This window comes from Aeromonas sobria (assembly GCF_006243315.1).
Lineage (GTDB): Bacteria > Pseudomonadota > Gammaproteobacteria > Enterobacterales > Aeromonadaceae > Aeromonas > Aeromonas sobria_A.
This window is the reverse complement of record NZ_NKWE01000001.1, coordinates 230,687-286,742: the sequence shown is the minus strand read 5'-3', so window position 1 is coordinate 286,742 and position 56,056 is coordinate 230,687. Positions and strand designations below refer to the sequence as shown.

At 56.6% G+C, this 56,056-nt stretch carries 57 protein-coding genes and 2 pseudogenes (2 of these 59 cut by a window edge); 43 read left to right on the top strand and 16 right to left on the bottom strand.

Annotated elements, in window-relative coordinates; genetic code table 11:
* From CF137_RS01380 to CF137_RS01350, 7 genes and pseudogenes are all read left to right on the top strand, one after another.
* Positions 1–1,843, top strand: the 3' portion of a protein-coding gene (locus CF137_RS01380) for a DEAD/DEAH box helicase (protein ID WP_139717383.1). Its footprint begins 1,556 nt before the window's first position; 1,843 of the gene's 3,399 nt are visible here — the last part of the coding sequence; the start codon falls outside the window, past its left edge; it ends in the stop codon at positions 1,841–1,843.
* Positions 1,827–3,317 (top strand): hypothetical protein, encoded by a 1,491-nt coding sequence (locus tag CF137_RS01375; RefSeq protein ID WP_139717380.1) that lies wholly within the window; start codon positions 1,827–1,829, stop codon positions 3,315–3,317. The genes CF137_RS01380 and CF137_RS01375 overlap by 17 nt, the downstream gene beginning before the upstream one ends.
* Positions 3,317–5,773, top strand: coding sequence for an AAA family ATPase (locus CF137_RS01370; RefSeq protein ID WP_139717378.1), 2,457 nt, complete (start codon positions 3,317–3,319; stop codon positions 5,771–5,773). Before CF137_RS01375 ends, CF137_RS01370 begins: the two co-directional genes overlap by 1 nt.
* 182 nt (positions 5,774–5,955) lie before the next feature.
* Positions 5,956–7,584 (top strand): hypothetical protein, encoded by a 1,629-nt coding sequence (locus CF137_RS01365; protein ID WP_204787354.1) that lies wholly within the window; start codon positions 5,956–5,958, stop codon positions 7,582–7,584.
* Positions 7,585–7,732: 148 nt separating this feature from the next.
* Positions 7,733–7,834: pseudogene (locus CF137_RS01360) on the top strand (IS5/IS1182 family transposase); the annotation flags it as partial.
* Between the two features lie 177 nt (positions 7,835–8,011).
* Entirely contained in the window at positions 8,012–8,962 is a 951-nt protein-coding gene (locus CF137_RS01355; RefSeq protein WP_139717374.1) for a DUF932 domain-containing protein, read from the top strand.
* 11 nt (positions 8,963–8,973) lie between these two features.
* Positions 8,974–9,534, top strand: a complete 561-nt coding sequence (locus tag CF137_RS01350; RefSeq protein ID WP_139717372.1) for a lecithin retinol acyltransferase family protein — start codon at positions 8,974–8,976, stop codon at positions 9,532–9,534.
* On the opposite strand, the gene CF137_RS01345 is transcribed toward CF137_RS01350, so the two are convergent.
* A complete protein-coding gene (locus CF137_RS01345; protein WP_107682634.1) occupies positions 9,523–9,867 on the bottom strand; it encodes a helix-turn-helix domain-containing protein in 345 nt (114 codons plus the stop codon). The genes CF137_RS01350 and CF137_RS01345 overlap by 12 nt on opposite strands.
* 148 nt (positions 9,868–10,015) lie before the next feature.
* On the opposite strand from CF137_RS01345, the gene CF137_RS01340 reads away from it, so the two are divergent.
* The 19 genes and pseudogenes from CF137_RS01340 to CF137_RS01250 all read left to right on the top strand — a co-directional run bounded on the left by CF137_RS01340 (position 10,016) and on the right by CF137_RS01250 (position 23,223).
* Positions 10,016–11,212 carry a hypothetical protein gene (locus tag CF137_RS01340; RefSeq protein WP_139717370.1) on the top strand — a complete coding sequence of 399 codons (1,197 nt, stop codon included), beginning with the start codon at positions 10,016–10,018 and terminating at the stop codon, positions 11,210–11,212.
* Positions 11,213–11,263: 51 nt separating this feature from the next.
* Entirely contained in the window at positions 11,264–11,710 is a 447-nt protein-coding gene (locus CF137_RS01335; protein WP_139717368.1) for a hypothetical protein, read from the top strand.
* 84 nt (positions 11,711–11,794) lie between these two features.
* Positions 11,795–12,220, top strand: a complete 426-nt coding sequence (locus CF137_RS01330) for a DUF2787 domain-containing protein (protein ID WP_139717366.1) — start codon at positions 11,795–11,797, stop codon at positions 12,218–12,220.
* Positions 12,221–12,230: 10 nt separating this feature from the next.
* The gene (locus CF137_RS01325; protein ID WP_139717364.1) at positions 12,231–12,659 is read left to right on the top strand and encodes a hypothetical protein; all 429 of its coding nucleotides are present in this window, start codon (positions 12,231–12,233) and stop codon (positions 12,657–12,659) included.
* Complete coding sequence (locus CF137_RS01320) at positions 12,634–12,915, top strand: hypothetical protein (RefSeq protein ID WP_139717362.1); 282 nt, start codon at positions 12,634–12,636, stop codon at positions 12,913–12,915. The genes CF137_RS01325 and CF137_RS01320 overlap by 26 nt, the downstream gene beginning before the upstream one ends.
* Positions 12,916–13,035: 120 nt before the next feature.
* A complete protein-coding gene (gene radC, locus CF137_RS01315) occupies positions 13,036–13,533 on the top strand; it encodes a RadC family protein (RefSeq protein WP_139717360.1) in 498 nt (165 codons plus the stop codon).
* Complete coding sequence (locus CF137_RS01310; RefSeq protein ID WP_139717358.1) at positions 13,530–13,721, top strand: hypothetical protein; 192 nt, start codon at positions 13,530–13,532, stop codon at positions 13,719–13,721. Before radC ends, CF137_RS01310 begins: the two co-directional genes overlap by 4 nt.
* A gap of 24 nt (positions 13,722–13,745) precedes the next feature.
* Complete coding sequence (locus CF137_RS01305) at positions 13,746–14,084, top strand: hypothetical protein (protein ID WP_240038494.1); 339 nt, start codon at positions 13,746–13,748, stop codon at positions 14,082–14,084.
* A 118-nt stretch (positions 14,085–14,202) separates the two neighbouring features.
* Positions 14,203–14,709 (top strand): hypothetical protein, encoded by a 507-nt coding sequence (locus CF137_RS01300; RefSeq protein ID WP_139717356.1) that lies wholly within the window; start codon positions 14,203–14,205, stop codon positions 14,707–14,709.
* The gene (locus CF137_RS01295; RefSeq protein ID WP_139717354.1) at positions 14,709–14,924 is read left to right on the top strand and encodes a hypothetical protein; all 216 of its coding nucleotides are present in this window, start codon (positions 14,709–14,711) and stop codon (positions 14,922–14,924) included. Before CF137_RS01300 ends, CF137_RS01295 begins: the two co-directional genes overlap by 1 nt.
* Positions 14,921–15,283: a hypothetical protein gene (locus CF137_RS01290; protein WP_139717352.1), complete on the top strand. Its 363-nt coding sequence runs from the start codon at positions 14,921–14,923 to the stop codon at positions 15,281–15,283. The genes CF137_RS01295 and CF137_RS01290 overlap by 4 nt, the downstream gene beginning before the upstream one ends.
* A 79-nt stretch (positions 15,284–15,362) precedes the next feature.
* A complete protein-coding gene (locus tag CF137_RS01285) occupies positions 15,363–15,905 on the top strand; it encodes a hypothetical protein (protein ID WP_139717350.1) in 543 nt (180 codons plus the stop codon).
* Between the two features lies 1 nt (position 15,906).
* Positions 15,907–16,263, top strand: a complete 357-nt coding sequence (locus tag CF137_RS01280; protein ID WP_139717347.1) for a hypothetical protein — start codon at positions 15,907–15,909, stop codon at positions 16,261–16,263.
* An 84-nt stretch (positions 16,264–16,347) separates the two neighbouring features.
* Positions 16,348–16,662 (top strand): hypothetical protein, encoded by a 315-nt coding sequence (locus tag CF137_RS01275; RefSeq protein WP_139717345.1) that lies wholly within the window; start codon positions 16,348–16,350, stop codon positions 16,660–16,662.
* A 2-nt stretch (positions 16,663–16,664) separates the two neighbouring features.
* Entirely contained in the window at positions 16,665–17,234 is a 570-nt protein-coding gene (locus CF137_RS22365; protein ID WP_275066009.1) for a type IV toxin-antitoxin system YeeU family antitoxin, read from the top strand.
* A 63-nt stretch (positions 17,235–17,297) separates the two neighbouring features.
* Positions 17,298–17,477 (top strand): annotated as a pseudogene (locus tag CF137_RS01265) (winged helix-turn-helix domain-containing protein); the annotation flags it as partial.
* 44 nt (positions 17,478–17,521) lie between these two features.
* Positions 17,522–19,906, top strand: coding sequence for an ABC-three component system protein (locus CF137_RS01260; protein ID WP_193556549.1), 2,385 nt, complete (start codon positions 17,522–17,524; stop codon positions 19,904–19,906).
* On the top strand, positions 19,896–20,465 hold the full coding sequence (locus tag CF137_RS01255; protein ID WP_139717340.1) for a hypothetical protein: 570 nt from the start codon (positions 19,896–19,898) through the stop codon (positions 20,463–20,465). Before CF137_RS01260 ends, CF137_RS01255 begins: the two co-directional genes overlap by 11 nt.
* On the top strand, positions 20,458–23,223 hold the full coding sequence (locus tag CF137_RS01250) for an AAA family ATPase (RefSeq protein ID WP_139717338.1): 2,766 nt from the start codon (positions 20,458–20,460) through the stop codon (positions 23,221–23,223). Before CF137_RS01255 ends, CF137_RS01250 begins: the two co-directional genes overlap by 8 nt.
* Positions 23,224–23,567: 344 nt before the next feature.
* On the opposite strand, the gene fis is transcribed toward CF137_RS01250, so the two are convergent.
* Positions 23,568–23,864 (bottom strand): DNA-binding transcriptional regulator Fis, encoded by a 297-nt coding sequence (gene fis, locus CF137_RS01245; protein ID WP_005906654.1) that lies wholly within the window; start codon positions 23,862–23,864, stop codon positions 23,568–23,570.
* Positions 23,865–23,890: 26 nt separating this feature from the next.
* Entirely contained in the window at positions 23,891–24,856 is a 966-nt protein-coding gene (gene dusB, locus CF137_RS01240; RefSeq protein WP_101323741.1) for a tRNA dihydrouridine synthase DusB, read from the bottom strand.
* A gap of 309 nt (positions 24,857–25,165) precedes the next feature.
* Between dusB and CF137_RS01235 the strand changes: the two genes are divergently transcribed.
* The 4 genes from CF137_RS01235 (at position 25,166) to CF137_RS01220 (ending at position 30,000) form a co-directional block, all read left to right on the top strand.
* Positions 25,166–26,572: a TolC family protein gene (locus tag CF137_RS01235; protein ID WP_162515781.1), complete on the top strand. Its 1,407-nt coding sequence runs from the start codon at positions 25,166–25,168 to the stop codon at positions 26,570–26,572.
* 73 nt (positions 26,573–26,645) lie between these two features.
* The gene (locus tag CF137_RS01230) at positions 26,646–27,650 is read left to right on the top strand and encodes an HlyD family secretion protein (protein ID WP_101318056.1); all 1,005 of its coding nucleotides are present in this window, start codon (positions 26,646–26,648) and stop codon (positions 27,648–27,650) included.
* A complete protein-coding gene (locus CF137_RS01225; protein ID WP_139717337.1) occupies positions 27,650–28,804 on the top strand; it encodes an ABC transporter permease in 1,155 nt (384 codons plus the stop codon). The genes CF137_RS01230 and CF137_RS01225 overlap by 1 nt, the downstream gene beginning before the upstream one ends.
* On the top strand, positions 28,804–30,000 hold the full coding sequence (locus tag CF137_RS01220) for an ABC transporter permease (RefSeq protein WP_139717335.1): 1,197 nt from the start codon (positions 28,804–28,806) through the stop codon (positions 29,998–30,000). Before CF137_RS01225 ends, CF137_RS01220 begins: the two co-directional genes overlap by 1 nt.
* Before the next feature lie 118 nt (positions 30,001–30,118).
* Here CF137_RS01220 and CF137_RS01215 read toward each other — a convergent pair whose 3' ends face one another.
* The 3 genes from CF137_RS01215 to CF137_RS01205 all read right to left on the bottom strand — a co-directional run bounded on the left by CF137_RS01215 (position 30,119) and on the right by CF137_RS01205 (position 32,502).
* Positions 30,119–30,754 carry an NAD(P)-dependent oxidoreductase gene (locus tag CF137_RS01215; RefSeq protein ID WP_139717333.1) on the bottom strand — a complete coding sequence of 212 codons (636 nt, stop codon included), beginning with the start codon at positions 30,752–30,754 and terminating at the stop codon, positions 30,119–30,121.
* 135 nt (positions 30,755–30,889) lie between these two features.
* Positions 30,890–31,744, bottom strand: coding sequence for a DnaA ATPase domain-containing protein (locus tag CF137_RS01210; protein WP_139717331.1), 855 nt, complete (start codon positions 31,742–31,744; stop codon positions 30,890–30,892).
* A gap of 71 nt (positions 31,745–31,815) precedes the next feature.
* A complete protein-coding gene (locus CF137_RS01205) occupies positions 31,816–32,502 on the bottom strand; it encodes a DnaT-like ssDNA-binding domain-containing protein (RefSeq protein WP_139717329.1) in 687 nt (228 codons plus the stop codon).
* 237 nt (positions 32,503–32,739) lie between these two features.
* On the opposite strand from CF137_RS01205, the gene CF137_RS01200 reads away from it, so the two are divergent.
* Positions 32,740–33,711: a response regulator gene (locus CF137_RS01200; RefSeq protein WP_139690827.1), complete on the top strand. Its 972-nt coding sequence runs from the start codon at positions 32,740–32,742 to the stop codon at positions 33,709–33,711.
* Between the two features lie 74 nt (positions 33,712–33,785).
* Here CF137_RS01200 and CF137_RS01195 read toward each other — a convergent pair whose 3' ends face one another.
* The 5 genes from CF137_RS01195 to CF137_RS01175 all read right to left on the bottom strand — a co-directional run bounded on the left by CF137_RS01195 (position 33,786) and on the right by CF137_RS01175 (position 40,531).
* Positions 33,786–35,183, bottom strand: a complete 1,398-nt coding sequence (locus CF137_RS01195) for a peptide MFS transporter (RefSeq protein ID WP_139717327.1) — start codon at positions 35,181–35,183, stop codon at positions 33,786–33,788.
* Between the two features lie 213 nt (positions 35,184–35,396).
* A complete protein-coding gene (gene galU / locus CF137_RS01190) occupies positions 35,397–36,308 on the bottom strand; it encodes a UTP--glucose-1-phosphate uridylyltransferase GalU (protein WP_139717325.1) in 912 nt (303 codons plus the stop codon).
* A gap of 95 nt (positions 36,309–36,403) precedes the next feature.
* Positions 36,404–36,724 (bottom strand): ComEA family DNA-binding protein, encoded by a 321-nt coding sequence (locus tag CF137_RS01185; RefSeq protein ID WP_139717323.1) that lies wholly within the window; start codon positions 36,722–36,724, stop codon positions 36,404–36,406.
* Between the two features lie 379 nt (positions 36,725–37,103).
* Complete coding sequence (gene pta, locus CF137_RS01180) at positions 37,104–39,275, bottom strand: phosphate acetyltransferase (protein ID WP_042018566.1); 2,172 nt, start codon at positions 39,273–39,275, stop codon at positions 37,104–37,106.
* A gap of 53 nt (positions 39,276–39,328) precedes the next feature.
* Positions 39,329–40,531 (bottom strand): acetate kinase, encoded by a 1,203-nt coding sequence (locus tag CF137_RS01175; protein WP_042018565.1) that lies wholly within the window; start codon positions 40,529–40,531, stop codon positions 39,329–39,331.
* 304 nt (positions 40,532–40,835) lie between these two features.
* Between CF137_RS01175 and yfbV the strand changes: the two genes are divergently transcribed.
* Positions 40,836–41,276: a terminus macrodomain insulation protein YfbV gene (gene yfbV / locus CF137_RS01170; protein ID WP_042018563.1), complete on the top strand. Its 441-nt coding sequence runs from the start codon at positions 40,836–40,838 to the stop codon at positions 41,274–41,276.
* Positions 41,277–41,339: 63 nt separating this feature from the next.
* Here the strand turns inward: yfbV and CF137_RS01165 are convergent, their stop codons facing one another.
* From CF137_RS01165 to CF137_RS01155, 3 genes are all read right to left on the bottom strand, one after another.
* The gene (locus tag CF137_RS01165; RefSeq protein ID WP_139717320.1) at positions 41,340–41,840 is read right to left on the bottom strand and encodes a YfbU family protein; all 501 of its coding nucleotides are present in this window, start codon (positions 41,838–41,840) and stop codon (positions 41,340–41,342) included.
* A gap of 161 nt (positions 41,841–42,001) precedes the next feature.
* A complete protein-coding gene (gene bcp / locus CF137_RS01160; protein WP_139717318.1) occupies positions 42,002–42,466 on the bottom strand; it encodes a thioredoxin-dependent thiol peroxidase in 465 nt (154 codons plus the stop codon).
* A gap of 24 nt (positions 42,467–42,490) precedes the next feature.
* Positions 42,491–43,024, bottom strand: coding sequence for a glycine cleavage system transcriptional repressor (locus CF137_RS01155; protein WP_101346335.1), 534 nt, complete (start codon positions 43,022–43,024; stop codon positions 42,491–42,493).
* A 205-nt stretch (positions 43,025–43,229) separates the two neighbouring features.
* Here CF137_RS01155 and dapA point away from each other — a divergent pair, with 205 nt between their 5' ends.
* The 3 genes from dapA to CF137_RS01140 all read left to right on the top strand — a co-directional run bounded on the left by dapA (position 43,230) and on the right by CF137_RS01140 (position 46,507).
* Positions 43,230–44,117, top strand: a complete 888-nt coding sequence (dapA, locus tag CF137_RS01150) for a 4-hydroxy-tetrahydrodipicolinate synthase (protein WP_101323752.1) — start codon at positions 43,230–43,232, stop codon at positions 44,115–44,117.
* Positions 44,110–45,237 (top strand): outer membrane protein assembly factor BamC, encoded by a 1,128-nt coding sequence (gene bamC / locus CF137_RS01145; protein WP_139717316.1) that lies wholly within the window; start codon positions 44,110–44,112, stop codon positions 45,235–45,237. The genes dapA and bamC overlap by 8 nt, the downstream gene beginning before the upstream one ends.
* Positions 45,238–45,403: 166 nt before the next feature.
* Entirely contained in the window at positions 45,404–46,507 is a 1,104-nt protein-coding gene (locus tag CF137_RS01140) for a phosphoribosylaminoimidazolesuccinocarboxamide synthase (protein WP_139717314.1), read from the top strand.
* 128 nt (positions 46,508–46,635) lie between these two features.
* Here CF137_RS01140 and CF137_RS01135 read toward each other — a convergent pair whose 3' ends face one another.
* On the bottom strand, positions 46,636–47,238 hold the full coding sequence (locus tag CF137_RS01135) for a short chain dehydrogenase (RefSeq protein WP_139717312.1): 603 nt from the start codon (positions 47,236–47,238) through the stop codon (positions 46,636–46,638).
* Positions 47,239–47,335: 97 nt separating this feature from the next.
* Here CF137_RS01135 and CF137_RS01130 point away from each other — a divergent pair, with 97 nt between their 5' ends.
* From CF137_RS01130 to CF137_RS01115, 4 genes are all read left to right on the top strand, one after another.
* Positions 47,336–48,235: a LysR family transcriptional regulator gene (locus tag CF137_RS01130; protein ID WP_139717450.1), complete on the top strand. Its 900-nt coding sequence runs from the start codon at positions 47,336–47,338 to the stop codon at positions 48,233–48,235.
* Between the two features lie 71 nt (positions 48,236–48,306).
* Positions 48,307–48,948 (top strand): DUF2057 domain-containing protein, encoded by a 642-nt coding sequence (locus tag CF137_RS01125; RefSeq protein ID WP_139717310.1) that lies wholly within the window; start codon positions 48,307–48,309, stop codon positions 48,946–48,948.
* Between the two features lie 73 nt (positions 48,949–49,021).
* On the top strand, positions 49,022–49,453 hold the full coding sequence (locus tag CF137_RS01120) for an HIT domain-containing protein (RefSeq protein ID WP_139717308.1): 432 nt from the start codon (positions 49,022–49,024) through the stop codon (positions 49,451–49,453).
* 105 nt (positions 49,454–49,558) lie between these two features.
* Positions 49,559–50,257: a DUF3334 family protein gene (locus CF137_RS01115; protein ID WP_042018548.1), complete on the top strand. Its 699-nt coding sequence runs from the start codon at positions 49,559–49,561 to the stop codon at positions 50,255–50,257.
* Positions 50,258–50,330: 73 nt separating this feature from the next.
* Here the strand turns inward: CF137_RS01115 and CF137_RS01110 are convergent, their stop codons facing one another.
* The gene (locus CF137_RS01110) at positions 50,331–51,317 is read right to left on the bottom strand and encodes a DUF2860 family protein (protein ID WP_139717306.1); all 987 of its coding nucleotides are present in this window, start codon (positions 51,315–51,317) and stop codon (positions 50,331–50,333) included.
* Between the two features lie 163 nt (positions 51,318–51,480).
* Between CF137_RS01110 and arcB the strand changes: the two genes are divergently transcribed.
* The 4 genes from arcB to CF137_RS01090 form a co-directional block, all read left to right on the top strand.
* Positions 51,481–53,793, top strand: coding sequence for an aerobic respiration two-component sensor histidine kinase ArcB (gene arcB / locus CF137_RS01105; RefSeq protein ID WP_139717304.1), 2,313 nt, complete (start codon positions 51,481–51,483; stop codon positions 53,791–53,793).
* Between the two features lie 51 nt (positions 53,794–53,844).
* Positions 53,845–55,209: a dGTPase gene (dgt, locus tag CF137_RS01100; RefSeq protein WP_139717302.1), complete on the top strand. Its 1,365-nt coding sequence runs from the start codon at positions 53,845–53,847 to the stop codon at positions 55,207–55,209.
* Between the two features lie 316 nt (positions 55,210–55,525).
* The gene (locus CF137_RS01095) at positions 55,526–55,729 is read left to right on the top strand and encodes a hypothetical protein (protein WP_101318093.1); all 204 of its coding nucleotides are present in this window, start codon (positions 55,526–55,528) and stop codon (positions 55,727–55,729) included.
* 160 nt (positions 55,730–55,889) lie between these two features.
* Positions 55,890–56,056 carry the 5' portion of an ATP-binding protein gene (locus tag CF137_RS01090; protein ID WP_139717300.1) on the top strand. The gene runs 4,093 nt beyond the window's last position, so 167 of the gene's 4,260 nt are visible here — the first part of the coding sequence; it begins with the start codon at positions 55,890–55,892; its stop codon lies off the right edge, out of view.

The following is a 56,056-nucleotide window of genomic DNA, read 5'->3' as shown; positions in this document are numbered from 1 at the left end:
GGAAAAAATCACTGCGGAGTACAGCAAATACCCAGAGCTGGAGTTCATCAGGGATTTGTCGACCAAGTTAGCGCTAGCTCGAGTTGTCGGTGCATCGCTAGCTCAACAGGCGGATGTATTCGGCCGCATTTTGGATGGGCTGCAAGGTTTGGATCAGAGCGGTCTGGTATTGCCACCCAGGCTGGAAAGTCAGCTCGAAGACTATATCGAGCGACTAAAGAATCAGGCGCCAAGCGTGGCCGAGAGCCGGCCAGATGGACAAGCCTTGCGACGCATTCGAGCGCTACGTGTCGAAATCTCTTCATTTAGCGACGATGGTCCTGATCGCGCCTGGGATTTACTCACTTGGTTGAAGCGTTATGGTCAAGGCAGCAGTGCCGAACTGCTGACATTGCTGCAAGATGCTGCGGATAGCTCGCAACTTTCTGAATCTGCCTTACAGGAGCTTGCGGAGTACCAAGCTCGTCTACTCGAACAGTATTTGCCCGACTACCGGCCTGCGGAATTGAGGCGTCAGGCGGACCCAGAGGGTCAAGCTCTGCTTGATGAAGTCGACAGGCATCTAGAGAGCAAGTTGCGTCAGCGCAAACAGGGTGTGGCTTGGGTGCTGGAGCAGCTAGCCGATAGCTTGGCGATGGACCGCAACGCTGCTCAGGCTGTTGTTAATGAGTACTCCATGGTGGTAGGCGCAACCTGCCAGCAAGCAGCAGGCCGGCAGATGGCGAGCCTGAAGTCAGTGGCTGGATTGGATAGCACCGATATTGAGTTCGACACCGTGGTGATCGATGAGGCAGCGCGTGCCAACCCTTTGGATCTGTTTGTGCCGATGTCCATGGCGAAGCGGCGCATCGTCTTGGTGGGCGATGACCGGCAGTTGCCGCACATGCTCGAACCTGACATTGAAGGACAACTGCAGGATGAGCACGATCTGACCGAACTGCAATTGGCCGCGTTTCGCTCCAGCCTGTTCGAGAGAATGCGCATGAAGCTGCAAGAGCTGGAGAAACAGGACATGATTCGCCGGGTCGTGATGCTGGATACCCAATTCCGTATGCATCCCATACTAGGGAGTTTCGTCAGTAAACAATTCTACGAGGCCGTTGGTCTAGGGGTAGTTCACTCTGGCAGGGCTGCGGAGGATTTTGTCTTCTCACAGGATTTTCTGAACGATCTGGGGGAGCTTGAGCTGCACTACCGAGGCCGGGTATGCCAATGGATCGACGTCCCCGTTTCTCTGGGCAAGGACCTGCGCCCCAGAACCGGGATGAGCCGGATCCGGGATATTGAGGCTCAGCGCATTGCTGAGGAAGTGATAAAGCTGATGCAGGCCGGAGGTGACAGCCTTTCTATTGGCATCATCACCTTCTATGCTGCGCAACGTGATTTGATCATGGAGAAACTCGCTGAGCAGCGGATAGACGGGGTTGCGTTGATGGAGCAACGCAACGGTGCCTATGAGCCCCACGAGCATTTCAAGTGGGCCAGAAAGGTACGAGGCGATGGCTCAGTCAGCCTCGAAGAGCGGTTGCGAGTGGGCTCCGTCGATGCCTTTCAAGGCAAGGAGTTCGATGTTGTCTTGCTGTCGTGCGTACGCACCTATCAGCAGGCAAGACTGGGGCAATCGAGCGGCGATGTAGTCGCTGATCGTGAGAAGCAATTGAATCGCCAGTTTGGCTTCCTGCGTTTGCCGAACAGAATGAACGTGGCCATGAGTCGCCAGCGGCAAATGCTGATTTGCGTGGGTGATTCGGCACTGGCAACCAGTCCCGAGGCAGAGGAGGCGGTGCCAGCATTGGCGGCCTTCTACCTGATGTGTGGAGGTGAGCATGGCAGTGTTCGTTGAATCCGGCACATATCTCAGCTTCGGAACTACCCCGATGGGCAAGAAAAAGGCGGTGCTCTGGCCAGTGCTGGTTCATCGAGTGCTTTACCCAAACGCCAAGCGGCCTGAGTTGAATCTATTTCAGCGTGCGGTACTCGGGTTGATTCGTGCATGCACTGTCCGCGATGAGGCCATGGCCGAGCTGACCGGGCTTCACCAGAACCTGATTAAACTGATTTTGGCTCAATGCGTGAGTAATGGCTGGTTGGTAGAGAGCGCTCAAGCATTGACGGCCAAGGGTGAGCGCCTGCTAGACGACGAGGAGACAGACGACGCCAACCTGAAAACTGGCTATTTGCTGCAGGATACGCTGACGGGGCAGTTTTGGCCGCGCCTGGTTGCCCAGCTACATCCACTAGAGCCAAAGGACCCGCTGGCTCACTACCCAGAATTCTTTGGTGAAAGAAAGACCGGGGATACCATCAAACCGTACATGATCGCGAGAGGGAGAGCTGATCTGCCAGCACTCGATCATGAGTCCCTGACACTCGCCTACCGGGATTATCGTGAAGATTATCGAGCCAGCCAGCAGCTTGACCAAGGCAACCAACTACCGAAACAGATCAGTTTGCAGGGGGTGCAGCGGCTGGATGATGCACCGCAATCTGCGCGGGTACTTCTCTGGGTTATTGCTGATGACGATGGTAATGCTCTGTGGTCAGTCAAAGATCCATTTGAACTGCGAAAAAGTGCTTGGTGGCTGCAGGACACACTTCTGCAGGCGATTGAGGGTGACGCCAAGCTGCTCGCACGTCTTGAACCATTGGTGAGTATGCCGTGTGCCGGCAATCAGAGTGTCGAGCAATGGTTAGAGGCATTGCGCAAGCAGACAGAGCTGCAGGTGCTAATTGAGTTCCCATGGGTTGAACGCCAGCCTGACATCAGGCGGCATTTGGCCGCACTACTGGTGCGCAGAGAGAAGCTCCATCAAGGTGACAGCCACGGCCAAGAGCTGGATGCGGCGATGATGGAGTGCCAGAAGCTGCTGGAGGTTGTCATGCAGTGGCTGATTCGCACGTATCCAACCGATGCTGGGCTGCTACCAAAACAGCAGCGGCCAGATCCAAAGCTCAATCAGCGGATTCTCTCAGAGTTGCAGATTCCTGCATTCACTGAAGATGTCATCAGGCTACTGTCTAGGCAGAAAATCAATCAAGTTGTCAGGGCCTGCGCTAGGCCAAGTGACTCACTCAAGGCACTACTGTTTGCCGCAGCAATGGGCACTCTTCAGGCGCAGCAGCACCCCCTTAAGATACTCGGTGATCGCGAGCTGCAGTTGGCCAAGCTCCTGGAACTCGCAAACCTACGTAACCAGAGCAGTCACGCCCAGAGCAGTTTTACCGGACGAGAAACAACTCAAATCACCAGTTGCATGGCGCTGGACAGTATTCAGTACGCCCTGAGCTTCACCGCATGTTTTAAGGAATGGATGTAATGAGGAAGAAGAACTCGAATAAATTTGGTCCACAGCAGATTCCAGCGGCGGTGATAACTCCTGCCATGGCAAGGGCTTCACGCCCTTCTTTGGAAAAGCTGGTTCCTGTTTGGAGCGCTTCTTTTGAGAGCGCGTCCAAGGTCTATCAGTCGTTCAATATGAGCTTGGAAATCCAGGTCGACTTAGACTGGTTGCACAGTGTTTGCGTGCGTTTTGAGGGGGACACAGATCTGGTTCGTTGGATTGAGCAGTTTGCTGATGCCTGTAGAGAGCTGCTGAAGTTCAAGGATCGCCTATGTGATGAGGCTTCAGAACGTTGGTGCGAGGCTAACAAACTAGCGTCCACTGTTGAAGTTCGAGAACAAATCATTGCTACAGAGCAACAAGCGCTTGAAGTGGAGAGAGCAACGTTGGCTCTTGCTCAGGCCGATTTTGCTGGCGAACAAAAAGTGCTGGCCAAGAGGAAATCGGAACTGCTGGATGCTGAGCGCTCACTCAACATGCGTGAAACAAATGCGCAAGCCGGCTTCGTCGAGCAAAACGAAGATGCGTTGCGCCAGCTTGAGGATCGCCAGCGTCAGATGGTTCAGCAGCATGAGATTCAGTTACAGCAGTTGCAGGAGGAGAAGCGCCTACTTGATAGCGAGCTTTCTTTGGTCGCCCGACGTCTGGCTGAGGTCAAATTTAACTGTACCGAGGCAGAGGCTGAACGCGTTAGTCAATTGGATCAGCGCGAGCACGAAATCAAGCAAAGCAAGATGGAGCTAGATCGTGCGCGCAGCAGGCTTGATCGCGAGTGGTCCGAAATTAAAACGGCAGAAGTGGAAATGGAACAGCGCATTGCCACTGAAATGGAGGCAGAGCGTACGATCCATGCTCAAACCATTTCTAGCTTGGAAAGTCAGCGTGATAGGGCCTGGAATAAAGCTGGAGAGTTAAAGAGACAGCTAGCGGATATGCAGGAGCTAAAACTGGAGCTGGGTGAGCGAACAGGTAGAGAGATTCTGGAGCAGCTTGACAGCCTGAACCAGGAAAACAAAGTCCTGAAGCGTGACCTAGAACAGTCGGACACTGCTGAGCTTCAGCGGGAAAATGAATACCTACGCAACAGCAAGGCTGACCTGGAACGGGATCTTTCAGTTCTGCGACCCGAGCTCGATGAGCTGCGGCGAGAACTGAGCAGCAAGCGCGTCGCATCGACTGAGTTGGAGGCTGTTGCGCGTGAGAAGCGAGTGTTGGAACAACACAAAAATACGCTGACAGTGCATATAGATGATCTGGAAAGCCGCATTGATCAACTGACCAGCGCACAGAAGACACTGACGCCATTCCCGGCAATGTCGCTGATGGACTCGGATCGTGAGTACCGAGTCAGCATGGAGCTTGAGGATGTGTCAGATCTCAAGTTGTTTGCCGAAGAGCTGCAGCACCGGATTGCCAAGGCCGAAAAGCATGTAGAGCTATTCTATCCACTCGAAGATATTCGCGTACTGCTTGGCGGCTTGGCCATGAGCCAATTGCATGTCCTCCATGGCATAAGCGGGACTGGCAAAACAAGTCTGGCCAAGGCTTTTGCCAAGGCAATGGGGGGCTTCTGCACGGACATCGCCGTCCAAGCCGGTTGGCGTGATCGCGACGATCTACTGGGGCATTACAACGCTTTCGAGCGGCGCTTTTACGAGAAAGACTGCTTGCAAGCTCTGTACAAGGCTCAGACCCCTCGCTGGCAGGACACCTGTAACGTCATCCTGCTGGATGAAATGAATCTATCTCGCCCCGAGCAGTACTTTGCCGAGTTCCTCTCCGCGTTGGAGAAGAACAATCGGGACGAACGCTTGATCAGTCTGTCCGAGACGGCCCTACCAAATGCGCCCACGATGCTACATGAGGGGCGTAAAATCTTAGTGCCAGGAAATGTTTGGTTCATTGGCACGGCCAATCATGATGAAACTACCAATGAACTGGCTGACAAGACCTATGACCGTGCTCATGTGATGACACTGCCTAAGCAGGATCATCGTTTTGATATCAAGAAAATTGCGCCGGCGAGCTACTCCTATCGTTCCCTTCACAAGGCATTTGTCCGAGCTCGCACAGAGCGAAAGACGGAGGTCGCTGAGTTGCTACAACAAATGACTCGGGCCACTTTTACTGAGCAGCTGAGTAGCCAATTTGCGCTTGGGTGGGGCAATCGTTTTGAGAAGCAGGCTCTGGACTTCATCCCGGTGATGCTGGCAAGCGGCGCCTCTTCAGGCGAGGCGCTGGATCACTTGCTGTCTACTCGAGTCATGCGTTCGGGCAAGGTAACTGGTCGCTACAACATTGGTGCTGAAGCAGTCCGAAGCTTGAAGGACGCCTTAGAGACTTTCTGGATCAAGGCTGCCCTTGATGGAGAACCGAGAAAATCTTTCGATATGCTGGATGCAGATATTCGACGCCTAGAAGGTCGTAACTAATGTGGCTTGACAGACTCACAGGGGAGCAATGTCGTCAGCTACCACCTGTAATCGAGCCGGGGCGCTATCAGCTTGCGGCTAGTGGCCCTGTCTTCAATGGGCACACACCTGCGTTTTCAGGTGTACTGGTGAGTGATGGTGGTGAGCGGTGCCAACTGGGCAGTGAGATGCGGTCCTTTGTTATGCCTAAGCATGCTCAGGCCACCCAATCAGATCAGTTGTGCAAAGCAATAGTGACCATAGACGCCGACCTACAACGATCCAAGTTGATTTCGCCGTTGATGCCTGCAGCGATCATTGGCTCCCAAAGTCATCTCCTCCCTTTGGAAGAGCGTTTGCTTGATGTGGTGCAACAAGGGCATCTGCATCAGATATCACAGCGCCCACGTCTAGATCTGCACTATGAGGATGAGGTGACTGATGTCGCGCGTGCGCGGCGCATGGCAAAAGGTACTCTGGTGCATCTGGCATCGCATTCAGAGTGCTGGCAGCGGCAGACGCTAAGCGGTGTGATTCCGAAGAAAGTGCTTGCTCGATTTAGCGAAGACGACCACGGTATTTACGAGAACCGTGTCTATGCTCGGCTGCTGGATAAAATAGAACACCATTTGTGGGGGCGCCTGCTCGCGCTGAAAAGCCTGCAGGAAACCCTGACCCAAGCGTTGGAGTTTTATCAGTCAGAAGAGATTGATTACCGTCTTTCTCACGAGGTTTGTCGGCTCTGGGGAATGACATTTGACCAAGGCAAGACCAGTAAGGCCTCTGAGCGTCTTGGCGAAACGCTAGAGACTCTTCAGCGTCTGCACCGAACCATTTCAGGGTTGCGCCAGAGTGGTTTATACCTGTTGGTCAGCCAGCAAGCACAGGTCATGGGCTCGCTACACCTGACCAATATACTTAGTCATGACCCTCATTACCGACACCTGTCGACTCTTTGGGATCTTCTGGACAAGGCGACGCTAATCTCGCAGAACACCCCCGAAGAGCGGTTCCGGCAGAACCAGTATCTGGCACATGCCTATTCGCGTTATGCGGGCCTAGTTCTGAGGCATGCGCTACATCCGTACCTGCACGGGCAAGATGAAGGTTCATGGGCAGGAGGAATCATAAGACTCCAGCAAAGCGGACTTGAATGGCAATTGGTGAGCATTGCATCAGGTGAATATTCTGCTGCCGAAATCTTGCTTACTGTGGTGCCTTGGCTGAGCAACACGCCTAGAGCGGAGGAACTTCAGGGACTCCCTGAGGATAGATTCATCGCCTGGCCTGCAATTGGGCAAGAACTCCCAAACTCTGCGTATCAGGAGCACTGGATTTCTCTTTCTCCGTCTGACATGTACTGCGTGGAGCGCTTTGGTCAGCTTGTGGATCGAGCGCTTTACCGTAAGGTGCTGCGGAGCTATGGGCGGCCTCTCACAAAAATTCCATTAAAGGTTCTGACTTTGGCTGATGGGATCCGGGGAGTATACGTAGATCACCAATCCCATGCTCTGGAAGTGCGGGAGGCCGTGTCCGAAAAGCCAGTTGAGTCACTGAAAAAGGCCTTGGTTGCGGCAAACGCAACTCAGCAGGGAATAGCCCTGGAGATACTCAACCAAGGAGTCCTTGCCTTGGAAACATGTCCAGTCTGTAGGGCAAGGGCTAATCTGGTTTATCAGAATCCTGCCGGATTCAGAGCGAACTGCGAAGAAGGGTGTGGTACTGAGCGCTATCTGCGACAGCAAAATGGTCGATTCGTATTTGATCAGATCGTTTCAGGGGGCATGGACTTTCGAACCTTGGGGCGCAGAGCATTTTCAATGCAGATTTAGTTTCGATGCTTGGATCACTGAGTCTGGTACTAGGGACTGTCGTCTTGAGCTGATGATTTTCAGTACAACGCCAGGAGAGGCGCGAGCGAGTCCTTAGTGTGAGATCATAAGCACCACTTGGTATCAGGGATGAGGTTCAGTATGGGCAAGGCATCTGGTGGAAAACGCCTTCCTTTATCTGAAGCAATGGCGAGGTATTGCTACAAGATACGCCAAAAATCCGAGCTCGTTTGTGGCCGCAGCGCAGATGCCTATGGGCCTCAATCTTATGACGACAGCCCCTAAGGTTTTACTTATTTTCCAATTATTTTTCAGCCCCATTTCTGCACGCCATAAACATAAAGTGAACCAAATCTCAAACATATGTTATCTCCATGAACCTACCTCAGGGACTGCTTCGGCAGTCCCTTTTTCATTGGAGACCTCTATGGCTCATTTGATTGATTCCATGGCCTACACCGGCCAAACCCCCTGGCATGGCCTCGGCAATGTCTTACCCCCACAGCAATCCCTGGATGTCTGGCTACAAGCTGCCGGGATGGACTGGACCATCGAGCAAAGCGATGTGCTGTATCAGAGCACGCCTGACAATCCAATCCTACACACCTACCCCGACAGCAAAGTCCTCTACCGTTCCGATACCTTGGCGCCGCTGTCGGTGGTCTCACAGCGTTACAACGTGGTGCAGCCCCATGAGGTACTGCACTTCTATCAAGATTTGGTGGAAGCGGGCGGTTTCGAGCTGGAGACCGCAGGCTCACTCAAAGGCGGCCGCAAACTCTGGGCCTTGGCCAAGACCGGCCAGGACCTGATGCTCAAAGACGGTGACCTGGTGAAGTCCTATCTGCTGCTGGCGACCAGCTGTGATGGCACCCTCTGCACCACGGCGCAGTTCACCTCGGTGCGGGTAGTCTGCAACAACACCCTTCAGGTAGCAGTAGGTAACCAGTCCGCCGCCATCAAGGTGCCGCACTCAACCCTGTTTGACGCTGCAGCAGTGAAGCAGGCGCTGGGACTGGGGGTAAGCCAGTGGGACCATTTCGGCCTGCATGCTAAAGCGCTCAGCCAGCGCCCTGTGGCACCTCAAGAGGCACTGCGCTTTTTTAGTGACCTGCTGGCACAGCCTTTAGATGAAGAGAGCATTGTGCTCACCCGGCCTGTGCAGCGTTTGCATGAGCTCTACCAAGGAGCGGGAATGGGGGCAGAGTTGGCCAGTTCGCACAACACCGCGTGGGGGTTGGTCAATGCGGTAACAGAGTATGTCGATCACCATCGCCGTACCCGCAGCCAGGATCATCGGTTGGACTCCGCCTGGTTTGGCCAAGGGGCGCAACTCAAATCCCGTGCCCTGGCACAAGCCATCACCTTGCTGCAGTAGGAGAGTACAACATGTCCGCATTGAACTATGGCGACCACCTTATCTCCTCGCGCATCGGTTATGAGCACCATGGGGTCTACGTTGGTAACAATATGGTGATCCACTACCAAGGCCCCTTCTCGGGACACGATGCTTGCCAGATTGTCCGCTCCAGGCTCAGCCAGTTTGCCCAGGGAAATGACGTCCGGGTCCAGCAGCACCCCTATCGTCACTTCAGCCGGGAAGAGGCGGTCAATCGTGCCCGCCGTCGCCTGGGGGAGCGCAGCTACAACCTGCTGTTCAACAATTGCGAGCACTTTGTGCAGTGGTGTATTGAAGACCGCCATCACTCACCTCAGGTCACCCGTGCCGCCCAAACGGTGATCGCCTCCCAAGTGGTGAAGACCTCGGTCGGCAAGCTCGCCTCCACGACAGGAGCCGGGCTGACTAGCGCCTATGTCAGTAGTACCGCAGCGACGACCACGGCGGCCTCCCTGGTTGCGCTAGGGAGCGCTCCAGCATGGGCACCAGTAGCGGTGGGTATTGCCGCGGCTTACGGTGTTCACAAACTGTGGGATTGGTTAACGGACTAACCGGCCAATCAGCGTCGTCATCATCTCCATCACCAGTTGCCGGTCATCATTACTCAGCGTTGCCAACTGCTGGCTGAGGATGATGGCCTGCTCCTGAGGACGGGGGCTGGTTTCACGCAGCAAGTCCACCAGCTCACAGTCAAATATGTGAGCCAGTTCAGCCAATCGCACAATGGTGGGAACCACAACCCCGCGCTCCATACGCGATACCGCTTCCATCCCTATCTCTAACCGTTCGGCCACAGCCTCCTGGGTCAATCCACGCTGTTGGCGTTGGTGAGCAATCGCCTTACCCACCAGCCGGGCTAACTCATCTTGATCGATCTTTGTCATACGTCCTCCGAATCAACTTGAAAGGTTGATAGCTAGACCCATTGACATGAAGGACTCAAAAAGATGAGGATCGCCTTTTGTGGTTGATTTTGGTCGAGTGTAGACGTTTTAAGTCGAACTAGACGGAACAAATAACAAGGAAATAAATATGAAAAAGTCACTGTTACTCCTTGCCATGCTGGCAGCCATTCAGGCCCAAGCCGAGCCAACCCAAGAGGGTGTGTGGCAAGTCAGCAAGGGCAAACCCTTTCCGGGATACAACTACTGGGTGGAGGACAACTCAGGGGAAGACGAGGTGAGCCTGACCCTCACCTGCGACCCCAGCGCAACCGCCGAACTCATTGCGAAGGTGGGTTATATCCAGTATGGCCATTATGGCAACAAGGCATTCGGACTGATTATTGATGGCAAGCGATACGATGGTATTCGTCGTCTCGGTGAGGACTTCCCGGCCTTTTGGGAAGCGCTTCGCGCCGCCAAACAGTTGGCGATTTTTACTGAAGATGAGGAAGAGCAGGGGGTCGTCCCAGTGCCCACCACGGGACTCGCGGCTGCGTTGCCTGCAGTCGGTTCACCGGGCTATTTTTGCCGAGCTAAAGAGAAGCCTGAGTCAGAGAAGCCACAACTAGCCAAAGGGAGCTGGAGCAGTTTTGGCGATGCGAGCAAAGGATATACCTATTCCGTATATAACCGAGCTGACTCATTCACCATTCGATGTCACCCCAACAAACCAGCCACTATCGATGTGGACATCATGAGTGTCGGAAAGTACGGCTCTCAGGACTATCAAAATGATTTCGTGTTTGACGTCGATGGCAAGATCTTCGTTGGTCACCGGGCACTTCAAGACAAGCAAAGTTTTGAAAAGCTTTGGACAGCATTGAGAAATGCAAAAGAGCTGGGAGTCTATCAGGGTGATAGAAATAGCCGAAAATTCTCTTTTCCAACCAATGGGATAGCGAAAACCTTACCTGCACTGGGTACGCCAGGCTTCCCTTGTCTAACCGCCGAGCAGCACAGCGCGGCTGTGCTTGATGATGATCTGGCCAACATCGAACCGTTGAAGGATGGGGATGTGCACCTGCGTAAGCGCATCAATCCCTACTATCGCAAAACGACCTGGAACAAGTACCTGCTCGACATCACCAGCCGCAGTAACCGGATGGTGATCACCGACCTCAAGATCAACCGGGGCAGTTGCACGATCGATCCGAAAGCCAAGCTGCCATTTCGGATGGGCTTTGGCGGCAAAGTGACGCTCTCTCTGCTGCCAGAGGACTGCAACCCGCTTGAGGTCACGGTGACCACACTCGGTGGCGAGCAGACGCTGTCGTTTGACCAATAACCTACCCCAGGGAGGCAACAGCCTCCCTGTTATTTTTAAAAGGTAACCACAATGAACCGACTTATCGCGCTGCTGGTGGCTCTTGCCACCAGTGGTGTCGGGGCAGAGGAAAGTGGCTGGTCTCGCAGTTGGGGGCCGGGCACGCAGGCGAATTACACCGTCACCCTCGCAGGCTCCACCCTGCTCACTATCATCTGCCGGGATGGTGCACCGCTCACCATGTTGGCGACGGTGAACGGTCGCGATTATGGCAGCGACAGCAGGCGTCAGTTTGCCTTGCTGGTGGACGGGCAACGCTACGATGCCCCTTACCGGCAAGGGGACTTCCCCACGTTCTGGGAAGCGCTTCGCAACGCAACCTCAGTGGCGCTATTGCTGCCGTCAAATCCGCCCATCGATTTGCCCACCAGCCACCTTACAGAGGTACTGCCCGCCATCGGTACCCCGGATAATAACTGCATTGCGCCTGGGTCATTACAGGACTTTGGCACACCGTGACGATGGCTTACACCAACCATTGCAACCACACCCAGAGGGAGGCTAATGCCTCCCTCGTTTTATTGGATATGACAAGGAACGCTTATGACTATTCCCTTTTTCCGGGATGGCTTTGCCCTGCCCGTTGCCCAAGCGCTGCTCGCGTTACTCAATCAGGAGGTCGCCAATCTCAACCTCAACCTCGAGCGCCTGACCCAACTCACCTTCAACTTTCGCAGTCCCACCTACAGCCCCGAGCAAGGAGGGGCTCACCCCGTCGAGATACGCCTGATCCGCGGCCTTGATGGCTGGCTGTTCGATTACGTCACCGACTTCAGCTACCAGGGACTGGGCCAGAATGCCGAGCTTTGCAAGGAGCTCGATTTCAACTTCCTGGATGACGAGCACTATCTGCAAGGGTGGGGGCCAATCCAGCGCTCAGAGGCCCATGAGTTATTCACCCTGTGGCAGACCAACTTTGTTGCCTACTGCCGGATGGCGTACTTCACCGTCACGGTCAGTGGGGATTAGGAGGTGTGTGATGACTAACGAACTGCCGCTCTCCCATTACTCACGTCAGTGGCTGGGACTGGTCGCCGCCAAAGCCAAGCTGCAGCCAACTCGCCAGAGTGAGCGCTGGTTGCTGCACCTGACTCCTGGTAGCGCACATGCCCGCACCGTCACGCTGCATGTGCGCTGGTCTGGGGGGCAGTGGCAACTGCTCTCCCTCACCAATGCCGAGGATTGGCGCACCATGAGTCAGCCCGTGGATGAAATCTGCGTGGACCCCAAGCGTCGGTGTTTCTGGCGCTGTCAGGCTGGCCCCGTTCCACTCTCTGAGCAGCCCCGTGTACTGGGGAGCTTTTTGAGCGACCTGCAGCGCACCTGTACTCATCACGGTTATCGTGTGGAGAGTGACCCCTTACCCCAAGAGGAGGCGAAAGATGCCCAAACAACCGATAGCCGTTGAGCTTGAAGCGATTAATCGAGAGGGGGAAACGCAGGTGGTGCGTGACAGTGGCCTACCCGTACACGGCTACAGCGTCTACCTGCGAGCGATGGAAGCAAGCGAGCTGGCCTTGGCAACTTGGGTAGCTGACTACGACACCATCGGCCCAGCTTACGAACTAGCCGAGCGCCTGAGCGTTGCGCTTGATATCCCGTTCACCGTGCAGGTCCCCGAACCGTTGATACCGGTGGCGAGTGAGCCCGCCACCACAACATGAGCCACCAGCATCGTCAACTGCACAACCGACTGCCCCCAGCGTAAGCCAACATCATCTCAACCTCTGTGACCCCGCCATGCTTCATGTGTGCCGGGGGTTTGTTTATTTGGAGAACCCCATATGCGTTACCACAAACTCAAAGCCGGGGAATGCCCCGGCACTTATGTCGTCACCGAACCGGTGACCGAGCAAGACCTGCTGCGCATCGCCAATCAGATTGCTCGCAAGCGTCTGGCCAAAGGTAGCGCCATCACCAGCACCTCCGAGGCCGCGGAGCGACTACAAACCCTGCTACAGGACCGGGAGCATGAAGTGTTCGGTGCACTGTTCCTCGACTCCCAACATCGTGTACTGGCCTTTGAGGAGCTGTTTCGTGGCACCCTCGACAGCGCCAGCATTTATCCACGGGAAGTAGTCAAAAGGGCCCTACTGCTTTGTAGTGCATCGATTATCGCGGTGCACAATCACCCCAGCGGTGATCCGGAACCCAGTCAATCTGACCGGATCTTCACCCAAGCCCTCAAAGAGGCCTTGGCGCTGGTCGATGTGCGACTGCTTGACCATCTGGTAGTTGGCGCCGAGGGGGTGGTATCCCTAGCTGAGCGAAACCTGCTATGAACCTGGCCCTCGGTAAATCACACCTCACTGCCCTCGATATCCTCATCGAGCTGCGCTGCTGGCTTGCTGACAACGTCGAGATGCAGGCAGCGCCCGCTATCGTGGCTCACCTGCCGAGCGGTTACCAGCTCACCCAGGCTGACTGTGTCGAGGCCATTGATGCGCTGCTGCATCATCTGCGCCATTAGCCGCGCCAAGAAGGGACAAACACCATGCGAGTACCTAACCCCTATTCCCTGAAGGAAACGCTAGGCAAGCTGCGCCATCGCTTGGCAGCCGCCAGCAACCAAGAGGCCTTGGCATTGTTGGAGAAGGCGGTCACCAAAGCCCGTGATGACGAGGTTTATGCCAAGCAGTTTGAAGAGACCTTGCTGCAAGGCTCCACCATCGAGATACGCGAATGTCTGAGCTGCTTTGGCGACTACTTCGAGCGCTCCAGAGGATCTCAGCCCTATTACCCGCACCACGATGCCGTCAACGGCATTGATTGTGCGCTCTACGCCATCTTGTTTGATGCGGCTCACCCAGGCGTAGAACAGGCGCAGCAATAACATACAGGCCGCTCGCTCACCCGAATCATCAGCGCCAACACCATGATCTGGATATCCCGACACAACCCCCAAGGCCACCTCACTGCAGGTGGCCTTTTGCATTTCAAGGAGTCACTCAATGTCTGCTTTCATGATCGATCGCCAGGACTACCTTGCCTTTGCCGTACAGCTACACCGTTTTGGCAATGCCCCCATGCCACCGCACTATACCCTTGAGTTGCTACGCACCCTCTGGTGGCAGCCGCCAGCAGACACGACCAGCACCTGGGCGTGGCGGGTTGACCGGTTAGCACGGCTGATGATGCTCGCCAATCGCCGTGCAGTTTGGCATCGCTATCAGCTTGGGCGTCAGCAGGACCAGAAGGAACCACGTCAGCACCGCTCGACCAAGCTGGGGCCGCTTAAACCTGCCCATCGTTACCATCAGGCACCACTCACCGATGCCGAACTGGTGGCGCTCTACAAATTCACATGCTGCGCCCTGTACCAGTCGAGCGAATGGAGCGGGGGCCCTGAGCAAGCGCCTCGGTTGGTGAAGGTGATACAGCAGTTGCAACAGGCTCTCGCACAAGACGTGCTAACCCGGCTGTCGCTGTGGGAACAAGCCCCTTGGGGAGAGATGTGATGGATCTCTCCATAACCCTGACAGTGACAAGCTCGCCACCGAGCTCAACCGCCCAGATAGCCCAACGTATCTCTGATGACATGGCACACCTGCATCACCGTCTAGGGGATGGGGTCAGTGATGAACTGGGCATCAGCATCAGTTACCTCGTTGAACAGTTTGCGCTGCTGGCAGCGGCTTACCGTTCACCGGCTGAAATGGAGAAACATCAATGATTGAGTTCAACGATAGCTTTAGCCAGGCCGCCGTGGCAGAGGCCATGTGTGTCCATCCGGCACTCGCCAAGCTCATCAGTCAGCAGTTGATGCTGCCGGGCTTTGCCTATGCCCACGATGTGGAGGGACGGCGTATTGGCGGCCCCATTGTTGCGCCCAACCCGGTGCTGCACAAAACCTCGCTCTTTGTCAGTCCACGGGATATGCGTGAACACCTGCCACGTGAGATTAACTTCGCCCGCTTTCGCTGCGCTTGTAATGCAGCGGGTCAGCCGGTCGGTGAGTGGCAACGGGTAATTGTCGGGGCCTACGTCAACCACGGCAGTAATGACAAGCCGGCTTGGTGTAGTCACACCTGAACCACGGCCACCAGCACACACAAGACCTCTAACAGCCCCTCACGCCGAGGGGCTGTTTGCATTTGAAGGAAGCCCAACCATGCATGACTTACGTGATTACAAGACTCTGTCCGCCCGACAACTCACCGCCGCTATCGGCCAACTCAACCACAACACCGCGCCGAAGATAATGACCCACCTGGCATTACGGGCCACACAGCAGCATCCGCTCGGTAATGGCCGTCGCAGAGCCAAGGCCCTCAAGCTGCTGCGACGGGTCAAGAAAGCCCACAAGGCAGGGCGTATCCCGCCTGAGCTCACCGTAACGGGCTGCCGCATCGACCGAGAGAGCCATCAGGCCGACCGCTACTACTACGACCGAACACTGCTGACCCAGGGCTGGCAGCAGTACGATACCGAGGAAGACGCATGGTATTTCGGCATCTGGATTAACACCGAGAAGCTGGAGACCTTTACCTATGCAGAGGGGGATACCCACCATGTGATTGCGCCGAACGTCGAGGCGTTTCGTGCCGAACTGGCGCGGCTCTACCAGTACCACCCGCAGGCTCCGGCGTTTATCAGTATCGACCCGGACGCAGGCGTTGTGACCCGCCACTTTGAACGCAAGCCGGAGGTGTGAAATGGCTAAGAACATCGCCATCAAGGTACCAGGCAAACATCCGCAAACCGGCGAGTTCACCACCTTTGAGCTAAAGGGCCAACGCATGGATATCGACATCGGCGGGCAGGCAGTGCCTTTCCTCATTCACGGGAGGGGCATCGGCACCTCGCTCACCCACATCCCGAGTGGCTATCGCATCGCGCTGCTCGGTGGCTGGCTCACCGCTCGTTACTCCATACCCGAGAATAAGCCCAGTAGAACGGCCTGTGCCCAGATGGCTATCGACCGGCTGGTGGCCCAGTACGGCTCGCTGCACCTGCTGGACCGGCTCAATTGCAAGCCAGTGCTCAATGATATGGCTGACTGCGCTCGTTGACGCCCCACTGTCTCGCTCATCCACCCACAGCATAAAGGGCCAGCCCTCACAGGCTGGCCCTTTACATCTTTGGAGTCACCGAACATGACCCGTCTTATCACTGGACTTGAGGTGCATCGCTATGCTCCCGAGCTTAACAAGTTGCATCTGCGCAACCGGCAGACGTTACCCGCTCCCGGCATCACCACCATCAAGGAGGCCAAAGCCCTCCTGTTTGGCCGTTGGCAGCCAGGGCATCAGGTGACCATCACCGTGAGCTATCCCGACTACGTCAATCTCTCCCGGCTCTACCGAGGGCGACTGGCAAGCCTGACCGGCCTTCCAGAGCACCTGACCAGACTACGCCAGCGCCACAACGTGCCCGGCACCATCATCTGCATTGAACTGAGGTATCGCTAATTATGACCATGACCCATCCCACACACCATCCAGAGCACCAGGCTCTCACACCGCCCCCCAGCATCAGCTGGGGTCTGCCTCGTGATATCTCACCACGCTTTGGCGCTCGTCTGATACAAAGTCACTACCGGCTCGATTTTCTATCCGATCGTGCCAGTCTGATCGGTGAGTGGGGTCAGATGCAGATAGACAAGCTCGACCTGGCTTTCCCGGAGATCATCAAGGCTCTGGAAGCCAAGCTGCTGACCGGCGAACTGGATGCCCAACGTCAGCACTGCATCACTATCCAGCACGGCGGCTTTACCTGCGAAGCCGACCCCCTTGGCAGCTACGGCTATGTCTACTTAGCCATTTACCCAACGACGATCGTGGACGACAATCCTGACGCGCAAGGCGTGACCACAAATCCGCTTGTGGTAACATTTTGGCACCTACTCGTCCGTGATAAGTGGGTAGGTCTTGGGGAAGGCCATTTATGGCCTTCCCTTTGTTTTGGTGACTCTGTTTTTTTGAGGTTGCTCCCAGTGATCTCGATACCAACTGGCTCCAGCTGTGGTGCTGTGGCAAGATAAGCTCTTGTTTTGTCTCGCTCTGGTTACCCGGCGAAAGAACCCCTGCCCAGCTATGAAGCCATTATGCCTGCTGTGCTCAAGGTATTGGCCTATGGTGCAGCCCGCTCTTTGCGCGAGGTATTCGAGCGGGTTTGTCAGCACTATGTCTTTACCCCCGAGCAGTTGGTTGAAACCTTGCCAAGTGGCCGCCAAACCACGCTGTGTAGCTTGGTCAGCTGGGCCAAGACCTATCTGGTCAAGGCAGCGCCTATCACCCGAGTGGTCGAGGCCGCTCAAGGAGCAAAAGTTTGGCGACTATTGATGTCCAATTTTTTAGCGATGAAGAAAACTGCCAGCTGCGAGAAGAGAACCCTAACACCCCTGATCTCTTCGCGTTTGACTGCGGCCAACTACCCTTCGAACGGATGGGGGATGACCATTTTGAACTGCTCCTGGCGGACCTCTATACAGCTCGAGCACAGGATGGTTCGGAAGACTGGTATGATGAGGCCCGTCGTCTAAACGACGGTGCTGATCAAGGGCGTGATGTTATCTTGCTTGATGATTCTGCTCCTGTCGGCGTGATCCAGTGCAAGCGCTACAATGGTATCGTTTCCCTTGACATGGTCATTCAGGAGATCTGCAAATTCTTCCTTTACGCGACCATCAAGTCCGGCATCGCATCCGCCCCAGGTGAACCGTTCCGCTACTACGTTGCAGTATCCGATCGGGCTGCTGGCAAGCTTTTCGAGTTCATGACAGGGAAAGGGCGGCAACGCTTCGAAGATCTGAGAACAAAATTCGAAGAGAAAGCATTAGCCGCACGTAAAGGATCTGCAACCCTGAGGAAGCATGATGCCCTGAAAAGCCTCACTCAGGCGCAGTTATGTGATTTAGTCTGGGCCAGGATCGACAACCTTCATACTGGCCTTCATAAAAAAGATGACCTCTCCCGGCTAGTGGGTGCCTATCCGCATATCAAGTCGACCTACTTCAAGTTTGAGTCTGACTCGGCGAAGCTCATTGGTGAGCTAAAAGCGTTTCTGCAATCACGTCATCTGATAGTCAGTGAGGAGGACGAAGGGCTTATCTCCGGAATCCGGACTGAATACATCAAATTAAAACTGGGTCGCAATCAGCGATTCAATCTGGGCCTATTGCAGGGGACGGAGCTTTTGCCTTTCATGCGAAGCATGCTCCAACCCAAAACTGGGAGGCTGTTCAATAACTTCGGCTCGCTTCCCGTGATCTTTACCGGCGGAGCCGAGGTGGCAGAGCCGGGCAATTGGACAGAACTTCACCATCTTGTCGATACGTACGATAGCAAAGCGGTAGTCTTCATAGGTTGTGGGGCGGTGACAGGAGCCCAGCTTGCAGATTGGAAGAATTCTGATGACATGATTTGGATCGACCCTGAGTGGGATCCGGCTCCACTGCTGCGTTACAGGGCAGGCTGGTGTTGGGTCAAAGATCCCTCGCAGGGTATTTTCAACTGCTATGTGCTCGTGGAGAACGAGACCGGTGAGGTGGGGTACGGGCACGGTGAGGTGTCGCTCCGTCTGGCGTTTGAAGATATTGTGCTTTGGCCAACCTTGGGTAACGATTTTACTAACCCGATTTCAAATGCCAGGTCGCAATTACGACGAATTATGGCTAGCCAGAAAGAGGACCGTTCGAAGCGGCCCAATCTTGTCCTTGCCTCCATTAGCGTCACCAGCCTCGAAAAAGTATTGACCTCGGTCTCAGATCACTACGGTCAACGCATACACTCAACCATTGCCACTGCGATTGCCAACAGTAACCGTGTCGGAGCGTGTCCTACCGAGCTGTACAGTGCTACTGGCATCTTTCCGGCGATCGACGTCGAGTTCGCAACCCGACGTACCCCAGCAACCGTTAATCCATCTGGATGTGTCATGCGTCGGAGCACCAGCGGTGCTATCACGTTCACGCTCGACTGGACTGCAGAGCTGACCATGGCTGCTGTAAAGGCACATCGCTTGGTTGCGGGAGCTGTGGCAGACGACATGCAACCAGTGTCGCTTGAGTTTCATGAACTCTTCGATAGGTATCCTCCATTCCCTGGTTATCTGCCAGCTGTGAAAACAGAGCTGGATCTGCTCAATAACTTGGTGCAAAGCACTGGTCTGCCAGACGACTCGGAGTTCACCTATCGAACATTGTTTGGTGTCAGAGCGGGAGAGGATTTTTCACTGGAGGCGTTGTCCAAATCTGGTGAGAACGTGATGAGAACAGTCCAAGCACTGAGTTACCTAAACGTCCCTCCCGCCAGTCAGTGGGGGTGCTCCCCGGATCAGCAGGGGCATATTCGGCATGATGACCCTGTGCATGGAGAGGTCAACCTCATGGCCTGGTCAAACAAGAACTATCCCGCCAGACAAATAGAAGGTGATCTTTTTGATTGGGCTCGACAGCCGGGCGGGCATCCCAGCCTAATTGTCTTTGCCCAGGGTCGGGGGAACATCACAGACAAGAAACTCAGTGATGGGCGATACGATTACACGAGCCCACCAGCGCCGAAGGGATCAATCACTGAACCTGCGATTGCGAGAAGCGTTTACATGTTCAATTTAGGCGATATTGAATCGGCGTATGACGATCCACGAGCCCCGTCCCCCGATCAATTCATGAAAGATATTTTCGTCCGAAAGGGGAAGTTAGATGCTCAATGAGCTGATTGAAATCATAGGGCGTCGAGCTGAAGATGCAGGCTTCTCCAGAGCCTCGACCCAGCAATATCTATCGGATACGAATCAACATTGGCAGGATGGTACGATAGGGAATGAGCTCGGTTATTGGGAGGCCTCTTTTGCCTCTATTTTGTTGGTCAATATTACCACTGATACAAGTGCTGACGCACTGCGTCAGGCCAAGCTTGCAGAAACGTTTTTGGATGCCCTGATCGTCCAACGGGAACGTTCAGGCCTCGTCATTGATGGCTATCTCGTGATAGCAACCACCCAAGTCACTGAGGAGTTCAAGGCGTTCATTCTGGATATCGAGAGAGATGTAAGGTTTGTCAGGAAGCATGTTGTCATTTGGGGGGCGGATGGTTGGGAGCGCTACGAGCGAATAACGCCATTAGGTCTCGAACGCATCGAAGAACCTAGTGACGCGGTAGTCTTTGCGTCGGAGAATACCAATTACCTCCAGCTTATAGAATTGCTGGCTGAAATGGGCAGTCAAAAGCTTGCCGAACTCCATGGTAAAGAGTGGAATCTCAATGAATAACCTACCCATCAAGTTCATAACCGTTACCATCCAAAATTTTCGGGGTATTCCAGATGAGTTGGTGGTGCCGTTGGATGCGCCGTTAACCGTTATCCATGCAGCCAACGGTACAGGTAAAAGCACCATCTGCTACGCTTTGGAATGGTTGATCACAGGTAAGGTCGATGATCTGAACGGGGCTGCGTTGGAGTGCCAGTGGGGAAAAGTTAGAACTTTAGTGTCGGCAGAGTGCTTGATTGATGGAAAGCTTCACGTACTTACCAGAACCAACAGTTCATTGTGGATGACCCAAGAAGGCGGAAAAAAGAATAAGATAAACGATGAACATCTGCTGGGAATGCTCACACCGCAGTCAATTTCGGGAAGAAGTACTATAGCGTTGCGTAAGGCGAAACGTGGGTGGTTGCGCAATAGTCGGTGGCTTTACTCCAACTCCTTAGCCTTGTTGATTGATAATAATAAGGCTGATGAACGTCAGCAAATTTTTGCAGATATTCTGGGTTTTGGCCATCTCACCAGCACGTTGCGGGATTTGCGCGATTACCGACAAGCACTCCCCAGTACAAAGGGGCTAGCTGATAGCGTTGCTCGTGTTAGAGCTGAGATTACAACGCTCAAAACAGCACTGGCCATTAGCTCTCCAGCCAAAGATACAGCGCAGAGTAATCTTGACTCAATTTTCACCGCGTTACCGCCAGCAGTTGAAGGAAGTATTTCTGAGCGGCTGGGGGCAGCTAAGGTACGTGTCAAATCACTCGGTCAAAAGCAGCAGCGACACTTGGTAGTACTGAATACTCTGTATGAACAGTGGTCACAGTACCACAGTTCTTTGCAGCAGATAGGGACTCTCCGTCAATCAGTTGATGTCCTCACGCAGGAACAAAAACAGGCCAGCGAAGATCAGGCTGTTAAAGCATCGGAGTTGTCCAAGGCCCAACAGAGAGTCTCTGACGCTGAGCGAGCACTGAAATGGGCTGATGAAAGCCTGCTAATTCTCCAAGGATGGCAATCAGCTACTACTGCTCAAGGCGTGGGAGAGTTTTTTCAGGCAGCGGATCTAAGCCAGGCCGAGCTGACTGCTAGGTTTGTTGAGCTGGGGTGGAGTTCTGATCGGCAAGAGCAGTGGAAAGAGGCAACTGCCTTGCTGTCGGCGAATTTCCAAAAAATCATGGAGTTGGAGCGTCAGAAAAATGATCTCATAGCCAATCCGGTAGTGCCTGCTATCGACTATGAGGAAAAGGTTCGTCTGGCCGATGTGGCAAAGAATTGGCGTATCCGAGCGGAAGCAGAATTTGACGCGTTTTCTAACGTATTAGGAAAACTGAAAGCAATGGGCAATGAAGTTGCCCATGCTCATGATGATGCCCATTGTCCGCTCTGTAATTACAACTGGGGCACGACAAATAAACTGCGGCTAGAAATCTCCTCGCATATGAACGTTCTTGCCCCGGCACTTGAAGCTGCGGCTCGCGCGTTGTCACAGGCTCGCCAGAAGGAGCAAGAGGCTGTTAAATCCCTAGCGCTCTCCGCGACCCAAAAATCAGCGTACGACACTTATTTGGCCCGCGTTAACTCAGTTAACCAAGAATTGCAGTCATTCGCGACAAGGACTAAGTATTTTGAAATTATGGGGGTTCAGAACTTCTCCGAAATGCAGGTGTCTGGCCTTGTAAACTTGAACAGTAGGGTGACCGCCGCGATTCAGCTAAGCCGGATTTTCGCAAAGCTTACAGAGGTGGAGACGTTCTTCGGAATTATACCCGCTAATAGTGTGTCAACTCGAGTATCGGTCTCGCTCGAGCATTTTGACAGCTACAAGAAACATTTTCAGGAGCAATTCGACCAGTACGAGCCAGCAAGAGCTCATCTTGTTCTTGTTGTACAAGGGCTGTTACAAGCCGTTCAGGCCAAGGCGAACGAGCTCTCGGGTCTTAACGCGAGTATTGCAGCGGCAGTAGGAGCCACCAGTGGTTTCGATTCCCTTTGGTGTGAGCTTTTTGGTGATCAACCCGTGTTGATGCAGTCCTACGAACTCATGCGTCAACAGGTAAGCCTGCGAGGTAATGATATAGCGACATACTTCCGCATGCTCGACGAATGCGAAGCGGTAGTTAGTGTTGATAACGATTCTGCAAGGCTGAAAGTGCTTGAGCAAGAGTTGGTTGAGTTGACCAGTAAGTTGAAAGTCGGCACAGGCTATATCGCTGAAGCGGATCTTGCGATTGAACAGTACGCTTTGCATGTGAAAAATTTCACTGTCTCCAGCCTCAAGCCATTGCTCAGTCCAGCTGCTGAGCTGTTTTCTAGAATGCATGCCAACGAAGTCTACAAGGGCCTAGGAGTCTCAGAGGGCGAAGATGCGTTGAAGTGGACAGTCTTCGCCGAAGGCCATGAATCTGCATTGGACGCAGAAGGGAAGTTGAGCCAGGGCCAGCGTCAGGATCTGGCCTTGTCGCTGTACCTAGCTAGAGCTCGGAATACTGGAGGAAGTTTCTTTCTTGACGAGCCGATAGCGCATTTGGATGACCTCAATCGAGTGGCAATGTTGGATATCTTCCGATTGGTCGCGACCTCTATGCCGTCTATGAATCTGATTTTGACTACTGCCAGTGATTCGTTGGCCAGACACATGGCTCAAAAGTTTTCGAGTATCACGGACCGGCACCTGTTGAACATGATTCATTTGGAAGGGAACCCCCGTACCGGAGTCAAGATGACGGTTCAGCGGAATGTAGCGTTATCTAGCCTCCCTCGCTAGCCAAAATGACATGATAGGCAGCAGCATGAAATTATCGAGCACCTTGAAGCGGCTCTGGCAGCATTTCGTGGTGTAGCAAATAACCTACCGAGCAGTGTTGACAGTAGAGATACAGAGTAGATGGTAAGACAGAGAGGGCCCTAGGCCCTCTTTTGCATTAGATGAAAGCAAAGGAGGAGGTGCGGAGTAATGAGACTAAAGACATGGCTCAACATCGTTACATTGGAGCCATCAACAATGATGTCTAGTTCAGTAGTTGTGGGTTCAAATGTGGGTTCAAAACTAAAAAAGCACTTCCATTAGAATGAAAGTGCTTTTATTTTCAATAGCTTAGCTTTTACGGCTTAGTTCATGCCGTAACGCTTGAGCTTCTTGCGCAGAGTGCCACGGTTGATCCCCATCATCACGGCAGCGCGAGTCTGGTTACCACGGGTGTACTGCATGATCACGTCCAGCATCGGCGCTTCAACTTCGGAGAGAACCATATCGTACAGTTCAATCACTTCCTGACCGTTCAACTGGGCCAGGTAGTTACGCAGGGCCTGTTGCACAGAGTCACGCAGGGGGCGCTGGGTTGGCTCGGCGGCGTGATTGTGAGTAGTTGTTACCAATGCATCAGAAGTCAGGGTTTGTTCGAACATATTCGGTCGGCTCTTTAGTTATCTTGTTAACCTAATCCATCGAAATACGCTTCGAGTGCCTCTAGTTGTGCGTCTGCACAATCCAGGGCATTGAAGTGCTTGCGGAATTCTCGGCCCGTCTCTTCTTCATCCAGATACCAGCCCACGTGTTTACGGGCAATGCGCGCTCCCAAATAGGCACCATAAAAGCGGTGCAGGTTGGTTACATGCTCGTTCATCAGGGTGCGAACCTCTTCCCTTTCGGGAGGCGGCAGCTTGGTGCCCGTCTCAAGAAAATGACGGATTTCCCGGAAAATCCAGGGTCGTCCTTGCGCTGCGCGGCCGATCATCACGGCGTCGACACCGGTATAGTCGAGGACATACCGGGCTTTCTCCGGGCTGTCTATGTCGCCATTGGCGACAACAGGAATCGATACGGCCTGCTTAATCGCCCTGATTGTGTCGTACTCCGCTTCGCCCCGATAAAGGCAGGCACGGGTACGACCATGCACGGCGAGGGCCGCGATACCACAATCTTCGGCGATTCGGGCGATCTCCACGCCATTGCGGTTATCCGGATCCCATCCTGTGCGGATCTTCAAGGTGACAGGGACCTCAACTGCATCCACCACGGCCCGGCAAATTGCTTTGACCTGATCGGGTACACGCAGCAGGGCTGAGCCTGCCAGCTTCTTATTCACTTTTTTTGCCGGACACCCCATGTTGATGTCGACGATCTGTGCGCCCTGCTCCACGTTGTAGCGGGCAGCAAACGCCATCATCTCGGGGTCGGCCCCGGCAATCTGGACCGATCGCAAACCGCCTTCTGCAGAGTGATCCATCCTCATCCTGGTTTTCTGGGTATCCCAGACATCCGGGTTGGCCAGCAGCATCTCGGAAACGGCCATGCCAGCCCCCAATCGTAAACAAAGTTCACGAAACGGTCGGTCTGTTACACCGGCCATGGGAGCCACAATCAAGGGTGTTTCAAGCGTGTGGGGACCTATCTGCATTCCACGGTTACCATCGGCTTAGGGCGGCGTATATTACGCATTTTTTAGGCAGGAGAAAAGGTTAGTATTTGAGCGTCAGCCATTTTTTTCTGAAAAAAACGTCGCGCCAAGGCTTGCAAATTCTGGAGTTATTGAAAAACGGCCAGATTGCACATGCGGGATGGCTGTACTAGCTATGTCGGTTGTCTGCATAATTGGCAGTCCACTTGTGGGCCTGCTTTGCGTTATGATAGCCGGCTAAAGTCGAGCAAATGCTCCAAACATTTATGCAACATATGCGCGTATGCAACAAAAGCGGATTGGGGAACTATGACGTCAAGGTTCATTAAATCACTCTGGCCGTGTCTGATGGGAGCCGTGCTGGGATCGGCGCAGGCACAGACCATCAGCTTCGGCGAAGCCTGGACCCGGGTCATCCAGCAGGATGAAGGGTTGGCCGCCGAGCAGGCAGGGGTGGACCGGGCCAAGCAACTGCGCGAGGCCGCCAAGGATATGTATCTGCCCAAGGTGGATTTGGGGGCCAGCTATACCCACCTCGATCAGCCGGTGGAACTGGACATGATGGATCTCAACCCCATTGCCAGCCATCCGGAGCTGGGTCAGGTGTTGGCGCCACTCATGCAGAAGTTCCACCTCAGTCCGGATGATTTTGTCACCCCGCTGACCAAGCAGAACGTGGTAACCAGCTCGGTCAAGATGCTCTGGCCGCTCTTTACCGGTGGTCGTATCGATGCGGCGCAAGATATCCGCCAGGCGCAGGTGAGCGAGGCGCAGCAATTGCTGGTGCTCAAGCAGCAAGCCACCTTCGAGAGCCTATCCCAGACCTATTTCGGGGTGGTGCTGGCCGCTCAAGTGGTGATGACCAAGCAGGAGATCGAGGAGGGGTTGGCCCACCATCTGGATCATGCCAAAAAGCTCGAGGCTCAGGGCCAGATCGCCAAAGTGGAGCGGCTCTCTGCTCAGTCGGCTTATGACCGGGCTCGGATCGATACCCAGAAGTCCCGCCGTGGTCTCGAGATTGCCGAGCTGGCCCTCGGCCATATGCTCAAATTGCCGAGTGCAGAGCCGGGCAGTGGCCTGTTCGTCAATAAAGAGTTGCCCGGACTCGACGGGCTGGTAAGTCAGACGTTGGACGTGCACCCGGGTCTCAAGCTGCTCAGCGCCAAGCAAGAGCAAGCCAAGGGGATGATCCGGATGGAGAAGGGCAAATATGCTCCCGAAGTGTTCATGTTCGGCAACTACAACCTCTATGAAGATGATTCGCTCGCTTCCAAGACTGCCCCGGACTGGCTGGTGGGGGTGGGCGTCAGCATGCCGCTGATCAGCCGCGATGGCCGCTCCGAGACGGTGCAGGCAGCCAAGAGCGCCGAATTGCAGGTCAATCTGCTGCAAGCAAAGACCCGCCAGGATCTGGAGTTGCTGGTAGAGAAGACCTGGCGCGAAGCGGCACAAGGGCTGGAAGAGTATCAGTCCCTCTCGTCTACCCAGGCGCTGGCAGAGGAGAACGTGCTGCTGCGTGACAAGGCATTCGGTCAGGGGCTCTCTACCTCCCTCGATGTGGTGGATGCCCGTAACCAGCTGGCGGGGGTCAAGACCCAGCGCGCGGCGGCGGCTTATCAATATGTGGTGTCGCTGGCCCGTCTGCTGGCCCTCTCCGGCCAGATGAACAGTTTCAATCAATATCAGCATGGTCAGGTGATCGAGGTGAACTCGTGATCCCGGCCCTGTCTGTTCCTTTTTTCATGTCTGTTTCGACCGTCAAGGGTCGCCAGTTTGTCGAGGTGAAGTGATGAGCCATCCCCCCATCAAAAAGAAGATGAGCCAGGGTAAACCGCTGTTGTTGCCATTGGCGTTGGTGATCCTGGTGGTGTGGCTGGGCTGGCGTTTCTGGCTGGCCTATCAGCCCGAGCCGGTGCATCTGCAAGGGCAGATCGAAGCGCAGCAATATTCGGTCTCCTCCAAGGTGCCCGGGCGTATTGACGAGGTGTTGGTGAAAAAGGGCGATCAGCTGAGTAAGGATCAGCCGGTCTTTACCCTGGCCAGTCCGGAAATTGAGGCCAAGCTGAGCCAGGCCAAAGCCGGTGAAGCGGCCGCAGGTGCCATGGCACAAGAGGCTGAAAAAGGGGCGCGTTCCCAGCAGATCGCGGCTGCCAAGGATCAGTGGCAGAAGGCCAAGGCCGCCGCCCAGCTGCGTGGCAAGACCTATGAACGGATCGCCAGTCTGCACCGAGATGGCGTGATGCCGCTGCAAAAGCGTGATGAGGCCTGGACTGCCTGGCAAGCCGCCAAGTACAGCGAAGGGATGGCGTGGCAGCAATATCAGATGGCGCTGGAAGGGGCGCGGGAAGAGACCAAGGTCGCCGCCCGTGAGAAAGCCAATATGGCGGCAGGCTCGGTAGCCGAGGTGGAGGCTTATCTGGCCGATACCCGCATCAATAGTCCCCATGGCGGCGAAGTGAGCCAGGTGCTGCTGCGCAGCGGTGAGCTGGCGCCACAAGGTTTTCCGGTGGTGACCCTGCTCGACATGAACGATGCCTGGGCCCAGTTCCATATTCGTGAAGATCTGTTGCCGCGTTTCACCGTGGATACCGAGTTTGATGCCCGTATCCCGGGCCTTGGCGACCAGATGGTGCGCTTCAAGGTGACCCATGTCGCGGTGATGGGGGATTTCGCTACCTGGCGTGCCACCGATACCCGTCAGGGCTTTGACATGAAGAGCTTTCAGGTGGAGGCCCGCCCGCTGCAACCGGTTGACGGGTTGCGGGTTGGCATGAGTGTGCTGGTCGAACTCTGATGGGACGTGAATTTCGGCTGCTGTGGCAGGACCCGTTTAGCCGCGCCCTGATGAGCTGGGTGCCGCTGCTGCTGATGGGGTTCCTCTGCTGGATCTTCTCGGCAGGGCTGGCCCGTGACCTCAAGGTGGGGCTGGTGGATCTGGATCGAAGCGTGCTGTCGCGCCAGCTCGCCTTCTCGCTGGATGGCTCGGCCGGGCTCAAGGTGGCCAATCAATTTGACTCCATCGATGCGGGGGCGCACGCCCTGCGCGGCGGCGACATCTATGCGCTGGTGGTGATCCCCAACCATCTGGAGCGGGATGCCCGTCAGGGCACCCAGCCGCAGGTGACGGTGTTCAACAACGGCCAGTTTATCCTGATCGCCAAGCTGGTCAGCTCGGCGCTGGCGCAGGTGGTGGGTACCCTCAACGGTCAGGTAGGCGTGCTGGCGGCGATGGCCGATGGCAAGGCGCTGCCCGGAGCGCTCGGGCAGTCGGTGCCCATCAGCAGTCAGATAACGGCGCTCTACAACCTCAACTCCAGCTATGCCCAGTTTCTGCTGAGTGCCATTCTGCCCGCGGTGTGGCAGATCCTGGTGGTGCTGTTTGGCCTCAATGCGCTGGCCCGCACCGATCGGCTGGGACTGGACTGGACCACCCGTGGTGTCTGGTTCGGCCTGTGGCGCACCCTGCTGCCCCACGTGCTGATTGGCTGGGGCTGGGGGATCATCTGGACGCTGCTGTTGTTCAAGGGCTTCTCCTATCCCATGCACGGCAGCTGGCTGGTGCTGGTGGTGGGGTTGGGGCTGGCCTCGGCCGCCTGCGTCACCATGGGGGCTTTTTTCTACTGCATCATTCGGGATCCGGCGCGCGCCCTGTCGCTGGCGGGGGCTTACACTGCGCCCGGTTTCGCTTTCATGGGGGTGACCTTTCCGGTGAGCGCCATGGGGGATTTTGCCCAATTCTGGCGCAGCCTGTTGCCGGTCTCCCATTATGTTGAACTGCAGATTGGCCAGAGCAACTACGGTTTGCCCCTCGTATCGGCGCTGCCGCAACTGGGGGCGTTATTGCTGTTCCTGCTCCCCCTGCTGCTGGTGGTGCGCCGTTATAAACAGCAGGCAGAGCTGGCCCGTCAATCAGCCGTAGTTGCAGTAGCAGAGAAGGAGCCGCAGTGATGCTTGGATTTGTTGATCTGTTGCGTTTAGAGCTGCGCACCCTGCTGGCGGATCGCGCCATCATGCTGACCCTGTTTGGCGGTGTGTTTTTCTATTCGTTCCTCTATCCCCAGCCCTATCTGCATCAGTTGCCGCGGGAAGAGGCGGTGGTAGTGGTCAACGAGGATGGCAGCCAGCTGTCGCGTCAGCTGGAGTTTATGGCCGATGCCACACCGCAGGTGAAGCTGGTGGCGCGGGCCCATTCGCTGGCCGAAGCGCGCCAGTTGATGATGGCCGGGGAGGCGAGCGGGATCCTGCACATTCCCAACCACTTCTATCGGGATCTGATGCAGGGCAAGAGCGTCACCCTGAGCTATGCCGGTGATGCTTCCTACTTTCTGGTCTACGGCACCATTGCCGAAGGGCTGGCGCAGGCCGGTGGCACCCTAGCCGCGCAGGTGAAGGTGGCGCGGCTGCTGAGTCATGGCGAGGCGCTGCCGCAAGCGACCATGGGCTGGAATGCGGTGGCCCTCAATGTGGTGCCGGTGTTCAACCCCACCATGGGCTACGTCAACTACGTAGTGCCGGCGGTGTTCGTGCTGATCCTGCATCAGGTATTGCTGATGGGGGCGGGGATCCTGGGGGCGACCCATAATCAGCGCAGTGGTCGGGGCGAAGCAGGTTATTGGCAAAGCGCGCCGGTACTGCCGCTGCTGCTGGCCAGAACGCTGGTAGTGGGGGGGCTTTTTGTGCTGCCAATTACCTACTTCCTCGGCTTCTGTTTCGATCACTACAACATCGCTCGCCATGCAGATCCGTTCGAGTTGTGGATCTTTACCCTGCCGTTTCTGCTGGCGACCTGCTGGCTCGGGGTGGTGCTGGGGGCCCTGTTTACTCGCAGGGATCTGCCCACTCAGGTGGTGCTGCTCTCCTCCCTGCCGCTGGTCTTTCTGGCGGGCTTTATCTGGCCGCTGGAGCTGATCCCGGCCCCCCTCAACTGGCTGGCTCAGTGGGTGCCCACTATCCCGGCCATCGAGGGTTTTCTGCGCCTCAACCAGATGGGAGCGGGCTTTGAGCAGGTGGCACACTACTGGTGGCAGCTGTGGGGACTGGCGCTGCTCTACGGCGCGCTGGCCTGCCTGCTGCTGCGCTGGCGGCAGCGGTCGCTGCCGGTGGCCAGCCAGCAGGTCATTCCGGGGGAAACGACCGCCGGTTAAGCGCCATGGTGCAAGCGCGCGTGAGATGGCGCGTGCAATAAAACGAGAAACGGTCAGCCGAAAGGCTGACCGTTTTGTTATGCGCTGGATCGGTGAAGATGATGGAGATGGAGCAGGTTTAGCCGCGCTGGAGCTCGGGATCGGCGATGGCGTAGATCTGCCCCACTGCCGTGTCATCTGCCAGCAGGTGCAGGCCTTGGGCGGCCACATCGGCACGGCGCACCAGTCCGTGTACCTCCTTACCCTGACTCAGCTCGGCGCGGCCGGTGGCGTCGCCATCCTGCAGGCCCGCCGGGCGCAGAATGGTCCACGCTAGGGGGCTGGTCTGCAGCCAGCTCTCCGCCAGACTCTTGAGGCGCACCTCGTGGCCGAAGGCGGCGCGGGCCCGCTCCGGCAGATATTGCCAGCTGTCGCCGCAGCCGAGAGAGGTGACCAGCAGCAGCCGCTTGAGGCCTGTCTGCTCCATGGCATCGATCACATGACGATTGCCTTGATAGTCCACCGGTGCTGTCTGGCGGAAGCTGCCAAGGGTGGAGACGACCTGTGCATCTTGCCCTGCCGCAATGCAGGCCTGCTGCACCGCAGCCAGATCCAGTGCATCTCCTTCGATAACCTCGACTCCCAGCGCGCGCAGTTCGGTGGCCATCTCGGTGCTGCGTACCAGCGCCACCACCCGATGACCCTCATTCAGGGCATGGTGAGTAAAGGCGCGTCCCAGCCCGCGGCTGGCTCCGAAAATCAGTGTGGTTGGCATAGCTGAGCTCCCTTGGCAAAAGGGGTTAGCCTAGTGGCTTGGTCGCTCGCTGTAAATGAGAGCTGTTTCTATTTGTGAGCTGACAGGGAGGAGAGAGTGCGATCCGCCAGCGACTCGCACCCGATGACAAGGGCATCAGCCGTTGTAGTTGCCGATGCTGGGGCGACGGCTGGGGCCGCTCAGGTGGATATCCACCGGGTTGAAGGCCTTGATCGCCTCGTAGCTGAAATCACCGATCGCCTGATGCAGGCTTTGGGGCGTATGGTTGGTGATGATGATGACGCTCTTTGACAGGTTGCGACGGCGGCGCAGCAGGTGGCCGAGGAAGCTGGACTGGCTCTCCGCCATCTTGGCGCGGTTGGCCGATACCTCGTCGATGATCAGCAGATCCACCTCTTCCAGCGCACGGCGGTACTGGTTGCGCTCATCCTGATCGGGAATCACGTTGAAGAAGAGGCGATCGACGATGGAGGCCCACTGCTGGAAGATCACCGATTTCTGGTGAAGTTCGATCAGCTCGTGTGCCACTGCGCCCGCCAGGGTCGACTTGCCGGTGCCATAGTCGCCATAAATCAGCATGCAGCCGCCACCGCTCTTCTCCCAGTGCTCGAAACCGCTGATAAAGTAACGGGCGGTTTCGACGGGATATTGTAGCGCGGGATCGTTGGCATCCATCTTTTCGAACACCCAGTCGGGGTTGAGGTCAGCCTGGGCAATCAGCTTCTGGATCCGCTCCTGACGGGCTGTCTTCTGCAGCTCGCGCACCTCGGCGTTGGCCTTGGCATCGTACTCTTTGCGCAGGGTCTCGTAATCATACTGGCCGCCGCCGGTCTCGGCCTGCAGGCGACGAATGCGCTCCAGCAGACCGCCAACGTGCTGGCTCAGCTCGGGATCGTGAATGCGATGATCCTGCTTGGCCTTGGCGATTCTCTTGCGCTTGGCTTCGATCTCTTCCAGCTCCTGGCGCAGGGGATCTTGCGGGTCAGTCATGGAATGCTCCTTCTGCTCGGTCAGGGATGGGTAGACAGGGGGTTGATTTTGCCTGCAGGCAGGGGCCGCTATCAATCATTATCCGGCTCCTGTTCCTGCGTTTGCTGTTGGGCCAGCCGCTTGGCCTCTTCGATCATCTGCTGGGCCCGTTTGCTCGGGCCAGCCTCGGCAGGGGCCGGCGTCACCTGCTGGTAACCCTGCTCCTCCATCGGCTTGCGGCGGGTATAGCGGCGGGTCTTGAGGGCGCGAATGAATTTGAGCATCCATTGATGCTGGGAGTCGAACACCTCGGGGCGCCCCAGCCAGTAGGCGATAAACTCCCCCAGATCCTCTTCGCTGTAGCTGGCATCGATCACCCCGCACAGGCGGGCGAGGGCGGGCAGCTCCTCATCCGGTCGCCACTGCAGGTGCATCTGGAAGGGGCGCTCCGGCAGCGGACTGCGCAGTTTCTGGACCAGTAGCGGTAGCAGAAACGGGCACTGATGGTAGTGCTCACTCTCTGCCTGTGCTTCGACCTGCAACAGCCCAGCCTCCATCAGCTCGTCGAACAGCTCGGTCAGCTGGCGGGCATTGACCTGAAACGAGAAACCGCTGGGATCACCCGGGTCGACCACCGCCAATGCGCGGCCAAGCTCGGGGTAGTTGAGCCTGGCCAGCTGATTTTCCTGCACCAGTCTGCGCAGTTGCAGGGTATAGAGGCTGCGTGCCGGATGGGACAATCTGGGGTGAGCAAGGGCGCTGTATTCGGCTGGGATCATGGTGTTCTTTGTGGTCCTACGTGGGGGCATTATCCCTTAAGGCGCCCACTTGCACAATTCAGATGGCGGTCTGAAGGGGTTGGATCACATCGCAAATGAACCGCTCGTGAACAGGGTTCTCCATTGAGCCATAACTGGATCCAGGTCTATTTTTGGCGCAGGGTTTCCGCGCTGACCGCACTTTTGAGCTAGTCTTAGTATCTAAATAACCAGTTGACTAATAAGGTTTTTATCAAGATGCCAAAAGCCGGGCTACGGATCCTGGTGGTGGAGGACGAGGCCGTTTTTCGCCACTCGTTAGTGAGTTACCTCGCACGGGACGGGGCCACAGTGTTTCAGGCCGAAGATGGCATTGAAGGACTATCGGCGGCGGCGCTCTACCATCCCGACGTGGTGCTGTGCGATCTCAATATGCCCAATATGGATGGCCATGAGGTGATAGCCTGTCTCGCTGCTCGCTATCCCCATATTCCGGTCATTGTCATCTCTGCCCAGAGCACCATGGAGGCGGTCGCCAGCGCCCTGCGCGCCGGTGCGCGGGACTATCTGCTCAAGCCCCTTGAGAATTTCGCGCTGGTCGAGCGCAGCATCGAGCAGTCCCTTAACGGCAGCGCTAACCGGGCGCAGCAGCTGGAGCTGATGGATCACATCGATTATTTCAGTGCCCATGACAAAGCCGCCAGCCGTCTGCTGGCAGGGCTGAAACCGCCAGGTTTGCAGGAGTGGGGCCCCTGGCAGGTCACGTTCAAGGGGTTGGGTCACCTGTTTATCCCCGATACCTTCAAGGTGGAGGACAAGCTGCTGGTGCTGGTGATGGAGCTGCCCATCATGGGCACGGATGCGGCATTTTGCGGGGCGCTGGTGCGATCTCTGATGAATGTGCCCTATCGCCAGTTTCAACAGCACCAGAGCCGGTTGCTGAGCCAACCGCACCGGTTGCTCGACTACCTTAACCATCAGTTGATGGCATCCGGTTTGCGCCACTCTTTTGCCATGGCGGCGCTGTTGTTTGATCAGCACGATGGGCTGGTGTTCGCTAATGCCGGACTCACCTCTCCCCACTGGTTGATGCGCTCCGGCGGCTTGCCCCTTGGCTTGATGCGCAGCAGCCACTACGCCCTGCACAAGCGCAGCTGGCATGAACCCTTTGCTCTGCAGTTTCGTAGTGACAGCGGCGGATCGCTGGATGTGCAGGTACGCCATCACTGATGCCGCCTGACCACAGGCCAAAACAAACAGGGCGCCTATCGGCGCCCTGTTTGTTATTTACAATCCTGACCGTGTTAGACGGCGGCGGACTGCAGTTTCTTGTCTTGAGCTTGCGGCTCTTTGGCCGGGCCTTCGGCACCGTGCATCCAGTAGACCAGGCGGTTAGCCATGGTCAGCAGGATCAGGGCGCTCAGCACCGCAGCCAGGGCGATGCCACCGAAGATGGCAATCGGACCCGCTTCACCAACGAAGGAGCCGATAAAGCCGGCTGCATAGTTAGCCAGAGCAACGAAGCCGAACCAGGCTCCCATCATCAGGGAGGCCAGGCGCAGCGGAGCCAGCTTGGTCACCATAGACAGACCGATCGGGGAGAGGCAGAGCTCGCCCAGGGTGTGGAACAGATAAGCACCCACCAGCCAGAACATGGAGGTCTTGACTGCTTGATCGCCACCTTGCTGCAGCACCGCGCCGATCATGAACAGGAAGCCGACAGCCAGGAACAGCAGACCCATGGCAAACTTGACCGGAGAGTTCGGCTCTTTCTTGCCGAGCTTGATCCAGATGGCTGCCACTATGGGGGCCAGAGTGATGATAAAGAACGGGTTCAGGGACTGGAACCAGGCGGTCGGCACTTCGAAGCTGCCGATCATCCGGTCGGTATACTCCTGGGTGTAGAGGTTCATCAGACCACCGGCCTGCTCGAAACCGGCCCAGAAGATGATGGTAAACAGGCCCAGTACCAGAATAACTTTGATGCGATCCACTTCCTGCTTGGTCAGTGGCGCTTTTTGCTCATGGGTACGCAGGGCTGCAGCACGCTGGGCGGCGGTGACGCGACCTATGTTGCCGAGGAAACGCTGGGCCATGGTGGCCTGGATCACCAGAGAGAGCAGCATGCCGATACCGGCGCCGACGAAGGCCGCTTGCCAGCCGTAGGCAGTGGCGGCAGCACCACAGATTACGCCTGCCAGCAGGGAACCCAGGTTGATGCCCATGTAGAAGATGGTGAAGGCACCATCACGGCGGTGATCGCCCTCTTCATAGAGGTCACCCACCATGGTGGAGATGTTCGGTTTGAACAGGCCGTTACCCACGATCAGCAGCGCGAGCCCGGCGTAGAACATGGTGTTGACCATATCCGGGAACATGGCATGGGGCAGTGCCAGAGTGAATTGACCCGCAGCCATCAGCACGGCACCGATCAGGATGGCGCGACGTTGACCCAGGAAGGTGTCTGCCAGCCAGCCGCCAATCAGCGGAGTGATATAAACCAGACCGGTATAGATACCGTAGAGTTTGAGGGCATCTGCCTGACTCCAGCCCAGACCGCCGTTGGCAGTCAGGTCAGTCAGATAGAGCACCAGCACGGCACGCATGCCGTAATAGGAGAATCTCTCCCACAGTTCGGTACTAAAGAGCAAAAAAAGCCCTTTAGGGTGACCTAAAAAGGTCCCTTTTGACGGGTTATTCATTGGAACTTCCACCTGTGTCTTATATTTTTTTGAGTTTTTTATGCAAGGGCGAGAAACACGCCTCAATCCTTATAGAACATGTGTGAATAAATTACAACATTATGATTTGCTGAGAATTTATTTGTCAGAGATTGATAAGATGTTGCATAAATGAAAAAGGAGCATCGAATGATGCTCCTTGAATACTTCTATAGAAAACAGATTTTGCAGCTATTACAACTGTTTGACGAACTGCTTCAGCCAATCGGTAAATTCACCATTCAGTTCGGCGTGACGTACCGCATACTGCACATTGGCTTTCATATAGCCGAGCTTGCTGCCGCAATCGTGGCTCTTGCCTTTCATGAAGTAGGCGTTGACCTGTTCTTGCTCCATCAGCATGGCGATGGCGTCAGTTAACTGGATCTCGTCGCCAGCACCGGCCGGGGTTTTCTCCAGCAGTGGCCAGATATTGGAAGAGAGCACATAGCGGCCCACTACCGCCAGATTGGAAGGGGCTTCGTCCCGGGGCGGCTTCTCGACAATGGCTTGCATCGGCAGGGACATCCCCTCGCTCAGAACCTCGCCCCTGATGTCGGCAATGCCGTACTTGTCCACTTCGCTCGCGGGCACCGCTTCCACCATGATCTGGCTGATCTGGTTCTCTTCGAACATATGCACCATCTCGGCCAGATTGTCCTGCTTGAGGTTGCTGGCAACCTCGTCGATCAGCACATCCGGCAGCAGCACGGCGAAGGGGTTGTCACCGATCAGCGGACGAGCGCACAGCACCGCGTGGCCCAGACCTTTGGCCTCGCCCTGGCGGACGTGCATGATGGTGACGTCTTTCGGGCAGATCTGTTGTACCTCTTCCAGCAGCTGGCGTTTGACCCGCTTCTCGAGGGTCGCTTCCAGCTCGAAGCTCTTGTCGAAGTGGTTTTCGATGGAGTTCTTGCTTGAGTGGGTGACCAGAATGATCTCCTTGATCCCGGCCGCGATCGCTTCGCGCACCACATACTGGATCAGCGGTTTGTCGACTACCGGCAGCATCTCTTTCGGGATGGCTTTGGTGGCTGGCAACATGCGGGTACCCAGGCCAGCTACCGGAAACACAGCCTTGCGAACGATCAGAGGAGTCTTTTTCATGGAAAACTATCCAGAGAGATGAAAGTGCCGCCATGATACTCCAAGAAAAATGGGGCAGCCACCGGCTGCCCCATTTGCAACTGTTCCAGTCGACATTATTTGACGACAATCATCTCCCTGTTTGCATCTAGCGTGGCCGGACCTATGCCATTGACATCTGCCAGCTGATCGACCGAGGTGAATTTTCCCTGCTTATCACGGTAATCTATGATGGCTTGCGCCTTTTTGTCACCAATGCCTTTGAGGCTGGTGAGTTCGGCAAGGGTCGCCGTATTGATATTCAGTTTGCCGTCCTCCTTGGCGGCAGTGGTTGTGGTGGTCTGCTTGGGCGCAGTTTTCTCCGCTGCCAGCACGGGTTGGCTGAACAGGGGCAAGCAGGCCAGCAGCATGACTGCAGAGAGCTTCTTCATCAGCATTTCCATTCCTCCTTGATGTGGATGTTGCCGAGCGGCACATTGAGAAATAGCGTATCGAACGGGTCTTTTTTACTGCAATTTCTAACAGGTCAGATCGCCATGCCGATGGTGGACAAATTTGCTATAAGCGCTCCGCTATGAATGCCCTCATACGTTCAACCTTATGATCTTGAATGTATTTAATATGCATCTTTAATATGGCGAGCACGCTTCCCCGAGATGCTCTGCTCAAGTCGTTGCTGGTGCGCTGGATGAGATTATTCTGCGCAATACTGCGCTGATGGTATGTTTCGCTGGTGTTTAAGGGATCATTAATAAAAAAGGCTGCTCACCAACGGTGAGCAGCCTTCGAGATCGGTTTTTTCAGGTAACGGGCTGATTACTCAGCTTGGGCAGCCTGAATACCGGTCAGGGCGATGGTGTAGACGATGTCGTCAACCAGGGCACCACGAGAGAGGTCGTTGACCGGCTTGCGCATGCCTTGCAGCATAGGGCCGATGGAGACCAGGTCAGCAGAGCGCTGTACCGCCTTGTAGGTGGTATTACCGGTGTTCAGGTCAGGGAACACAAACACGGTCGCTTTACCAGCAACCGGTGAGTTCGGCGCCTTGGACTTGGCCACGTTCTCCATGATGGCCGCGTCATACTGCAGCGGGCCGTCGATGATGAGGTCCGGGCGCTTGGCTTTGGCCAGCTCAGTCGCGGCACGCACTTTCTCTACATCAGCACCGGCGCCAGAGGTACCGGTAGAGTAGGAGATCATGGCTACGCGCGGCTCGATGCCGAAGGCGGCAGCGGAGTCAGCAGACTGGATGGCGATCTCGGCCAACTGCTCGGCAGTCGGATCCGGGTTGATCGCGCAGTCACCGTAAACCAGCACCTGGTCAGGCAGCAGCATGAAGAAGATGGAGGAGATCAGTGAGGCGCCCGGAGCGGTCTTGATGATCTGCATCGGCGGACGGATGGTGTTGGCAGTGGTGTGCACCGCGCCAGAAACCAGGCCGTCAACTTCGTTGCGCTCCAGCATCATGGTACCCAGTACCACGTTGTCTTCCAGCTGTTCGCGGGCAACCACTTCGGTCATGCCCTTGCTCTTGCGCAGCTCGACCAGACGCGGCACATAGCGCTCGCGCACCATGGCCGGATCGATGATCTCGACACTGCTGCTCAGCACTACGCCTTGCTGTTCGGCAACGCGACGGATCTCTTCCGGGTTGCCCAGCAGCACCGGACGGGCGATGCCACGCTCGGCACAGATGGCGGCAGCCTTGATGGTGCGTGGCTCTTCACCTTCCGGCAGCACAACACGCTTGTTAGCCTGACGGGCCAGCTCGGTCAGTTGATAACGGAATGCTGGCGGGCTCAGACGACGGGAGCGGGTAGAGCTGACGGTCAGCGACTCGATCCAGTGCTTGTCGATGTGGCCAGCCACATAATCCTGCACCAGCTCGATACGCTCGCGGTCATCTTCCGGAATATCGACGTTGAAGTTCTGCAGGCTGACTGCGGTTTGCCAGGTGTTGGTGCCGGTGATCATGATCGGCAGACCGGTGGCCATAGCCTGTTGACACAGGGCCATCACTTGCGGTTCCGGATGATAGTTGCCGGTCAGCAGCAGGGCACCCAGCTTGACGCCGTTCATGGCGGAGAGGCAGGCAGAGACGATGACGTCAGAGCGGTCGCCAGAGGTCACCAGCAGGCTACCCGGACGGAAGTGCTCAACCATGTTGTGGATGGAGCGGGCACAGAAGGTCACGGTCTGCAGACGACGGCTGTCCAGCTCACCCTTATGCAGGATCTTGGCCGCCAGATGCTTGGCGAGATCCTTGGCACGGGGGGCGATCAGCTGGGTGTTCCAGGGGATGCAACCCAGAATGCGCAGCGGGCTCTTGCCAAATACCTGCAGCACTTCCAGATTGTGGGCCGCTTCAGACATGTGGTGATGGGCTTCGAACATCTCGGTCAGATCAGGGCGGGTCACGCCATGCTCGTCAACCGGGGCGCCGACCTTGTTGATGACGCAACCAACGATCCGGGGGTTGTTGACACCACCGAAGTTGGAGCAGGCCAGCTCGATACGCTCTTTCAGCTTCTGGCTGGAGTCATGGCCCGGATGGGTCACGAATACCATGTCAGCGTCCAGCGCTTTAGCGACGTCGTAGTTCAGCTTGTTGGCAAAGGGCTGCTTGTCGGTCGGCACCATGCCTTCGACAACCAGCACTTCGGCACCACTGGATTTTACGTGCTCTTCGAAGCGGGCAACGATCTCTTCCAGCAGGATATCGGTATTGCTGGAGCTGATCATGTTCTCGGCATAGGAGAGAGTGAACGGCTCGGGCGGGTTGATGTTGGCAGCTGCACGGATAACGGCGGTGGAGCGCTCGGTACCGGTTTCACCCGGACGCGGCTGAGCGACCGGTTTGAAGAAGCTGACATTGACACCGTGACGTTCCATAGCGCGAACCACGCCAAGACTCACGGAAGTTACGCCGACACCAGTGCCGACCGGGATAAGCATAATAGTGCGTGCCACTTTATACCCCTTGTTCATTTTTTGGGATCAGGAAAAGGCCGCCCTGGGGCGGCCTCGAGTTACTGCATCAATTAAGCGCCAATCAGTTCCAGCGCATCGTGGGCAATGACCCACTCTTCATTGGTCGGGATAACCAGGGCCTTGGTGGAGCCAGCCTTGGTGATCTCGCCACCCTTGCCGAAGCGGGCAGCCAGGTTGGCGTCGTGATCAACGTCAAAGCCCAGCAGACCCAGCTTGTTCAGGGTGATTGCACGGATCGGTGCGGAGTTTTCACCGATACCACCGGTGAAGACCACGGCATCCAGACGACCGTCCATGGCAGCGGCGTAAGCACCGATGTACTTGGCCAGGCGGTAGCAGTAAACATCCATGGCACGCTTGGCTTCTTCTTTGCTGTCGTAGTTGTCTTCAACGAAACGGCAGTCGGAGGTCACTTCGGTCAGACCCAGCAGGCCGGACTCTTTGGTCAGCATGGTGTTGATATCAGCAACGCTCATGCCCAGCTTGTCGTGCAGGAAGAAGATGATGGCCGGGTCCAGATCGCCGGAGCGGGTGCCCATCACCAGGCCTTCCAGCGGGGTCAGACCCATGGAGGTATCAACAGACTGGCCATTCTTGATGGCGCAGACGGAACCGCCGTTGCCCAGGTGGCAGTTGATGATGTTCAGCTCGGAAACCGGCTTGTTCAGCTGCTTGGCAGCTTCCAGGCTGATGTAGTAGTGGCTGGTGCCGTGGGCGCCGTAGCGACGGATGCCGTTCTCTTTGTAGAGCTTGTACGGCAGAGCGTACAGGAAGGCTTCTTGCGGCATGGTCTGGTGGAACGCGGTGTCGAATACGGCCACGTTCTTGTCAGCCAGCGCCGGGAATACACGGCGAGCTTCACGGATACCGATCAGGTGAGCCGGGTTGTGCAGCGGTGCGTACGGCACGGCGGCTTCGATGCCAGCGATGACGTCTTCGCAGATGACGACGGAGGAGGTGAAGCGCTCACCGCCGTGTACTACACGGTGACCGATAGCGATCAGGTTTTTGGCCAGTTCCGGATTGAGCGGCAGGATCTTGTTGACGATGAAGTCCAGCGCTTCCTGGTGAGCGGCACCAGCGCCCAGATCGGCACTGCCTTTCTCGCCATTCAGTTTCCACTTGATGCGGGCGTCGTCGAGGCCGAAGCACTCTGCCAGGCCGGACAGCAGGTCATCACCGGTGGTTGCGTCAATGACAGCAAACTTCAGGGAAGAGCTGCCACAGTTAAGAACAAGAACCAGCTTACTCATGAATAAATCCTATCGCAGATTGGGGGGTGTAGGCGGATGCGTTGGACGTTGTGCGTCCAAAAAATTTCAACTAATCCTTATGAGGGTTGGCAATCTATTGCTTGCCCCTTGTATAGTGATACAAGACCCGAAATCCAGACGTCCCTGACAGGTCAATAGCGAGATGCTTTTGACGCAAAAATGGGCGTACAAAGGATAACCCGATTGTTGAAAAATAACAAAGTCATCCTCAACCTTTGTTATTTTGCATCAAATTTTGTCGCGGTTTTGCCGTTGTTACGTTCAAAAAGCGCTCGGAGGTAGTATGAGCATGAACATTTTTGGAACCAAGTTACAGCAAGGGCGTCATTATATGACGCTTTGGCCGCGCCGTCCCGAGCTCAATTCGATGTTTCCTGAAAATCGGGTGATCAAGGCTACCGAATTTTCCCTCAAGGTTATACCTGCCTTGGCAGTGCTCAGCGTGATGTTGCAGTTCCAGTTTGGCGAGCTGCACTACTGGCCTTCCGTCATTACTTCGGTACTGTTTCTGCTCAGCTTGCCGCTGCAGGGCTACTACTGGCTCGGTCATCGAGCAGATACTCGTTTGTCCCCTTCTCTTGCCAGCTGGTATCGGGAGATCAACGGCAAGATGAACGAGCAGGGGGGGCGCCGTCCGCTGGTCTCCCAGCCGCGCTATGAGGAGCTGGCCGATACCCTCAAGGCCGCCTTCCAGCAGCTCGATAAATCCTTTCTCTACGAATAAACCCCCTTCTATACAAAAAGGCGCCGCTGGCGCCTTTTTTGCTGCTTGGTGATGGCGTGAGGATCAGGCCGCCAGCACCTTGCGGACCTCTTGAATGGAGAGCTTGTACTGACGGGGGCACTGACGCCATACCTGCAGCATCCGCTGGTATTTGTCGCGCATGGCGATGTCGCTGGAGAGTTCGTCGCACGGGCACTTGAGCTCAGGGAAGCGCTTGTCTACCTCCAGCAGGAAGCAGACATAGTCGGCCAGCTCACGCTCCTGGCTGCGGCTGTAGCCATTGAACTCCAGACGGCTGGCGTTGATTTCGCCCTGATCGGCCGCATCCAGATTACCCCATGAGATAGCCAGCGCGTGGTGCAGCTCCAGGGTATCGATTACTTCCTGGCAGGTCGCCAGATCCAGATGGCTGAAGCTCTTCTCCAGCTCGAGGATCTGCAGGCAGTAGCCGCGCTCGATGATGGTGCTGGCACGTTGATAGAAAGCCGCTTTTTCAGGGTTGAGTTTCGCCAGGATTTCGTACTGGTTGCTCAGGATCAAACGCTCGGTGTTGCTCATGTTCATGGGGTATCTCGCTGGAAGATGATTCTGGGGTCACGTTAACCCATATATAAAATGAATTTTTTGATCTGAGCGGGGATTGGTGAGAAAAATCAGCGGGCAAGAGGCTATTCGCCAGACAACAAAGGCCCGCGTGGCAGGCCTTTCAATGACGCAGGGGAGGGTTATCCCTTGAGGAAATTCAACACCACCTGATGGTGATCGCTGGTTTTGAACTTGTCGAAGTGGTGGGCAATCTTGCCCTCTTCGTCGATCAGGAAGCTCTGGCGGTGAATACCGTCATACTCCTTGCCCATGAACTTTTTCGGGCCCCAGACGCCAAACGCATCGGCAACGGCGTGATCCTCATCGGCCAGCAGGGTGAAGTTGAGCTGATCCCGCTCTTCGAACTTCTTCAGCCGTTTGGCCGGATCCGGACTGATGCCGAGCACCACCACATTGAGGGCGGCCAGCTCGGCATTGACGTTGCGCAGCTCACAGGCTTGGGTGGTGCAGCCAGGGGTCATCGCCTTGGGATAGAAGTAGACCAGTACCTTGTTGCCGCGCAGGTCAGCGAGGCTGACAGGATTGCCATTCTGATCAGGCAGGGAGAACGCGGGGGCGGGGCTGCCAGCTTGTAATGGTTGCATGGGGTCTCCTCGGGTAAAACGCCCTCAGGCGTGTTTGCGATTGACGATAAATTCGAACGATTCGGCACCCAGTACACCACAGAATGCCGCGAAGGCGGTTTGTGAACCTTCGACTTCCCCTGCTCGGGCCAGATTGAGCTGAAAACTGATCTTGAGCAGGTTGAACGGCTGCTGCTCCAGGGTCATGGATTGCATCGCCTGGATGTTCCAGCCATGTTCGCTGAAGAACTGGGTGCACTGGCTTACGATGCCGGGCTGGTCGCGGATCAACAGTTCGGCACTGGCGCCGATATCATACTGCAGGGAGTGGTGGCGCTCGGTGCGCTTCATCATGGTGATGAGGTCCCACTCCTGGCTGCGCAGGGGCAGGCTGATCTCGAGTTGCATCATGCTGTTCCAGTCGCCCGAGAGCAGCATGATAAAGGTAAATTCATTGCCGAAGATGCCAAGGCGGCTGTCGACGATGTTGCAACCACAGCCACTGACGTGGCGGGTCACTTCATTGACGATGCCAGGCCTGTCCGTGCCGATGGCCGTTACGACCAGGTAATGAGTCATAAATCTTCTCTCGTCCATTATTTTGTTGCGAAAGCGACCGTGGCAAGCTAACCCTCTGGCCGTGATGACCACTCCCTGATGGGCGCCGCCGACTTTCGTTCATTACTTTTTGTGGCGGATGGTATCACGGCTTATCCCCTCTCTCCCTTGTTTTTAAAAGGGGGCAGCTTTACCATTACGCCCCTGAAAATCGGGAGAAATATCCATGTTACGCGGTAGTATTGTTGCGCTCGTTACCCCCATGCTGGCTTCAGGTGAAGTCGACTGGGCCAGTCTGGCCAAGCTGGTCGACTATCATGTCAGCGCCGGGACCAGCGCCATTGTTGCGGTGGGTACCACAGGGGAATCGGTGACCCTGAGCGAGCAGGAGCATATCGCCGTTGTTGAAAAGACCGTTGAGTATGCCGCCGGTCGCATCCCCGTCATCGCCGGTTGCGGCTCCAATAATACCGCCCATGCCATTGAATTGACCAAACGGCTGGCCAAAACCGGTGTAGTGGCAGGTCTCTCGGTTACCCCTTACTACAACAAACCTACCCAAGAGGGCCTCTATCGCCACTATTGTGCGATCGCCGAGGCTAGTGGTCTGCCCCAAATTCTTTATAATGTGCCCGGTCGCACCTGCTGCGATCTCAAACCGGAGACCGTAGCCCGTCTGGCCAAGGTTCCCGGCATTATCGGTTTGAAAGAGGCGACCGGTGATTTGAGCCGCACCCCGTTATTGCGTGAGCTGTGCGGGCCGGAGTTTGCCCTTTACAGTGGCGACGATGCCACTGGTTGTGATTTTATGCTGCAAGGTGGCGATGGTGTTATCTCGGTTACCACCAATATTGCAGCGGCCCAGATGGCCGACATGTGTCGTGCTGCGCTGACCGGTCATGCCGGACAGGCCCATGACATCAACAATCTCTTGATGCCGTTGCATCAGACTCTGTTCTGCGAACCGAGTCCTACCCCGGTGAAATGGGCCTGTGCCCAGCTGGGGTTGATTGCAACAGCAACCTTGCGTTTGCCGCTGGTTGACCTCACTGCCGAGGGCGAACAAGCGATGGCGCGAGCACTGACCACTGCGGAGTTGATGGCGAGTGTTTAAATCAAATGGAAAGGGAAATAGAGCCCGTCTGGTGCTGAGTGTTGCGACCGTAGCCGTATTGGCTGGTTGCAGCACCCCCCAGGATCGCAAAATGGCCAACCGGGGCTTCGAATATGAAGATGCCCGTCTCGAGGGCCGTGCGTTCTTGATCCCCGCAGGATTGAGCGCCCCCACTTTCAACAGCCAGTACGATATCCCGCCGTTGCCCGAGAGCAGCCGTGAAGGTGCCCTCGGCGCCAAGATTGACGTGCGTCCGCCTGCCCAGCTGCTGACCGTGGTACCGGGCAGTCAGGTGGTGCAAACCGCCAGCGAGCCAACCGTGGCCTTCTATGCCCTGAGCACCAGCCAGAGCGTGGAGCGTGATACCTGGTCGTTCCTGATGAACTTCCTAGCCAAATACAAGGTGACCACCGAGAAGCTGGATCAGCAAGATGGCGTATTGCAAACCGGTTGGTTTGACAACACGGTTGCCCTCGATGGCTGGGGTGAAGATGACGAAGATTTCAAAATCCGTCAGCGTTACCAGTTCACTTTGCGCAACGATGTGCAGCGCCACGCTGTCAACATGTCGGTGCGGGTGCTGGATCATGAAGAGACCATCGATGGTGAGAGCAGTAACAAGCTGACCTCTGCCGATGCTCAGCGTTACGCCGCCCGGGTGCTGAACCAGTTCTCCCTCTATTACGACCAGCAGTTGAAAGCGCGCGAACAGCACAAGTCCAACGATGGTATGGCTCTGCAACTGGGGCTGGACAACAACGAGCTGAGCGCCTGGATTGCCGAAGGATCCTTTGATCAGGTGTGGCGTCGCCTTAATCAGGTACTGCCCGCTTACGGCTTCATCATCAAGGACACCCAGCAGTCACTGGGCTGGATCGACGTCGAGTACGAAGAGCCGGGCGCCAAGTTCTGGAAAGAGAAGGGTAGTGAACCGTTCAAACTGGAGGAGGAGAAGTTCCGCTTCCAGCTGGGCGAGATGGCGGGGGGCAAGACCTCCATCACCTTGTTCGACAAGGATAAAAAGCCGGTCTCGTCCGGGGTCATCTCCCAGATGTATATCAGCCTGTCCGAGGCGTTCGCCAAAGGGCTGGCCGATCAGGCAGCAGCAAAAGCAGAATAAATACAGGGGCCTTGTGCCCCTGTTTTTATATCGGGATCCCTCTGCAAACGAGGGGAATGGTGCATGTTTTCAATGATGTGAGCCCCCTTGCCATCACGTGGTAACCCGTTGATGGGAAACGTGGCTTGCGATGTTTACCCCCCACAAACAGGAAGAGTTATCAGCCATGAGTCTTGCAGATCAAGTATTGGCGGTGAATGACGATTTGCCGATCCGTACCGATAAACCTGTCCATTCCGGCAAAGTGCGCAGCGTCTACTGGTTGACCCCGGCAGACAGTGCCCGGCTCATCAAAGAGAAAGGCTATGATGTGCCAGCCGATGCGCCCCTCGCCCTCATGGTGATCAGTGACCGCATCTCGGCCTTCGATTGCATCTGGCAAGGTGTGGATGGCCTGAACGGTGTACCGGGCAAAGGGGCGGCGCTCAACGCCATCTCCAGCCACTGGTTCAAGCTGTTCAAGGAGAAGGGACTGGCCGATAGCCACATTCTGGATATTCCGCACCCCTTCGTCTGGATCGTGCAAAAAGCCCGTCCGGTGATGATCGAGGCCATTGCCCGCCAGTACATCACCGGCTCCATGTGGCGAGCCTACAAGGATGGTGAGCGCGAGTTCTGCGGCATCACCCTGCCAGAAGGGCTCAAAAAAGATCAGAAGCTGCCGGAGATCCTTATCACCCCGTCCACCAAGGGCGTGCTGAAAGGGCTGGATGGTGTGCCAGAAGCCGATGACGTCAACGTCTCCCGTGCCGATATCGAGCGCCACTATAAAGGCTTCAACTTCAGCAAACCGGCCGACATCGACCGCTACGAAGTGCTGCTCAAAGAGGGCTTCAACGTCATCAGCGACGCGCTGACCGCGCTGGATCAGATCTTCGTCGATACCAAGTTCGAGTTTGGCTACGTTCACGATGCGGCGGGCAACGAGAAGCTGATCTACATGGACGAAGTGGGTACCCCCGACAGCTCCCGTATCTGGGATGGCGCGGCCCTGCGCGACGGTCAGATTGTCGAGAAGTCCAAAGAGGGTTTCCGTCAGTGGCTGCTGAACCACTTCCCGGATCCGGACATCCTGCTCAACAAGAACCGCATGCCGGAACGTTTTGCCCTGGCCCGCGATAACAAGCTGCCGACCGAAGTGATGATGGATATCTCCAACACCTACGTCGGGATCGCCGAGAAGATCATTGGCCACAAGCTGGTGCGCTCTGCCAATCCCAAGCAGGAGATCATCGAGGTATTGCGCGAACAATACGGTCTGATCGACTAAGGCTTGCTCTCTTTTGTTGTTGCCAATAAACAAACGTTTGCTGGTGGCGAAGGAGAGAGGCAGAGAAACAGACGGGCCCCGCTGCGGGGCCCGTTTTTATTGCTGGTCTGGTGGCAAGCGAGCGGCGATCAGCCGTTGACCCTGAACACCTGACCGGTCTGGATGCCCAGCACCGACTTCTTGTAAGCCTGCGCCACCTTGGCGGCGGGCACCGGCACGAAGCCCGGGAAGAAGTCGGCGTATTTGTCCATCGACTCCTCCAGCACGGTGGGGCTCACCACATTGATGCGCAGGCCGCGGGGCAGCTCGCAGGCGGCCGCTTTCACAAAGTGATCGATGGCGCCGTTGACGGTGCTGGCACTCACCCCCCAGTTGATCGGCTCCTCGCTCAGAATGCCGCTGATCAGGGTGATGGAGCCTTTGTCATTCAGATAGGGGATGGCGGCGCGGGTCAGGTTGATCTGGCCCATCAGCTTGCTCTCCACTCCCACCTGCCACTGTTCGTCGGTCATCTCGGTCAGGCCGTTGAAGGCCACGCTACCGCTGGCGACCACCAGCGCATCGAACTGGCCCAGCTGGGCAAACAGCGCCTTGATGGAGGCGGGATCGCGCATGTCGACCGTGGCATCGCCACGGCTGTGGCCGACCCGGATCACCTGATGATCTTGGGCAAGCAGTTCACTGACCGCGGAGCCGACGGTGCCAGAGGCACCCACAATCACAATTTTCATCTGCATCACTCCTGGTTGGGATGTGTTGATTCTAGCGCAACAGAAAATGCGAAAAAGCGCGTAAAATAAACCCATTGTTTCCATATTGGAGCTAATGATGGATATCGCCCATCTGGTCAGCTTTTACGAAGTGGTGCTGCGCGGCAGTTTCTCGGCCGCTGCCGATACGCTGGGAGTGAGCAAGGGGATGCTGAGCCGCCACGTCAGTGCGCTGGAGTCCTCCCTCAATGCGCAACTGTTGCAGCGCACCACCCGCCGCCTCAGCCTGACCGAGGCGGGCAAGACCCTCTATCAGCAGGCGGGGGAGATCTTCGCGCTGGCACGGCAGGCGGAGCAGGATATTCAGGCGCTGACCGAAGAGGATGGCGGCCGCTTGCGTTTTACCTGCCCGGTCAGCACCGGCGATCGCATGGTGAGCGAGCTGCTGGCCAGCTTTGCCGCGCTCTGCCCGGGAGTGGAGGTGGAACTCAACTTTACCAACCAGATGGTCGACATGAGTCAGGGGGAGAACGACATCGCCCTGCGCGCCATGAACGAGGTACCGGACAATCTGGTGGCGCTGCCGCTGGGGCGGCTCAGGGATGTGGTGGTCGCCAGTCCCGCACTGGTGGCACGCGAGGGGCGTCCGGTCACCCCTTATGAGCTGAGTGGCCGTAGTTGCCTGTTGCAGGGGCACAATCCAGCTTGGGAGCAGTGGCACTTCATCCGTGAGGGGGAAGAGGCCCACATTCTGGTGCAGGGGAAGGTGCGGGCCAACCACTACAGCACTGTGCTGCAGTTGGCGCGCGCCGGTATGGGCTATGCCAAGTGTCCGCTGATGCTGGTGGAATCGCTGCTGGCGGCGGGAGAGCTGGTGAGCGTGCTCGACGAGTGGCAGAGCGGCCTGCATCAGCTCCATGTGCTGCATGCCCAGCAGCGGCGGGTGCCGCGCAAGATCCGGCTGTTTAAACAAGTGCTGGCCCAGTGGTTTGCCGAGCGGCCCCGCTATCTGCTCTGAGCTGCGTTATTTTTCTGTCATCTTCGGCTGCTACCCTGCGCCCATCATCGGCATCAGGAAGATCAGCGGGAATGAAGAGTAATAGAGGGTTGACCGGGTTTGTGCTGCTCTGTGCAGTCTTGGGGGCAGGCAGTGCGCAGGCCGTAGTGGAAGTGAAGGTGCCGGAGAATTTCCGCATCCTCGCGGTGAGCAACGGCACCTTACAGGATGAGCAGCATGCCACCCTGGCGGATGGCGAGCAGCAACTGCTGGTGCGCTTCGAGGGGGTGATCCCCAGTCGCAGCAGCAGTGAGAATGATCGGCAGGTGCGCTCCGAGCCGCAGGTGGTGCGCTATCAGGGCAGCAATCAGCATTTGCAGCTGACGGCCAGCGTGCCGGGAGACGAGCGGGGGATGCAAGCCTATGCCAAGGCCCCGGTGGTAGGGTTGCAGGATAATGGCCGGGCACTTGCCATCCAACAGGATGCGTTGGTGACCAGCGGCATGCTGCTTGGGGTGGATTGGAACGGCAAACTGGCTGAATACAACCGCAGCGGTGGCAAGGCGGCGCTGACAGCAGGCGCCGTTGCTACGCAGCCAGCGGCCACGGTCGCCGGTGGGGTGCAACCTATTGTGGCAGCCAGCGAGCTGGAAGGGCAGTTGCAGCAGCTGTTCCTCAAGGCCGATCCGGCTATGCGCAAGCGCTTTATCGGTTGGGCCGTGCCGCAGCTTTAAGTTTGTTGCCCGTTGCAGTAACGTGGACACGCCTTTTTCAGGCGCTCTGTTCATCGTACTCAACGAGGTTTTCATGTTTGAATTGCATTCACGCCTGCAGGCAGATACCCGGTTGCTCGGGGATCTGCCTCTCTGCCGTGTCTTGCTGGCCAAAGATAGCCAGTACCCTTGGCTGATCCTGGTGCCACGGGTCGCCAACTTGCGGGAAATTCACCATCTGGCACCGGAGCAGCAGCAACAGCTGATGCAGGAGTCCTGCGCCGTCGCCACCCTGATGGAACAGGGCCTCAGCCCGGACAAGATCAACATAGGGGCGCTGGGCAATCTGGTGCCGCAACTCCATCTTCACCATGTCGCCCGTTTTGCAACGGATCGCGCTTGGCCCGGCCCCATCTGGGGAGCCCATCCGACCGTACCTTATGAGCCACAAGAGTTGGCTGAACAAGCCGATAGATGGCGTATCCGGCTCGCCAAGCTAAGCGGTTTTACCCCCTGTGACTGTTGATAGCGGAGTCAACTGAGAGGCGTGTCGCTATTTCAGTCTCCGGGCCGCGCCATCTGTTAGAGTTATGGTATAGATAAGCCCATTTTCGATGTTCAGGAAGGTCCCATGATAGTAACAAGATCCGATGATGAAGCCGTATTGACCACTGAGGATGTGCTGCTCAGCCTGTGCAACTCGGTGACTCAGGTACTCAGTGCTGCAACGCAGAGTCAGGTTCGTTTTTCCGGCATGGTACAGCGGATCAGCAAGACCTGCCTCAAGCCAGATATCGGCTGTTTTGTGCTGTTTGATGGCGGTTTTTCCGGTCTGGTGGTGATCAACTTTTCCGCCGCCGCTGCCATGGAACTGTACGAGAGCTACATGCTCAGCATGGGGCTATCCAAGGAGGATCTTGCCATCTCCCACACCTCTGACGAGGTGAGCAACGTGATGGGCGAGCTGATGAACCAGATCGTCGGCAGCTTTACCGTCAAGGTGGGTCGCGATCTGCAGACCCATATCACCCAGAACCAGCCGAAGATGTTGGCCTTGAACAAGCAGGTTATGCTGAGTGTCGATACCAACCTCGATAACCCGGAAGCGCGCCGCGTCACCTTCTTCACCGCCCGCAACAACATCTTCTATCTGGAGCTGGCGATGGACAAAACCGAGTTTATCCGCATTCACAGTGAGGGGATGGAGCACGAGGAGCTGGATCCTGACGCCCTGATCGCCCAGACCAAGCTGGATGCCGCCAAGCCGGTTCAGGCTGCGGCTCCGGTCGCCAACGATCACGACGATCTGCTCGACTCTTTAGGGATTTGAGACGCAAGCAGACAGCAGCAAGGCCACTCTCGAGTGGCCTTGCTCTTTTTTGGCGGGTAACGCCCACTACGCACTAGAAGTTGTAGAGCAGGCCGGTGCTGAAGCGGGTGGCTTGTGAATCGTAGAAGCTGATATCGGAGCTGGATTTGGCATACGCCGCACTGGCGGTGGCCGAGAGGGCGCTGACGCCAAACAGGTTATGCCAGAAAAAGATGACGTTTGCGGCAAACTCGTCGGCATCGGCGTACTGGCCAAAGAGGGGATTGGCCTCGTCATAGTTACTTTGGCCGAGGTAGAGGTTATTGACCAATGACCACTGGGGCCCCCGCTTGGCATAGGTCAGCTGTATGCCGCTCTGTTTGTAGCGCTGGGCGCTGCCATCAAGGTCTGCGTCGCGATAGATCAGCGCAGGTTCCAGCACTTGGCCGGGGGCAAAACGCCACTGATAGGAGAGTTCGAGAGCGTGGATCTTGCCATTGCGATCCAGCTTGGCTGCTGTCTCGGCACCATATTGGCTACCGCTGCGCTCTTCATCGACATCGATATTGCGGGTAGTCAGGCTAGCGTTGAAGTTGCTGCCCCAGATTTTGTCCCAGCTTGCCCGTGCCCCGGTGGAGTTGATATCGGTCGAGCTGCGGGCTACCCCCACGGCGAATGGATCGCTCCACTGCTCGGTTGGCATGGCGCTGAATACCAGCGAGCCACCGACAATCCCCTTGTCTCCCAGCTCCTGCCGCAGTCCCAGTTGCTGGGTGAAGTCGAAACGAATGGCATCCTGGATCAGGTTGCCGAGGAAGAGTTGGGTGCGCGTATCGGCAAAGGTGTAGCGGATATCGGCGTTGAGCAGTGGCGCAACGGTGGAGCTGCTTTGTGGGCCATTCAGACCGGCGATCGTGTTGTGGTCATCGTTGCCGTTATAAAAATTGGATTGGTAGTCAATGACATTGATGCCACCCAGCAGAAAACCGGACCAGCCGGACTGCTTGGGGATAGCACCCAAATCGGCGTAGGCACTGTTGGCAGCCAGCAGACCCAGGCCAAGTAGCGGAAGATGACGCATGGAATTGTGCTCCTTAATGCTGTGTATGGCGTACCGACTGGCGTTATGCCTGCAGTATTCGTCTATCAGCTCACACAATCGAGGGGTCGTTGTATGAGATTAAGAAGAGTTCACTCGGTTGTGCTGTTATTCTGTACCGCGCATATCGGGGGAAAACAACAAGATGAAGCAGATTAAATCCTGGGCGCAATATTACGTCGACTTGATGACCAAGCTGGGACTGGTGCGATTCAGCATGTTTTTGGCGGCGGGAATCATAGTGCTGGCGGTCGCCATCCAGATGGGGGTGACCCTGTTCCTGCGCGGCAATATCGATGTGATCGACTTCGTTCGCTCGGTGTTCTTTGGCCTGTTGGTAACCCCCTGGGCGGTCTATTTTCTCTCCATCGTGGTGGACCAGCTGGAGGACTCCCGTCAGCGCCTGACCCGGATGGTGCGCAAGCTGCAAGATATGCGCGAGCGGGATCTGGAGCTCAATAGCCAGTTGCAGGAGAACATCAGCCGCCTCAATACCCAGATTGCCGAGACCAACCGGGCCGAGGATCTACGCCAGCAAGCGATCGATGATTTGGAGAACGAGGTATTTCAGCGCGAGAAGGCTCAGTTGCATCTGGGGGAACGCACCGCGTTGCTGCGTTCCTTCATCGACTGCTCCCCCGATCTGGTCTACTACCGCAACGAGGATGAGCAGTTCTCTGGCTGCAACCGCGCCATGGAGGAGCTGACCGGCAAGGTGGAGGCCGAGTTGATCGGGCTGACCCCGTTCGATGTCTACAAGCAGGAGATCGCCAACAAGATTGTGGAGACCGACCGGCAAGTGTTCAGCAGCAACGAGCCGCTCACCTACGAGCAGTGGCTTGAGTACCCGGATGGCCGCAAAGCCTACTTCGAGCTGCGCAAAGTGCCCTTCTTCGATCGTTTCGGCAAGCGGTTGGGTCTGCTCGGTTTTGGCCGCGATATCACCGAGCGCAAGCAGTATCAGGACAAGCTGGAGAAGGCGAGCCGCGACAAGACCACCTTCATCTCCACCATCAGCCACGAGTTGCGCACCCCGCTTAACGGTATTGTGGGCTTAAGCCGGATGCTGATGGATACCCCCCTCGATGCCAAACAGCATCAGCAGCTCAAGATCATCCATCTGAGTGCGGTCACCCTTGGCAATATCTTCAATGACATCATCGATCTCGACAAACTCGATCGCCGTCGCCTCGAGATAGCGCCGACCCGCATCGACTTGCCCGCGTTTCTCGACGAGCTGGAGACCCTCTCCCGCATTCAGGCGGAGCAGAAGGGACTCTATCTCCATTTCGATCGCGATGGTGACATGCCGCAATTCGTGATGGCCGACGGCACCCGCTTGCGTCAGGTGTTGTGGAACCTGGTGGGCAATGCAGTCAAGTTCACTGATGAAGGGGGCGTGACCGTGCGCTGCCTCTCCCATCCCGCTGACCAGCCGGGCAAGCTGGCGCTTCATTTTGAGGTGGAGGATACCGGCGTCGGCATCCCGCGCGCCCAGCAGGAGAAGATCTTCGCCATGTACTATCAGGTGCAAGGCAAGAAGCACGCCACCGGTACCGGCATTGGCCTCGCGGTTTCCCGCCAGCTGGTGCAGGCGATGGGTGGTCAGCTCTATGTCGATAGCGATCCGGGCGAAGGCTCCTGCTTCACGGCCGAACTGGAGGTGGCCTGCGCCGAGCCTGTGCTGCCGGAGCCCGCTGATGAGATGCCCTCCCTCGATATCCTGCTGGTGGAGGATGTGGAGCTCAACGTGACGGTGGCCTGCGCTTTGCTTAACAAGCTGGGTCATCAGGTGCTGGTGGCACGGGACGGTACCCAGGCGTTGGCGATGGCCAACCCGGATGATTTCGACCTCATTTTGCTCGATATCCAGCTGCCGGATATGACCGGCTTCGATGTGGCCGCAAAACTGCTGGAGCGTTATGGCGACAGCCTGCCGCCCATGGTGGCGCTCACCGCCAATTCCACCGGCGATCGCCAGTATTATCGGGATCACGGCATGCAGGATGTGATCAACAAGCCGCTCGGCTCCAAAGCGGTGCGGGAGGTGATTGGTCACCTGTTTGCCGATCTGGCCGAGGATGAGGCAGACGAGCAGGCGGATGCGGGGAATCAGGATGCGCTGCTGGATCTGCCCTTCCTCACCGACTACGCCGATACCGTCGGCAAGCCGGTGCTGCTCTCCAGCGTCGATCTGTTCGAGAAGATGCTCCCCGACTATATGGCAGTGCTCGACTCCAACATGATTGCCAAGGATCAGGCGGGGGTGGTGGAGGAGGCGCACAAGATCAAAGGGGCGGCAGGCTCCATCGGCCTGCGCCGCCTGCAGCAGACTGCCCAGCTGATCCAGAGCCCGGATCACCCCGCCTGGTGGGAAAACGTAGAGGATTGGATTGAGACGCTGCGCCGCGAATATCCCGGCGATATCGCCCGTCTGCGGCGCTGGTTGTTGTCTTGAGAGTGGAGGTTGTCTTGAGTCTGAGGGAAGTTGTTGGCAAGGAGCTGCAAGATGTATAGCCGTTTGATTACCCCCGAGCGCATCCACCCCTGGGGGGATGAGGATTTGCTGGAGGCGACCGAGCAGGATCGCGCCCGCATAGTGCAGGCGGCGCCGGTGCGCCGGCTGCAGCAGAAGACCCAGGTCTTTCCGCTCGATGTGAAGGCCTCGGTGCGCAGCCGTCTCACCCACTCGCTGGAGGTGCAGGAGACCGGCCGCCAGATCAGCCGCCGCATTCTGGCCGCTTTGCCGCCCGGTGAGGTTTGCGCAGGGGCTTTTATCAATCTGGTGGAGATGTCCTGCCTGCTGCACGATGTTGGCAACCCGCCGTTTGGCCACTTTGGCGAGCAGGTGATGAGCCAGTGGCTTGGCGAGATGCTCGATCCCCTCTATCAGCAGGCGCTGGCGCAGCCTCCCTCGGCCCAGTGGGCGGAATTGCGTCACGATCTGCAGCTGTTCGATGGCAACGCCCAGAGCCTGCGGCTGGTACACAGCCTGCACGAGCTCAACCTGACCCTCGGCCAGCTGGGGGCGCTGTGCAAATACCCCCAGCAGCCCCAGCCCGGAGTGAGCTATGGCCAGCATCATGGCTGGAGCAGCAAGCGCGGCATCTTCTTCAGCGAGCAGCCGCTCTACCGCGCCCTCGGCCAGAGTCTGGGACTGGCTCCCGGCTGTCGTCACCCGCTCGCCTACATCATGGAGGCGGCCGATGACATCTCCTACTGCATCGCCGATCTGGAGGATGCGGTCGATCGGCGGGTCCTGACGCTGGGTGAACTGCTGGCTGCGTTGCGAGGGGCCGATCAGAGCGACTACATGGGCACCTTGCTTGATGACGCGCTGGCCTCCAGCCGGGGCTTTTTCCCCCATTTTCGCCAACAGTTGACCCGGGATCTGGTGGCGCTGGCGGCGCAGAGCTATGTCAGCGAGCATCAGGCCATTTTGCAGGGCTCTTATCCGCAAGCGCTGCTTCACGGTCAGGCACCCGCGGCGCGGGTGCTCGATATCCTCAAGCGGGTGGCCCGCGAGCTGGTCTTTCTGCGCCCCGAGGTGGAAGCCCTCGAACTGGAAGGCTATGCGGCGCTGCGCGGGGTGCTGACAAGCTATGCCTGCCTGCTGGCGCTGCCGGCGCCACAATTTGCCCGTCTGCTGGCCGGGGAGGGGAGTCAGGCGCTGTTCTTTGCCCGGCGGCTCTATCACCGCCTCTCGGCCCGCCACCTCAAGGCCTACCGGCTGGCGATCGCCACCCCTGATCCACGCTTTGCCTGTCACAACGAGCAGGAGTGGTATTACCGGGTGCGGCTGCTGCTCGATTATGTCAGCGGCATGACAGATACCTATGTATTGGAGGAGTACCGGCTGCTCTCGGGGATCTGATGCCCCGGGGTTGCTTCACGGGCAGCATAAAATGCCGCAAAAACGGTTAAAAAGGAGTCGGGAGAGGCTTGTTTTAAATTCGGATATTTTTTAGACTTCTGCAATCTGTTCAACTTTCATCCGGTAAGGAGACGAATATGCAACATCTGATGCTCAATATTGCATCCTCTCGCGGCACTGCGTGCGGCGTGAAATCTCGTGCTCTTTTACCGCGTGGCGTAAACAGGTAACCCCTGTCTTTTTATCACCCGCGGTTCGTCCCGCAGGGTGATATCCACTTTCTCCGGGAGAACCGCATGTTCAACTGGAGAATGTCATGTCTATCGAACTGGTTTTACTGCGTAGTGTTGAATCCCTGGTCCAGCGACGGATCGCCCGGGTCGAGCGTCGTCTCGTGCAGGTTAATCTGTCCCCCGCCCTGCTCAAAGATATCGGGCTGGAAGGATATCAGGGTCAAATCGCCCTTGTTCGCGAGCGGGAGTATCAAACCGGCTTCCGGCTCGGGAATCGAATAACCTGATGAAAGGGGTCTGTATGACCCCTTTCCTGGTGCGAATGGCAGACCCTGGTCTGCCATTTTTAGTTGGTTAAGCTGGGGTTAAGTTAAAACGCGAATATCTATTCGCGAATCTTGCGGAAATCTCTATTATTTGCGGCCTATTTTTCTTTGGAGCGAGTTGATGAGCCGCCGCAGTTGCCGTCTATTCCAGTTTTTATTGCTGCTGCTATGGAGTGTGGTGGGTCAGGCGAGTACCAGTTTGAATACAGGTTTACTGAATGAAGCAGAGCGTGAGTGGTTATCCACACATCATGATCTGATCATTGGTATGCCGATGATGGGGTCTCC

Coding starts and splice junctions, on each gene's coding strand:
- CF137_RS01125 (WP_139717310.1), top strand. CDS start 48,307: ATGAAGAGTAATAGAGGGTTGACCGGGTTTGTGCTGCTCTGTGCAGTC.
- CF137_RS01175 (WP_042018565.1), bottom strand. CDS start 40,531: ATGAGTAAGCTGGTTCTTGTTCTTAACTGTGGCAGCTCTTCCCTGAAG.
- CF137_RS01370 (WP_139717378.1), top strand. CDS start 3,317: ATGAGGAAGAAGAACTCGAATAAATTTGGTCCACAGCAGATTCCAGCG.
- pta (WP_042018566.1), bottom strand. CDS start 39,275: ATGAACAAGGGGTATAAAGTGGCACGCACTATTATGCTTATCCCGGTC.
- CF137_RS01345 (WP_107682634.1), bottom strand. CDS start 9,867: ATGACAAAGATCGATCAAGATGAGTTAGCCCGGCTGGTGGGTAAGGCG.
- CF137_RS01095 (WP_101318093.1), top strand. CDS start 55,526: ATGTCTATCGAACTGGTTTTACTGCGTAGTGTTGAATCCCTGGTCCAG.
- CF137_RS01140 (WP_139717314.1), top strand. CDS start 45,404: ATGAGTCTTGCAGATCAAGTATTGGCGGTGAATGACGATTTGCCGATC.
- CF137_RS01325 (WP_139717364.1), top strand. CDS start 12,231: ATGACTAACGAACTGCCGCTCTCCCATTACTCACGTCAGTGGCTGGGA.
- CF137_RS01195 (WP_139717327.1), bottom strand. CDS start 35,183: ATGAATAACCCGTCAAAAGGGACCTTTTTAGGTCACCCTAAAGGGCTT.
- CF137_RS01200 (WP_139690827.1), top strand. CDS start 32,740: ATGCCAAAAGCCGGGCTACGGATCCTGGTGGTGGAGGACGAGGCCGTT.
- dapA (WP_101323752.1), top strand. CDS start 43,230: ATGTTACGCGGTAGTATTGTTGCGCTCGTTACCCCCATGCTGGCTTCA.
- CF137_RS01365 (WP_204787354.1), top strand. CDS start 5,956: ATGCCTAAGCATGCTCAGGCCACCCAATCAGATCAGTTGTGCAAAGCA.
- CF137_RS22365 (WP_275066009.1), top strand. CDS start 16,665: ATGACCATGACCCATCCCACACACCATCCAGAGCACCAGGCTCTCACA.
- CF137_RS01290 (WP_139717352.1), top strand. CDS start 14,921: ATGATTGAGTTCAACGATAGCTTTAGCCAGGCCGCCGTGGCAGAGGCC.
- CF137_RS01310 (WP_139717358.1), top strand. CDS start 13,530: ATGAACCTGGCCCTCGGTAAATCACACCTCACTGCCCTCGATATCCTC.
- fis (WP_005906654.1), bottom strand. CDS start 23,864: ATGTTCGAACAAACCCTGACTTCTGATGCATTGGTAACAACTACTCAC.
- CF137_RS01205 (WP_139717329.1), bottom strand. CDS start 32,502: ATGATCCCAGCCGAATACAGCGCCCTTGCTCACCCCAGATTGTCCCAT.
- CF137_RS01255 (WP_139717340.1), top strand. CDS start 19,896: ATGCTCAATGAGCTGATTGAAATCATAGGGCGTCGAGCTGAAGATGCA.
- bcp (WP_139717318.1), bottom strand. CDS start 42,466: ATGCAACCATTACAAGCTGGCAGCCCCGCCCCCGCGTTCTCCCTGCCT.
- CF137_RS01155 (WP_101346335.1), bottom strand. CDS start 43,024: ATGACTCATTACCTGGTCGTAACGGCCATCGGCACGGACAGGCCTGGC.
- galU (WP_139717325.1), bottom strand. CDS start 36,308: ATGAAAAAGACTCCTCTGATCGTTCGCAAGGCTGTGTTTCCGGTAGCT.
- CF137_RS01305 (WP_240038494.1), top strand. CDS start 13,746: ATGCGAGTACCTAACCCCTATTCCCTGAAGGAAACGCTAGGCAAGCTG.
- CF137_RS01280 (WP_139717347.1), top strand. CDS start 15,907: ATGGCTAAGAACATCGCCATCAAGGTACCAGGCAAACATCCGCAAACC.
- dgt (WP_139717302.1), top strand. CDS start 53,845: ATGTATAGCCGTTTGATTACCCCCGAGCGCATCCACCCCTGGGGGGAT.
- CF137_RS01340 (WP_139717370.1), top strand. CDS start 10,016: ATGAAAAAGTCACTGTTACTCCTTGCCATGCTGGCAGCCATTCAGGCC.
- CF137_RS01225 (WP_139717337.1), top strand. CDS start 27,650: ATGGGACGTGAATTTCGGCTGCTGTGGCAGGACCCGTTTAGCCGCGCC.
- CF137_RS01335 (WP_139717368.1), top strand. CDS start 11,264: ATGAACCGACTTATCGCGCTGCTGGTGGCTCTTGCCACCAGTGGTGTC.
- CF137_RS01110 (WP_139717306.1), bottom strand. CDS start 51,317: ATGCGTCATCTTCCGCTACTTGGCCTGGGTCTGCTGGCTGCCAACAGT.
- CF137_RS01215 (WP_139717333.1), bottom strand. CDS start 30,754: ATGCCAACCACACTGATTTTCGGAGCCAGCCGCGGGCTGGGACGCGCC.
- CF137_RS01220 (WP_139717335.1), top strand. CDS start 28,804: ATGCTTGGATTTGTTGATCTGTTGCGTTTAGAGCTGCGCACCCTGCTG.
- CF137_RS01330 (WP_139717366.1), top strand. CDS start 11,795: ATGACTATTCCCTTTTTCCGGGATGGCTTTGCCCTGCCCGTTGCCCAA.
- CF137_RS01275 (WP_139717345.1), top strand. CDS start 16,348: ATGACCCGTCTTATCACTGGACTTGAGGTGCATCGCTATGCTCCCGAG.
- arcB (WP_139717304.1), top strand. CDS start 51,481: ATGAAGCAGATTAAATCCTGGGCGCAATATTACGTCGACTTGATGACC.
- yfbV (WP_042018563.1), top strand. CDS start 40,836: ATGAGCATGAACATTTTTGGAACCAAGTTACAGCAAGGGCGTCATTAT.
- CF137_RS01355 (WP_139717374.1), top strand. CDS start 8,012: ATGGCTCATTTGATTGATTCCATGGCCTACACCGGCCAAACCCCCTGG.
- CF137_RS01230 (WP_101318056.1), top strand. CDS start 26,646: ATGAGCCATCCCCCCATCAAAAAGAAGATGAGCCAGGGTAAACCGCTG.
- CF137_RS01300 (WP_139717356.1), top strand. CDS start 14,203: ATGTCTGCTTTCATGATCGATCGCCAGGACTACCTTGCCTTTGCCGTA.
- radC (WP_139717360.1), top strand. CDS start 13,036: ATGCGTTACCACAAACTCAAAGCCGGGGAATGCCCCGGCACTTATGTC.
- CF137_RS01320 (WP_139717362.1), top strand. CDS start 12,634: ATGCCCAAACAACCGATAGCCGTTGAGCTTGAAGCGATTAATCGAGAG.
- CF137_RS01235 (WP_162515781.1), top strand. CDS start 25,166: ATGACGTCAAGGTTCATTAAATCACTCTGGCCGTGTCTGATGGGAGCC.
- CF137_RS01375 (WP_139717380.1), top strand. CDS start 1,827: ATGGCAGTGTTCGTTGAATCCGGCACATATCTCAGCTTCGGAACTACC.
- CF137_RS01130 (WP_139717450.1), top strand. CDS start 47,336: ATGGATATCGCCCATCTGGTCAGCTTTTACGAAGTGGTGCTGCGCGGC.
- CF137_RS01250 (WP_139717338.1), top strand. CDS start 20,458: ATGAATAACCTACCCATCAAGTTCATAACCGTTACCATCCAAAATTTT.
- CF137_RS01210 (WP_139717331.1), bottom strand. CDS start 31,744: ATGACTGACCCGCAAGATCCCCTGCGCCAGGAGCTGGAAGAGATCGAA.
- CF137_RS01185 (WP_139717323.1), bottom strand. CDS start 36,724: ATGCTGATGAAGAAGCTCTCTGCAGTCATGCTGCTGGCCTGCTTGCCC.
- dusB (WP_101323741.1), bottom strand. CDS start 24,856: ATGCAGATAGGTCCCCACACGCTTGAAACACCCTTGATTGTGGCTCCC.
- CF137_RS01115 (WP_042018548.1), top strand. CDS start 49,559: ATGATAGTAACAAGATCCGATGATGAAGCCGTATTGACCACTGAGGAT.
- CF137_RS01120 (WP_139717308.1), top strand. CDS start 49,022: ATGTTTGAATTGCATTCACGCCTGCAGGCAGATACCCGGTTGCTCGGG.
- CF137_RS01350 (WP_139717372.1), top strand. CDS start 8,974: ATGTCCGCATTGAACTATGGCGACCACCTTATCTCCTCGCGCATCGGT.
- CF137_RS01135 (WP_139717312.1), bottom strand. CDS start 47,238: ATGAAAATTGTGATTGTGGGTGCCTCTGGCACCGTCGGCTCCGCGGTC.
- CF137_RS01295 (WP_139717354.1), top strand. CDS start 14,709: ATGGATCTCTCCATAACCCTGACAGTGACAAGCTCGCCACCGAGCTCA.
- CF137_RS01285 (WP_139717350.1), top strand. CDS start 15,363: ATGCATGACTTACGTGATTACAAGACTCTGTCCGCCCGACAACTCACC.
- CF137_RS01165 (WP_139717320.1), bottom strand. CDS start 41,840: ATGAACATGAGCAACACCGAGCGTTTGATCCTGAGCAACCAGTACGAA.